General features: G+C 71.9%; 54 protein-coding genes, 2 pseudogenes and 1 riboswitch (2 of these 57 running past the window's edge). Of the genes and pseudogenes, 24 read left to right on the plus strand and 32 right to left on the minus strand.

Annotated elements, in window-relative coordinates:
- Together KIS93_RS43285 and KIS93_RS43290 are read right to left on the minus strand one after the other, a co-directional pair.
- A protein-coding gene (locus KIS93_RS43285; RefSeq protein WP_080041135.1) for a sensor histidine kinase crosses the window boundary here: on the minus strand, positions 1 to 591 show its 5' portion. Its footprint begins 567 nt before the window's first position; 591 of the gene's 1158 nt are visible here — the first part of the coding sequence; its start codon is at positions 589 to 591; the stop codon falls past the left edge of the window.
- A gap of 54 nt (positions 592 to 645) precedes the next feature.
- Positions 646 to 1257 carry a molybdopterin-dependent oxidoreductase gene (locus KIS93_RS43290; protein WP_230466414.1) on the minus strand — a complete coding sequence of 204 codons (612 nt, stop codon included), beginning with the start codon at positions 1255 to 1257 and terminating at the stop codon, positions 646 to 648.
- Between the two features lie 244 nt (positions 1258 to 1501).
- Here KIS93_RS43290 and aroF point away from each other — a divergent pair, with 244 nt between their 5' ends.
- Entirely contained in the window at positions 1502 to 2518 is a 1017-nt protein-coding gene (aroF, locus tag KIS93_RS43295; RefSeq protein ID WP_080041137.1) for a 3-deoxy-7-phosphoheptulonate synthase, read from the plus strand.
- 111 nt (positions 2519 to 2629) lie between these two features.
- Entirely contained in the window at positions 2630 to 2917 is a 288-nt protein-coding gene (locus KIS93_RS43300; protein WP_080041138.1) for a YiaA/YiaB family inner membrane protein, read from the plus strand.
- On the opposite strand, the gene thiI is transcribed toward KIS93_RS43300, so the two are convergent.
- From thiI to macS, 3 genes are all read right to left on the minus strand, one after another.
- Positions 2914 to 4110 carry a tRNA uracil 4-sulfurtransferase ThiI gene (gene thiI, locus KIS93_RS43305; protein WP_080041139.1) on the minus strand — a complete coding sequence of 399 codons (1197 nt, stop codon included), beginning with the start codon at positions 4108 to 4110 and terminating at the stop codon, positions 2914 to 2916. The two genes, KIS93_RS43300 and thiI, sit on opposite strands and share 4 nt — an antisense overlap.
- Before the next feature lie 67 nt (positions 4111 to 4177).
- On the minus strand, positions 4178 to 4819 hold the full coding sequence (locus KIS93_RS43310; RefSeq protein WP_080041140.1) for a response regulator: 642 nt from the start codon (positions 4817 to 4819) through the stop codon (positions 4178 to 4180).
- 20 nt (positions 4820 to 4839) lie between these two features.
- Positions 4840 to 5940: a MacS family sensor histidine kinase gene (macS, locus tag KIS93_RS43315; RefSeq protein ID WP_080041141.1), complete on the minus strand. Its 1101-nt coding sequence runs from the start codon at positions 5938 to 5940 to the stop codon at positions 4840 to 4842.
- Between the two features lie 111 nt (positions 5941 to 6051).
- Between macS and KIS93_RS43320 the strand changes: the two genes are divergently transcribed.
- Positions 6052 to 6900: an MHYT domain-containing protein gene (locus tag KIS93_RS43320; protein ID WP_186404766.1), complete on the plus strand. Its 849-nt coding sequence runs from the start codon at positions 6052 to 6054 to the stop codon at positions 6898 to 6900.
- A 136-nt stretch (positions 6901 to 7036) separates the two neighbouring features.
- Entirely contained in the window at positions 7037 to 7777 is a 741-nt protein-coding gene (locus KIS93_RS43325) for an MHYT domain-containing protein (RefSeq protein WP_230466538.1), read from the plus strand.
- 159 nt (positions 7778 to 7936) lie between these two features.
- On the opposite strand, the gene KIS93_RS43330 is transcribed toward KIS93_RS43325, so the two are convergent.
- Positions 7937 to 8962, minus strand: coding sequence for a 6-phosphofructokinase (locus KIS93_RS43330; RefSeq protein WP_080041143.1), 1026 nt, complete (start codon positions 8960 to 8962; stop codon positions 7937 to 7939).
- Positions 8963 to 9105: 143 nt separating this feature from the next.
- Here KIS93_RS43330 and KIS93_RS43335 point away from each other — a divergent pair.
- A pseudogene (locus tag KIS93_RS43335) lies at positions 9106 to 10356 on the plus strand (FGGY family carbohydrate kinase); the annotation flags it as partial.
- Between the two features lie 239 nt (positions 10357 to 10595).
- On the opposite strand, the gene KIS93_RS68470 reads toward KIS93_RS43335, so the two are convergent.
- Positions 10596 to 11819 (minus strand): N,N-dimethylformamidase beta subunit family domain-containing protein, encoded by a 1224-nt coding sequence (locus KIS93_RS68470; RefSeq protein ID WP_186404767.1) that lies wholly within the window; start codon positions 11817 to 11819, stop codon positions 10596 to 10598.
- A 240-nt stretch (positions 11820 to 12059) separates the two neighbouring features.
- Positions 12060 to 12980, minus strand: coding sequence for a lactonase family protein (locus KIS93_RS43345; RefSeq protein WP_080041145.1), 921 nt, complete (start codon positions 12978 to 12980; stop codon positions 12060 to 12062).
- A gap of 93 nt (positions 12981 to 13073) precedes the next feature.
- Here KIS93_RS43345 and KIS93_RS43350 point away from each other — a divergent pair, with 93 nt between their 5' ends.
- Positions 13074 to 13925, plus strand: coding sequence for a bifunctional helix-turn-helix transcriptional regulator/GNAT family N-acetyltransferase (locus KIS93_RS43350; protein WP_230466415.1), 852 nt, complete (start codon positions 13074 to 13076; stop codon positions 13923 to 13925).
- A 6-nt stretch (positions 13926 to 13931) separates the two neighbouring features.
- Here the strand turns inward: KIS93_RS43350 and KIS93_RS43355 are convergent, their stop codons facing one another.
- Positions 13932 to 16082 (minus strand): MMPL family transporter, encoded by a 2151-nt coding sequence (locus KIS93_RS43355; RefSeq protein WP_080041147.1) that lies wholly within the window; start codon positions 16080 to 16082, stop codon positions 13932 to 13934.
- A 109-nt stretch (positions 16083 to 16191) separates the two neighbouring features.
- On the opposite strand from KIS93_RS43355, the gene KIS93_RS43360 reads away from it, so the two are divergent.
- Complete coding sequence (locus tag KIS93_RS43360) at positions 16192 to 16785, plus strand: TetR/AcrR family transcriptional regulator (protein ID WP_230466416.1); 594 nt, start codon at positions 16192 to 16194, stop codon at positions 16783 to 16785.
- A gap of 262 nt (positions 16786 to 17047) precedes the next feature.
- On the opposite strand, the gene KIS93_RS43365 is transcribed toward KIS93_RS43360, so the two are convergent.
- Together KIS93_RS43365 and KIS93_RS43370 are read right to left on the minus strand one after the other, a co-directional pair.
- Positions 17048 to 18070, minus strand: coding sequence for an alkaline phosphatase PhoX (locus tag KIS93_RS43365; protein ID WP_080041149.1), 1023 nt, complete (start codon positions 18068 to 18070; stop codon positions 17048 to 17050).
- Between the two features lie 337 nt (positions 18071 to 18407).
- Positions 18408 to 18875, minus strand: a complete 468-nt coding sequence (locus KIS93_RS43370; RefSeq protein ID WP_080041150.1) for a Dps family protein — start codon at positions 18873 to 18875, stop codon at positions 18408 to 18410.
- 117 nt (positions 18876 to 18992) lie between these two features.
- On the opposite strand from KIS93_RS43370, the gene KIS93_RS66200 reads away from it, so the two are divergent.
- From KIS93_RS66200 to mmuM, 4 genes are all read left to right on the plus strand, one after another.
- The gene (locus tag KIS93_RS66200) at positions 18993 to 20387 is read left to right on the plus strand and encodes a MerR family transcriptional regulator (protein WP_230466417.1); all 1395 of its coding nucleotides are present in this window, start codon (positions 18993 to 18995) and stop codon (positions 20385 to 20387) included.
- Entirely contained in the window at positions 20384 to 23308 is a 2925-nt protein-coding gene (locus KIS93_RS69560; protein WP_478212901.1) for a VIT domain-containing protein, read from the plus strand. Before KIS93_RS66200 ends, KIS93_RS69560 begins: the two co-directional genes overlap by 4 nt.
- The gene (locus KIS93_RS43390) at positions 23262 to 24008 is read left to right on the plus strand and encodes a Crp/Fnr family transcriptional regulator (protein WP_186404768.1); all 747 of its coding nucleotides are present in this window, start codon (positions 23262 to 23264) and stop codon (positions 24006 to 24008) included. The genes KIS93_RS69560 and KIS93_RS43390 overlap by 47 nt, the downstream gene beginning before the upstream one ends.
- Before the next feature lie 61 nt (positions 24009 to 24069).
- Complete coding sequence (gene mmuM, locus KIS93_RS43395) at positions 24070 to 24933, plus strand: homocysteine S-methyltransferase (RefSeq protein ID WP_080041154.1); 864 nt, start codon at positions 24070 to 24072, stop codon at positions 24931 to 24933.
- A 58-nt stretch (positions 24934 to 24991) separates the two neighbouring features.
- Here the strand turns inward: mmuM and KIS93_RS43400 are convergent, their stop codons facing one another.
- From KIS93_RS43400 to KIS93_RS43410, 3 genes are read right to left on the minus strand one after another with little or no spacing between them, the layout of a single operon-like run.
- On the minus strand, positions 24992 to 25498 hold the full coding sequence (locus tag KIS93_RS43400; protein ID WP_420895888.1) for an MFS transporter: 507 nt from the start codon (positions 25496 to 25498) through the stop codon (positions 24992 to 24994).
- Positions 25396 to 26097: an MFS transporter gene (locus KIS93_RS69260; protein WP_420895887.1), complete on the minus strand. Its 702-nt coding sequence runs from the start codon at positions 26095 to 26097 to the stop codon at positions 25396 to 25398. The genes KIS93_RS43400 and KIS93_RS69260 overlap by 103 nt, the downstream gene beginning before the upstream one ends.
- A complete protein-coding gene (locus tag KIS93_RS43410) occupies positions 26022 to 26342 on the minus strand; it encodes a hypothetical protein (protein ID WP_186404771.1) in 321 nt (106 codons plus the stop codon). Before KIS93_RS43410 ends, KIS93_RS69260 begins: the two co-directional genes overlap by 76 nt.
- Positions 26343 to 26454: 112 nt before the next feature.
- Here KIS93_RS43410 and KIS93_RS66215 point away from each other — a divergent pair.
- Both KIS93_RS66215 and KIS93_RS66220 read left to right on the plus strand, forming a co-directional pair.
- Positions 26455 to 26571, plus strand: a pseudogene (locus KIS93_RS66215) (helix-turn-helix domain-containing protein); the annotation flags it as partial.
- A gap of 59 nt (positions 26572 to 26630) precedes the next feature.
- Positions 26631 to 27365, plus strand: coding sequence for a LysR substrate-binding domain-containing protein (locus KIS93_RS66220; protein ID WP_246005448.1), 735 nt, complete (start codon positions 26631 to 26633; stop codon positions 27363 to 27365).
- 103 nt (positions 27366 to 27468) lie between these two features.
- Here the strand turns inward: KIS93_RS66220 and KIS93_RS43420 are convergent, their stop codons facing one another.
- Complete coding sequence (locus tag KIS93_RS43420; RefSeq protein WP_080041156.1) at positions 27469 to 27894, minus strand: DoxX family protein; 426 nt, start codon at positions 27892 to 27894, stop codon at positions 27469 to 27471.
- 89 nt (positions 27895 to 27983) lie between these two features.
- On the opposite strand from KIS93_RS43420, the gene KIS93_RS43425 reads away from it, so the two are divergent.
- Positions 27984 to 28445: a MarR family winged helix-turn-helix transcriptional regulator gene (locus KIS93_RS43425; protein ID WP_080041157.1), complete on the plus strand. Its 462-nt coding sequence runs from the start codon at positions 27984 to 27986 to the stop codon at positions 28443 to 28445.
- Between the two features lie 9 nt (positions 28446 to 28454).
- On the opposite strand, the gene KIS93_RS43430 is transcribed toward KIS93_RS43425, so the two are convergent.
- Positions 28455 to 29168, minus strand: a complete 714-nt coding sequence (locus KIS93_RS43430; RefSeq protein ID WP_080041158.1) for a lysophospholipid acyltransferase family protein — start codon at positions 29166 to 29168, stop codon at positions 28455 to 28457.
- Positions 29169 to 29346: 178 nt separating this feature from the next.
- On the opposite strand from KIS93_RS43430, the gene KIS93_RS43435 reads away from it, so the two are divergent.
- Together KIS93_RS43435 and KIS93_RS43440 are read left to right on the plus strand one after the other, a co-directional pair.
- Positions 29347 to 30105, plus strand: coding sequence for an alpha/beta hydrolase (locus KIS93_RS43435; protein WP_080041159.1), 759 nt, complete (start codon positions 29347 to 29349; stop codon positions 30103 to 30105).
- A gap of 46 nt (positions 30106 to 30151) precedes the next feature.
- Positions 30152 to 30655 carry a hypothetical protein gene (locus KIS93_RS43440; RefSeq protein ID WP_080041160.1) on the plus strand — a complete coding sequence of 168 codons (504 nt, stop codon included), beginning with the start codon at positions 30152 to 30154 and terminating at the stop codon, positions 30653 to 30655.
- A gap of 15 nt (positions 30656 to 30670) precedes the next feature.
- Here KIS93_RS43440 and KIS93_RS43445 read toward each other — a convergent pair whose 3' ends face one another.
- The 7 genes from KIS93_RS43445 to KIS93_RS43475 all read right to left on the minus strand — a co-directional run bounded on the left by KIS93_RS43445 (position 30671) and on the right by KIS93_RS43475 (position 36474).
- Positions 30671 to 31780 (minus strand): beta propeller repeat protein, encoded by a 1110-nt coding sequence (locus KIS93_RS43445; RefSeq protein WP_230466418.1) that lies wholly within the window; start codon positions 31778 to 31780, stop codon positions 30671 to 30673.
- A 38-nt stretch (positions 31781 to 31818) separates the two neighbouring features.
- Positions 31819 to 32514: an endonuclease/exonuclease/phosphatase family protein gene (locus KIS93_RS43450; protein WP_080041161.1), complete on the minus strand. Its 696-nt coding sequence runs from the start codon at positions 32512 to 32514 to the stop codon at positions 31819 to 31821.
- Between the two features lie 54 nt (positions 32515 to 32568).
- The gene (locus tag KIS93_RS43455) at positions 32569 to 33501 is read right to left on the minus strand and encodes an ROK family glucokinase (RefSeq protein WP_080041162.1); all 933 of its coding nucleotides are present in this window, start codon (positions 33499 to 33501) and stop codon (positions 32569 to 32571) included.
- A gap of 25 nt (positions 33502 to 33526) precedes the next feature.
- Complete coding sequence (locus KIS93_RS43460) at positions 33527 to 33934, minus strand: hypothetical protein (protein ID WP_186404772.1); 408 nt, start codon at positions 33932 to 33934, stop codon at positions 33527 to 33529.
- Between the two features lie 45 nt (positions 33935 to 33979).
- Positions 33980 to 35200 carry an ArsA family ATPase gene (locus KIS93_RS43465; protein WP_080041164.1) on the minus strand — a complete coding sequence of 407 codons (1221 nt, stop codon included), beginning with the start codon at positions 35198 to 35200 and terminating at the stop codon, positions 33980 to 33982.
- Position 35201: 1 nt separating this feature from the next.
- Positions 35202 to 35636, minus strand: a complete 435-nt coding sequence (locus tag KIS93_RS43470) for an SRPBCC family protein (RefSeq protein WP_080041165.1) — start codon at positions 35634 to 35636, stop codon at positions 35202 to 35204.
- Between the two features lie 70 nt (positions 35637 to 35706).
- The gene (locus tag KIS93_RS43475; RefSeq protein ID WP_080041166.1) at positions 35707 to 36474 is read right to left on the minus strand and encodes a metallophosphoesterase family protein; all 768 of its coding nucleotides are present in this window, start codon (positions 36472 to 36474) and stop codon (positions 35707 to 35709) included.
- Between the two features lie 177 nt (positions 36475 to 36651).
- Here KIS93_RS43475 and KIS93_RS43480 point away from each other — a divergent pair, with 177 nt between their 5' ends.
- Complete coding sequence (locus KIS93_RS43480) at positions 36652 to 38400, plus strand: AMP-dependent synthetase/ligase (RefSeq protein WP_080041167.1); 1749 nt, start codon at positions 36652 to 36654, stop codon at positions 38398 to 38400.
- A gap of 12 nt (positions 38401 to 38412) precedes the next feature.
- Here the strand turns inward: KIS93_RS43480 and KIS93_RS43485 are convergent, their stop codons facing one another.
- Positions 38413 to 38790, minus strand: coding sequence for a MerR family transcriptional regulator (locus tag KIS93_RS43485; protein ID WP_080041168.1), 378 nt, complete (start codon positions 38788 to 38790; stop codon positions 38413 to 38415).
- 64 nt (positions 38791 to 38854) lie between these two features.
- Between KIS93_RS43485 and KIS93_RS43490 the strand changes: the two genes are divergently transcribed.
- The 6 genes from KIS93_RS43490 to KIS93_RS43515 all read left to right on the plus strand — a co-directional run bounded on the left by KIS93_RS43490 (position 38855) and on the right by KIS93_RS43515 (position 43857).
- The gene (locus tag KIS93_RS43490) at positions 38855 to 39736 is read left to right on the plus strand and encodes an aldo/keto reductase (RefSeq protein ID WP_080041169.1); all 882 of its coding nucleotides are present in this window, start codon (positions 38855 to 38857) and stop codon (positions 39734 to 39736) included.
- A gap of 207 nt (positions 39737 to 39943) precedes the next feature.
- The gene (locus KIS93_RS43495) at positions 39944 to 40369 is read left to right on the plus strand and encodes a hypothetical protein (RefSeq protein ID WP_080041170.1); all 426 of its coding nucleotides are present in this window, start codon (positions 39944 to 39946) and stop codon (positions 40367 to 40369) included.
- A 52-nt stretch (positions 40370 to 40421) separates the two neighbouring features.
- Positions 40422 to 40679 (plus strand): cytochrome P450, encoded by a 258-nt coding sequence (locus KIS93_RS43500; RefSeq protein WP_155128160.1) that lies wholly within the window; start codon positions 40422 to 40424, stop codon positions 40677 to 40679.
- Positions 40680 to 40781: 102 nt separating this feature from the next.
- Positions 40782 to 42071 carry an ABC transporter substrate-binding protein gene (locus tag KIS93_RS43505; RefSeq protein ID WP_080041171.1) on the plus strand — a complete coding sequence of 430 codons (1290 nt, stop codon included), beginning with the start codon at positions 40782 to 40784 and terminating at the stop codon, positions 42069 to 42071.
- Positions 42071 to 42943 (plus strand): carbohydrate ABC transporter permease, encoded by an 873-nt coding sequence (locus tag KIS93_RS43510; RefSeq protein WP_080041172.1) that lies wholly within the window; start codon positions 42071 to 42073, stop codon positions 42941 to 42943. The genes KIS93_RS43505 and KIS93_RS43510 overlap by 1 nt, the downstream gene beginning before the upstream one ends.
- A complete protein-coding gene (locus tag KIS93_RS43515; RefSeq protein ID WP_080041173.1) occupies positions 42940 to 43857 on the plus strand; it encodes a carbohydrate ABC transporter permease in 918 nt (305 codons plus the stop codon). Before KIS93_RS43510 ends, KIS93_RS43515 begins: the two co-directional genes overlap by 4 nt.
- Positions 43858 to 43879: 22 nt before the next feature.
- On the opposite strand, the gene KIS93_RS43520 is transcribed toward KIS93_RS43515, so the two are convergent.
- From KIS93_RS43520 to KIS93_RS43545, 6 genes are all read right to left on the minus strand, one after another.
- Entirely contained in the window at positions 43880 to 45013 is a 1134-nt protein-coding gene (locus tag KIS93_RS43520; protein WP_080041174.1) for a glycosyltransferase family 4 protein, read from the minus strand.
- Positions 44980 to 46650, minus strand: coding sequence for a M48 family metallopeptidase (locus tag KIS93_RS43525; RefSeq protein ID WP_230466420.1), 1671 nt, complete (start codon positions 46648 to 46650; stop codon positions 44980 to 44982). Before KIS93_RS43525 ends, KIS93_RS43520 begins: the two co-directional genes overlap by 34 nt.
- An 11-nt stretch (positions 46651 to 46661) precedes the next feature.
- Positions 46662 to 47483 carry a gluzincin family metallopeptidase gene (locus KIS93_RS43530; RefSeq protein ID WP_155128163.1) on the minus strand — a complete coding sequence of 274 codons (822 nt, stop codon included), beginning with the start codon at positions 47481 to 47483 and terminating at the stop codon, positions 46662 to 46664.
- Between the two features lie 113 nt (positions 47484 to 47596).
- Entirely contained in the window at positions 47597 to 48154 is a 558-nt protein-coding gene (locus KIS93_RS43535) for a C40 family peptidase (protein WP_080041176.1), read from the minus strand.
- Between the two features lie 73 nt (positions 48155 to 48227).
- Positions 48228 to 48393, minus strand: a riboswitch (cyclic di-AMP (ydaO/yuaA leader).
- 1436 nt (positions 48394 to 49829) lie between these two features.
- A complete protein-coding gene (locus KIS93_RS43540) occupies positions 49830 to 50783 on the minus strand; it encodes a C40 family peptidase (RefSeq protein ID WP_246005449.1) in 954 nt (317 codons plus the stop codon).
- Positions 50784 to 50888: 105 nt separating this feature from the next.
- Positions 50889 to 52151, minus strand: coding sequence for an NYN domain-containing protein (locus tag KIS93_RS43545; protein WP_230466422.1), 1263 nt, complete (start codon positions 52149 to 52151; stop codon positions 50889 to 50891).
- A 204-nt stretch (positions 52152 to 52355) separates the two neighbouring features.
- Here KIS93_RS43545 and KIS93_RS43550 point away from each other — a divergent pair, with 204 nt between their 5' ends.
- Positions 52356 to 53432 (plus strand): phosphotransferase family protein, encoded by a 1077-nt coding sequence (locus KIS93_RS43550; RefSeq protein WP_080041179.1) that lies wholly within the window; start codon positions 52356 to 52358, stop codon positions 53430 to 53432.
- On the opposite strand, the gene KIS93_RS43555 is transcribed toward KIS93_RS43550, so the two are convergent.
- Positions 53414 to 54082 carry a response regulator gene (locus tag KIS93_RS43555; RefSeq protein WP_168010214.1) on the minus strand — a complete coding sequence of 223 codons (669 nt, stop codon included), beginning with the start codon at positions 54080 to 54082 and terminating at the stop codon, positions 53414 to 53416. The two genes, KIS93_RS43550 and KIS93_RS43555, sit on opposite strands and share 19 nt — an antisense overlap.
- A gap of 156 nt (positions 54083 to 54238) precedes the next feature.
- Positions 54239 to 55192 carry the 3' portion of a sensor histidine kinase gene (locus KIS93_RS43560; protein ID WP_230466423.1) on the minus strand. 315 nt of this gene lie beyond the right edge of the window, so the window shows 954 of its 1269 coding nt (coding positions 316–1269); its start codon lies beyond the right edge, outside the window; the stop codon is at positions 54239 to 54241.

The raw sequence follows: 55192 nt of genomic DNA on the forward strand, positions 1-55192 counted from the left end.
GTTGTAGACGAAGTGCGGCGAGATCTGCGCGCGCAGGGCGCGCATCTCCGCCTCCAGCGCGCGCCGCCGGGAGGCGTCGAGCTCGGCCAGCTCCAGCTGCCCCGAGACCCAGCGGCCCACCTCGCTGACGGTACGCACGAGCGCCGCGCTCACCTCGCCGTCGAAGGCCGCCAGCACGCCCACCACCGTGCCGTCCACGGTCAGGGGCACCGCCACGGCCCCCAGCTCAGGCCCCTGCGGCTGCCCGGGGAACACCTGGGCCCGCCCGGCGGCCAGCGTGGCGCGCGCGTAGGTGAGCACGTCGTCGGTGCACGGCCCGTCCCACGCCAGCGCCGCCTCCGTCGAGGTGATCGCCACGGCCGGCGTGCCGAGCAGGGTGCGCAGGTGCCGCACCGCCTTGCGGGCGGAGTCGCGGTCGAGCCCCGCGCGCAGGGCCGGGGCGGCCATCGCGGCGATGTGCAGCGTGGTGAACGTGGCGTCGTCCGCCCTGTGGCCCTCCGGTACCGCCCGGCCGCGCCAGGGCGCGCGGGCGAGCCCGTAGCCGAGAAGGAAGGTCAGGGAGCACAGCGCCACGCACACGGTGGTCAGCATGCTGGAAACCGTAACCAATAACGGAGCGTGCCCGGGGGAAAACCGGGAGTTGTGTCAGGGCGGGCCCTCTCCGGGTTCTTCCTGGTAGGAGTAGCGCTGCTCGCGCCACGGGTCGGCCACGTTGTGGTAGCCGCGCTCCTCCCAGAAGCCCCTGCGGTCCTCCAGGAGGTATTCGATGCCGCGCACCCACTTCACGCTCTTCCACGCGTACAGGTGCGGCACCACGATGCGCAGCGGGAAGCCGCGCTCGGGGCTGAGCGGCTTCTCGTCCAGCTCCATCGCGAACAGCGTGTCGGGGGCGGTGAAGTCGGACATGCGCAGGTTGGCGCTGTAGCCGTACTCGGCCCAGATCATCACGTGGCGCACGCCCGGATCGGGCGGGGCCGCCTGCATGATCGTGGCGGGGGTGACGCCGCGCCACTCGTTGGCCATGAGGGAGAACTTGGTGACGCAGTGGAAGTCGGCGATGCGCGTGGCGCGCGGCAGCTGCTCGAACTCGCTCCAGTCGTAGCGGTGCTCCTCGCCCGACGCCGTGGCCCCGAACACCCGGAAGTCCCAGCTCTCGGGCTTGAACGCGGGCACCCTGCCGTAGTGGATCACGGGCCGGCCGCGCGGGACGTACTGGCCTGGAGGCAGGCGCGACTCCTCCACGATCACTCCCCTCACCGGTCTCGCATCTTGGGCCATCCTGCCATCGGGCCCGTCCTGGTTCGCGAGCGGGTGGCGTGCGGTAGGCTTTCGAGCCATGCACGCAGCGTTCCTGTTTTCCTATGGCGGCGGACCCGAGTCCGTTCGCCATCTGATGCTGCGCTAGCAGTCAGGCGAACGAAGGCCCCGGGTCCGATCGGACCCGGGGCCTTCTTGTTTTTCCCGCCCGGTTCTTTTCCTCCCTCCAGCAAGGAGCAAGCAGATGGTGATCGTGATGGGGCCCGAGGCCACCGCCGCCGACATCGAGGCGATCGTGTCCGTCGTCGAGGCGGCCGGGGTGGAGGCGTTCGTCAGCAAGGGGGTGCGGCGCACGATCGTCGGCCTGGTCGGCGACGTGACGCAGCTCGACGCGGCCGGCCTGAGAGGCATGGCGGGGGTGCGCGACGTCATGCGCGTGTCCACGCCGTACAAGCTGGTCAGCAGGGAGAACCATCCGGAACGCTCCACGGTCCACGTGGGCGGCGTGCCGATCGGCCCCGACACCGTGACGCTGATCGCGGGGCCGTGCGCGGTGGAGACGCACGAGCAGACGCTCGCCGCGGCCAGGATGGCGCAGACCGCCGGCGCGGTGCTGCTGCGCGGCGGCGCCTTCAAGCCGCGCACCTCCCCCTACGCCTTCCAGGGGCTGGGCGAGAAGGGCCTGCGCATCCTGGCCGACGTGCGCGAGGAGACGGGGCTGCCGATCGTGACGGAGGTCGTGGACGCGCGCGACGTCGAGATGGTCGCCTCGTACGCCGACATGCTGCAGGTCGGCACCCGCAACATGCAGAACTTCGCGCTGCTGCAGGAGGTCGGCGCGGCCGGCAGGCCGGTGATGCTCAAGCGCGGCATGACGGCCACGATCGAGGAGTGGCTGATGGCGGCCGAGTACATCGCGCAGCGCGGCAACCTCGACATCGTGCTGTGCGAGCGGGGCGTGCGCACCTACGAGACGGCCACCCGCAACACGCTCGACGTCTCGGCGGTGCCGGTGGCGCAGCGGCTGTCGCACCTGCCGGTGATCGTCGACCCGTCGCACTCGGGCGGACGGCGCGACCTGGTGCTGCCGCTGACCAGGGCCGCCATCGCGGTCGGCGCCGACGGTGTCATCATCGACGTGCACCCGCAGCCGGAGCAGGCGCTCTGCGACGGCCCGCAGGCCCTCGTGGACACGGATCTGGGTGAGCTGGCCCAGGTCATGACCGACTTCCCGGCGCTGCTGGGCAAGACGGCCGCCTGACCTGTTCCCTGAACGGCCGGCCCGCCACGAGCCACACGCCGGCCGTACTCACAGGTAACTTGAGTAGGAGAACTCATGTGCCGGGCTTCGCCCGGGCCGCACGATGGCCCCATGACGAAGCCCATTCAGCCCACGCAGACCACCGCGTTCTACGTTCAGGCGATCCTGTCGTTCGCCGTCTCGCTGACCTCCGTGGTGATCGCCCTCGTCTACCTGCCCACGGCCGGCTGGATCAAGGCGTTCCTCGGGCTCGGCCTCCTGTACGTCGTGACCTCCACGGTCACCCTGTGCAAGGTGGTACGGGACCGGCAGGAGCTCGCGGAGGTCAGCAACCGCGTCGACCAGGCCAGGCTGGACAAGCTCCTGGCCGAGCACGACCCCTTCAAGGTCGACGCCTAAAGGGTGTACTCCTGGATCGAGTCGGCGAGCTGCACGCACAGCTCCTCGGCGTCGAGCCGCTTCTCGATCAGCTTGAGGTCCTCGATCTTGGCCCGCGTCTCGGCCCGCTTGGGAGCCAGCAGCGAGCAGCAGTCTTCGTCGGGCAGCTCGGAGATCTCCAGCGTGCCGATGCGGCGGGCCTCGGCCATGATCTCCGTTTTGTCCCAGCCGACCAGGGGGCGCAGGATCGGCAGGTCGACGGCGTTGTCCTGGGCGGTGATGTTGGCCAGGGTCTGCGAGGAGACCTGCCCGAGGGCGTCGCCGGTGATCAGGGCGGCGGCGCGGATGCGGTGGGCGACCTCCTCGGCCGTCTTGAGCATCAGGCGCCGCTGCGCGATCACCGCCAGGCGGTCCTGGCCGGAGGTGCGGATCGACTGCTGCGCCTTGCCGAACGGCACCACCCACAGGCGGGACTTGCCCTGGAACCGGTCGAGCTTCCTGACCAGCGCGTACGCCTTGTAGATCGACTCGGACGTGGTGAACGGGATGCCGGAGAAGTGCAGGAAGTCGACGTGCAGGCCGCGCCGCATCATCCGGTAGGCCGCCACCGGCGAGTCGATGCCGCCGGACATGAGCACCAGGGCCCGGCCGCTGCTGCCGACGGGCAGGCCGCCCTGGCCGGGGATGCCGCCGGTGAAGACGAACACCTCGTCGCGGTCGACCTCGATGAACACGGTCAGCTCGGGGTTCTTCAGATCGACGGGCAGGCCGTACTCGTCGTTGATGGCGCCGCCGACGAGCCGGTCGAGCTCGTTGGAGCGCAGCGGGAAACGCTTGTCGCGGCGGCGGGAGCGGACCGCGAAGCGGGCGCCCCGCTTGGCCTCCTCGCTCTCGCCGACCAGCTCGAGACCGGCCTTGAGCACGGTGTCGGGGTCTTTGGCGACCCGCCAGGCGCGGTGGATCCAGACGAGCCCGGGCACGTCGGCGACGCGCTGCGCCACGGCGTCGGCCTGCTCGGCGGTGGCCCCCTCGGGCAGGAAGATCGCGATGACGCCGTGCCGCTTGCGCACGTCGACCTGGATGCCCACCGTCTGGAGGGCGTCGCGGATGTTGGCGATCAGGCGGCGTTCGAACAGCTCGCGGTTCTTGCCCTTGAGGACGATCTCGCCCAGCTTGAGCAGAACGCACGGCTCGCCCAGGGCCGACATCGTCATGGTGGAACCTCCGGGAAGACGGGGACGGGCGCGGCGGTCTGAAGGGGAACGTCGCGACCACCCGAGTTTAGTCCGCGTCGAGGCCGCGCTCGATCGCATATCGCACCAGCTCGACCCGGTTGTGGAGCTGGAGCTTGCCAAGGGTGTTCTGCACGTGGTTCTGGACGGTGCGGTGGGACAGGACGAGCCGCTCGGCGATCTGCCGGTACGACAGCCCCTTGGCGACCAGCCGCAGCACCTCGGTCTCGCGCTCGGTCAGGCGCGGCCCCTCGCTGGGTTCGAGCTGGACGGCCAGCCGCCGGTACTCCCCCAGCACCAGCCCGGCCAGCCCCGGGGTGAACACGGCGTCGCCGTCGGCGGTGCGGCGCACGGCGTCGAGGAACTCCGCGCGGCTGGCCGATTTCACGAGATATCCGCAGGCGCCCGCCTTGACCGCCTCCAGCACGTCGTCCTGCTCGGCGCTGGCCGACAGCACCAGCACCCTGGGGGCCGGGTCCACCCGCGCCAGCCCGGCCGCCACCTCGGGCCCCGGCAGGTCGGGCAGCCTCAGGTCGAGCACCACGACGTCGGGCAGCACCGCGGCGGCGACCCTGAGCGCCTGCCGCCCCTCCCCCACGGCCGCCACGACCTCGTAACCGGCCTCCGTCAGATCCCTGGCGACGCCGTCGCGCCACATGGGATGGTCGTCCACCACCATGACCCGCACCATGGCGCCACTGTAAGCGTTGCTCAGGCGGGCAGGGTGATCTCGACCTCGGTGCCCTGCCCGGGAACGCTCACGATCGTCACCTTCCCGCCCAGCTCGGCCATCCGGCCCCGGATCGACCGGGCCACGCCCATGCGGCCGTCGGCGGCGGCCTGCTCCAGCCGGCCCTGCGGGATGCCCGGCCCCTCGTCCCTGACGGTGACGGTGACCGCGCCGTCCAGGAATTCGGCCAGCACCCAGGCGCGCGCGTCGTGACCGCAATGCGCGCGCACGTTGTCGAGGGCGGCGCCGACGGCGGCGGCGACGGACGCCGCGGCCTCGGCGGGCAGGAGCAGCGGCGTGGCCGGGGCCGAGACGGTGACGGAGGACGAGCCGTACCGGGCGAGGAGGGAGCGCAGGTCGGTGGTACCGCTGGGCGCCGGCGGGACGATCGAGATCAGCTCGCGCAGCGCGGCCTCCTGCTCCCCCGCCAGGCGGCCCAGCTCGCCCGCCTCGCCCCCGAGCTCCCGGCCGCGCCGGTGCACCAGGGCGAGCACCTGGAGGACCGAGTCGTGGATGTCGCGGGCCAGCCGCTCGCGCTCGCGCTGGGCGGCCTCCATCTCGGCGGCCCGCTGCATGCGCTCCTCGGCCTGCTTGGCCAGCCGGGCCACGTGGCCGACGAGCCAGCCCGCCATGAGCAGCAGCACCGTCTCGTTGATGAGGACGGACGCCTCGTCGGCCCCGGAGCGGGACCAGATGTCACCGGCGGCGACCACGGCGGCCGCGAGCGTGCCGGCGCGGCGGCCGTGCCGCACGGCCCAGGCGAGCACGGGCGCGGCCATCCAGGTGGCGGGCACGGGCATGGTGCCGGTGGCCGTCTGCAGGGTGCCCTGCACGTACGGGCTGGCGAGCAGGCACGCCAGCGTCACCGCCAGGTCGGCGGACAGCAGGGGCCAGCGGCGCAGCGACTCGGCCGCGTAGGCGACGGTCGCGCCGGCCGTCCACAGGGCCATGACCAGGATGACCAGCCAGCCGAGCACCGGCTCGGCATAGCCGCGGTGCTGGGCCAGGAGCACGACCGCGTAGACCAGCGAGGCGACGCGGAAGACCGCGATCGCCCGCCAGAACGGCCCCTCGATAGCCATGAGTCCTTCTCATGTTTCCGACACGCGGGTTGACAGATAGTACGGATATCCATGCGAAAGGGACATCCGGGATGGCACAATCCGGGAACCCCTAATGCAAGGAACCGATAGATGACCGCTGTGAATCATTTCACCTACGGACTGATCACGCCGTTGCTCGCCTACGTCATGTCCTGCATCGGCTCGATGCTCGGACTGCGGCTCACCGCGCAGGCGCACGCCTCGCGCGGCGGCGCCCGCGTACGCTGGCTGCTCGGCGCGGCGATCTCCATCGGCGGCACCGGCATCTGGGTCATGCACTTCATCGCCATGATGGGCTTCGAGGTGGAGGGCACCCAGATCAAGTACGACGTGCTGCTCACCGTGGCCTCCGCGGTGGTGGCCATCGTGGTCGTCGGCACCGGCCTGTTCCTCGTCTCCTACGGCGGCGGCCGGGTCCTGGCGCTGCTCGGCGGCGGCCTGCTGACCGGGCTCGGCGTGGCCTCGATGCACTACCTCGGCATGTACGCGATGAACATGTCCGCCCACGTCTCCTACGACCGGCTCACCGTAGCCGCCTCCGTGGCCATCGCCGTGGTCGCCGCGACCGTGGCCCTGTGGTTCACCCTGCGTGTCAAGAAGCCGATCTGGATCACCGGCGCCGCCCTCGTCATGGGCGTGGCCGTCTCGGGCATGCACTACACCGGCATGTACGCCATGCACGTCTCGGTGGACGCCGAGCCCGGTGTCGTCGCCGGCGCCGACGCGCTCGACTTCCTCGTGCCGCTCATGACCGTCATCAGCCTCATCACCCTGACCATGCTCCTCATGGTCATCCTGTCGCCGTCGGAGGAGGAGCTGCACGAGGACGCGCAACTCGTCGCCAAGCTCGAACAGCGCCGCCGCGCCGCCCACCAGGAACAACTCACGTATCCGACGCCGATGCCGCGCCAGCAGCCGATGCAGGCTCGGCGAAGGTAGTTGCGCGGGCGACGACCGCCTGCTCATACTCCCTTATCGGTGGGTAAGGGATGGGTGGGGCATGTCGCCGATCGATCATTTCTCCTATGGGCTCTTAACGCCTGTAACCGCGTACATCATGTCCAGCGTGGGCTCCATGCTCGGCCTGCTGCTCACCTCGCGCGCGAGGCTGATCGGCGGGCGTGAGGCCAAGTGGTGGCTCATCGGCGCGGCCCTCGCCATCGGCGGCACCGGCATCTGGACGATGCACTTCATCGCCATGCTCGGCTTCTCCGTCGACGGCCTGGCGATCCGGTACGACGTCCCGCTGACCGCCGCCTCCGCGCTCGTCGCGGTCGTCGTCGTGGGGATGGGCCTGTTCCTGGCCTCCCACGGCGGCGAGCGGCGGGCCTACCTGCTCGGCGGCGGCGTCCTGACCGGCATCGGCGTGGCGGCCATGCACTACATGGGCATGGCCGCCTTGAACATGTCCGGCCACGTCTCCTACGACCCGGTCGTGGTGACGCTGTCGGTGCTGATCGCGGTGGCGGCGGCCACGGTGGCGCTGTGGTTCACGTTGCGGGTCAGCGGCGCGCTCAGGATCGGCGGGGCGGCGCTGGTCATGGGCGTGGCGGTGTCGGGCATGCACTACACCGGCATGTTCTCGATGTCGGTCGCCTCGCACGAGGAGATGACGGCGGTGCCCGGCGCGCGGGCCATCGACTTCCTGCTGCCGCTCATCGTCGGCATCAGCGTCATCACGGTGGGGCTGCTGCTCACCGTCATCCTGTCGCCCTCGGAGAAGGAGCTGCGCAGCGAGGCCGCGTACCGGGAGCGGCTGCGCGGGGGCGACGAGGGCGCGCCGGAGGTGGATCTCTTCGGCACGCCCCGCGGGTGAGCCACAAGACTGAGATACGGCTTGCACCGCATGGTGGGCCGCCGACTCTCCGCGGCGCAAGCCGTACCCTGAGGGGGTTGTAGCGGTAACCCCGCTGCCCTCAAGGTACGGCCGCCCGCTTGCGAGCCGCTTTCACCTGGTTATCCGGGCGGCACGGCGTTACCCGAAGAAGACCTCGGCCTCGGAGTAGCGCTCCACCGGCACGGTCTTCAGCTCGGCGGTGGCCTCGTCGAGGCCGACCCGCACGATGTCGGTGCCGCGCAGCGCGACCATCTTGCCGTAGTCGCCCTCGTGGGCCGCGTCGATCGCCTGCAACCCGAACCTGGTGGCCAGCACCCGGTCGTAGGCCGTGGGCGTGCCGCCGCGCTGGATGTGGCCGAGCACCGTCGTGCGGGCCTCCTTGCCGGTGCGCTTCTCGATCTCCTTGGCCAGCACCTCGCCAATGCCGCCGAGCCGCACGTGGCCGAACGCGTCGAGCGTGCCCGCCTGCAGCTCCATCTGCCCCTCGATGGGGTGCGCGCCCTCGGCGACCACGATGATGGGCGAGTAGCGGGTGCGGAAGCGGGACTCGACGTACTCGCAGACCCGGTCGATGTCGAACGGCTTCTCCGGGATGAGGATGACGTTGGCGCCGCCGGCCATGCCCGCGTGCAGCGCGATCCAGCCCGCGTGCCGGCCCATGACCTCGCAGATCAGCGCCCGGTGGTGGGACTCGGCGGTGGTGTGCAGCCGGTCGATGGCCTCCATCGCGATGTTGACCGCGGTGTCGAAGCCGAAGGTGTAGTCGGTGCCGGACAGGTCGTTGTCGATGGTCTTGGGCACGCCCACGACGTTGACCTCGCGGTCGTAGAGCTGCTTGGCGACGCCAAGGGTGTCCTCGCCGCCGATGGCGATCAGCGCGTCCACACCGGTGGCGGCCAGGTTCTCCTTGATCCGGCCGACCCCGTTCTCGATCTTCATGGGGTTCGTGCGGGAGGAGCCCAGTATCGTGCCGCCGCGCGGCAGGATGCCGCGCACGGCCTGGATGTCGAGGGGCATCGTGTCGCCTTCGAGGGGGCCGCGCCAGCCGTCACGGAAGCCGACGAACTCATGACCGTAGACGCTCACCCCCTTACGCACCACTGCCCTGATCACGGCGTTGAGCCCGGGGCAGTCGCCGCCTCCGGTCAGCACTCCAATACGCATGGCGGGTTCCTCCCAGATAGGGGTCACGAACCAGACCTTGATGTCAGACTCGCATTGTGCCCGGCATCACACACAGTGGTCTAGACCAAACGCCAGCCCGAAAAACTAAACCTGCGTCTGCTTGAAACTGCGGAGGAAATTTCATGATTGTGCTCGCGATTGACGCCGGAACAACCGGGGTAACGGCGCTGGTAGTTACAGAAAACGGGCAGATCATCTCCAAGGGCTACGAAGAATTCGCGCAGCATTTTCCGCGGCCCGGCCGGGTCGAGCACAACCCCGAGGACATCTGGCAGGCCACCCTCTCGGCGTGCGCCACGGCGCTGCGCGACGCCCCCGGGCCGCCGTCCTGCGTGGGCATCACCAACCAGCGCGAGACCGCCGTCCTGTGGGACCGGCGCACGCTCGCCGCGCCCCGCCGCGCGATCGTCTGGCAGGACCGCCGCACCGCCGCCCTGTGCGGGCGCCTGCGCGAGGCCGGGCACGAGCCGCGCGTGTCGGAGCTGACCGGGCTGCGCCTCGACCCCTACTTCACCGCGACCAAGCTGACCTGGCTGGCCGAGAACGACCCCCGGGTGTGGGACGGCGTCACGTCCGGAAATCTGGCCATCGGGACGGTGGACTCGTACCTCATCGCCAGGCTGACGGCGGGCGCGCGGCACGTCACCGACCCGTCCAACGCCTCGCGCACCCTCCTGTACGGGCTGGAGTCCGGCACCTGGGAGCCGGAGCTGTGCGAGCTGTTCGGGGTGCCGGAGGCGGCCCTGCCGGAGATCGTGCCCAATCACGGCCCGATCGGGCGTACCGACCCGTCGGCGTTCCTCGGGCTCGACGTGCCCATCAGCGGCGTCGCCGGCGACCAGCAGGCGGCGCTGTTCGGGCAGACGTGCTTCGACGTGGGCGACGTCAAGTGCACCTACGGCACGGGCTCGTTCGTGCTGACCAACCTCGGCGACCGGATCGTGCGCTCCGGCTCGGGGCTGCTGACCACGGTGGCCTGGCAGACGCCGTCGGGCGAGCGCACGTTCGCGCTGGAAGGATCGATCTTCGTGACTGGGGCGGCGGTGCAGTGGCTGCGCGACGGGCTCGGCGTCATCGGGACGGCCCCCGAGTCGGAGGCCGTCGCCCGCACCGTGCCCGACAGCGGCGGCGTCGTGTTCGTGCCCGCGCTGACCGGGCTCGGGGCGCCGCACTGGGACCCTCAGGCGCGCGGGCTGATCACCGGCATCACCCGCGGCACCACGCGGGCGCACCTGGTCAGGGCCACGCTGGAGGCGATCGCGTACGAGGTGCGCGACGTTGTCGAGTCCATGAGCCCCGAGCCCGGCGCCATCTCCGTGCTCAAGGCCGACGGCGGCGCCAGCGCCAACGACCTGCTCATGCAGCTCCAGGCCGACCAGCTCGGCACCCCGGTGGAGCGGCCCGCCGTCCAGGAGACGACCGCGCTCGGGCCGCGTTCCTGGCGGGGCTGGGGGCGGGCGTGTGGGGGTCGCAGGCCGAGCTGCGCAAGACCTGGCACCTCGAACGGCGCTTCGAGCCGGGCGAGCGGGACGACGCCGCCTACGAGCGGTGGCGCGCGGCCGTCCGCCTCGCGACCGCCGCCGCCCACGGCTCCTGACTCCGCCACCCACCCTCAAGACCCCGCGTCGCCGCTCCGGGCCCCCGCCGGTCGCGCGGACGGCGCCGACGAGGCGGACGGCGCGGGCGGCGGGTTGCCTGCCGGGCCTTCGGCGAAGCGGGTGAGGAGGTTGAGGGTGGCGCGGCGGGTGAAGGCGGCGGCCGCGTCGGTGACGCCGTGCCCGCAGCGCCGCCCGCGCAGCGCGCACACCCACCGCATGGTGCCGGAGGCGAACACCCCGGCCCCGCTCGGCGCCGTGTAGTACGTGCTGTGGCTGACGCTCGCCCGCCCGCCACAGGAGAACGGCGACTCGGCCAGCACCTGGACCCCGGCCGGCGAGCCCCGCGACACCCGGTCGGTCTCCACCCCGACCAGGCCGGGGAAGCGCCGCCCCTTCGTCCCCGCGAAGATCCAGTGCCCGGGCCTGCTCACCCGGTAGACCCCTTCGGCGGGGAAGCAGTCGTACATCTGCCCCACCAGCGCGCTCTCCGGCGCCGTCTCCCGCCACAGGTCGCACACCCGCTCCTTGTCGCACACGACCTGCCGGCCGCGCAGCGCGATGCGCCAGTAGACGGCGTTGGCGCCGAGGAAGGCGAGGTTCGTGCCGTGGTCCCTGGCCCGGGTGACGGTCGCGCGCATGCCGGGCGACCAGTACTCGTCGTGCCCGAGCGAGAAGAGCGCGCGGGCGCCGTCGAGCGCGCCGGGCACGAGGTCCAGGTCGGTCAGGTACGCCAGCGGCACCCCGCTCTCCTCGGCCACGGCCAGCGCGTCCTTCTCGAAGTCGAGGAAGAGCCGGGCGCCGGTGCCGTCGTAGGGGCGGTCGAAGGTGACGGCGCGCGAGCGGTGGCCGAACCCGCCGGGGCCGGTGTAGAGACTGCGGCCGCCCCACAGGTTGTACGCCTGCCAGGTGGTGACCGCGTTCACGATCACCACGCGCCCGGCGGTGGAGGCGGAGCGCACGGTGACGGGGACGTAGCGCTGGCCGCCGGTGGAGGCGTCGAGCCTGATGAGGTACGCGCCTTCGGGCCAGCCGGCGGTGTCCACGGTGAGCGACGGGCTCCAGTGGGCGGCGGTCACGGTGCCGTTCACGACCCGGGCCGGCGCCTGCCGGGTGCCGGGGGTGCGCGCCGACTCCCACACCTTGGCGGGGTTGGCGCCCATGCGGAAGGCGAGGGCGGTGAAGCGCGGAGCGGTGGTGGAGACGTGCAGCCGGAACCGCTCGCCCGGCAGCACGCTCACCCGGTCGGCGTAGCCCTCGATCTCGTGCTCGGCGCCGTGCCGGGTGATCCGCCACGACTCCTGGACGTCGGCGACCGGCGGCTTCGCGGGCCCCGCCGTCGCGGGCGGCGGGCGGCGGGCGGCCGGGTGGCGGGCGGCGGGCCGCAGGCGGCGGCCAGCAGGACGAGAGCGAGCAGGATTCGGCGCACGGGCCCATGGTCGTGACCGGTCGCGCGGGCGGGCCCCGACTTGGCGAACTCCTTACATGATCAACACGCAGGCCGGGCTTTCCACCTCGTACGACTCCCCGTCCGGCACCGGCACCCCGTCGTCCTGGAGCCGGAAGGAGGTGACGGTGCCGGCGTTCTGGTTGGCCACGTACATGCGGTCGCCGTCGATGGCGAAGTGCCGGGGCCAGGTGCCGCCGGAGGGCACCTCGGCCACCGGTGACAGGTCGGCCGCCCGCAGCACCGAGATCGTGTTGGGGCCACGGTTGGCGACGTAGACGAGGTCGCCGTGCACCTGGAGGTGCGAGGGCGCGTTCTCGCCCTCCTGCCGGGAGGCGCGCACGACCGTGCGCCGCTCGCCCTCGACGAGGGTCACAGTGCCGTCGAGCTCGCCCGCCACGTACAGACGCGAGCCGGCGAAGGCGAAGTGGCGCGGGCCGGTGCCGGGGGCCAGGGTGATCGGCTCCAGCGGGGTGCCGTCGAGGTGGTAGCGGCGGATCTCGTCGGTGCCGAGGTCGGAGACGTGCAGCAGGCCGTCGTGGAAGACGGCCTGGTGGGCGTGCGGGCCTTCCTGGCGTTCGGCGTTCGGGCCGGAGCCCTGGTGGCGCAGCACGATCGGCTCCCCGGCGAACGCGCCGCGCTCGTCCAGCCGGTAGAGGGTGGCGGTGCCGTCGCCGTAGTTGGCGACGGCGAGGAGGTGGCCCTCGGGGTGCACGGCGACGTGGCAGGGGCTGTGGCCCTCGCTGGGGCGCTCGTCCAGCGCGCCGAGCCTGACCCCGTCGGCCTGGAACGCGGTGAGCCAGCCGCGTTCGAGCTCGCCCACCGCGTACAGCACCGGCAGCGTGGGGTGGGCGGCCAGGAACGACGGCGCCGCCACCCGCGCCAGCCCCTGCTCCCCGGGGGCGCCGAGCGTGACGATGCCGGGGCCGTATCCGCCTATGCGCACGTGCTTCACAGCGGGATCCTCCTATGGTTGACTAAGGCAATGAGTTCGTTGACAGAGGCAAGGGTTTCTGAGGTCAGAGCCTTCAACCGGTTCTATACGAAGGTGATCGGCGCGCTCCAGGCGGGGATGCTCAACTCGCCGTACTCGCTGACCGAGGTGAGAGTGCTGTTCGAGCTGGCGCACGCCGAGCGCATGGAGACCGGCGAGCTGCGCGGGCTGCTCGGCCTGGACGCCGGATACCTCAGCCGCATCCTCGCCCGCTTCGAGAGCGACGGCCTGATCACGCGCGAGCGCTCGGCCGCCGACGCGCGCAAGCAGCTCGTCGCGCTCACCCCGGCCGGCGCCGAGGTCTTCGCCGCGCTCGACAAGCGCTCGTCGGAGGAGATCGGCGCCCTGCTCGACGGCCTGCCCGAGACCGACCAGGAGCGGCTGGTCGGCAGCATGGCCACGATCAGGCGGCTGCTGGGGGGCGGCGGGCAGGCGCGCGCGCCGTACGTCATCAGGCCGCCCCGCACCGGCGACCTGGGCTGGGTCGTCTACCGGCACGGCGCCCTCTACAGCGCCGAGTACGGCTGGGGCACCGAGTTCGAGCAGCTCGTCGCCCGGATCGTCGGCGACCTCGACTTCTCCCGCGACACCGGCTGGATCGCCGAGGTCGACGGGGAGCGGGCCGGCTGCGTGTTCTGCGTGCGGCAGGACGACACCACGGCCAAGCTGCGGATGCTGCTCGTCGAGCCGTCCGCCCGGGGCCTCGGCATCGGGCGGCGGCTCGTGGACGAGTGCCTGCGGCACGCGCGGGCCGAGGGATACAAGCGGATCGTGTTGTGGACGCGCGACTGCCTGGAGAGCGCGCGGCGCATCTACCAGGCGGCCGGGTTCGAGCTGGACTCGGAGGAGAAGGGGATGGAGAACGGGGTCGAGGTCACCGAGCAGATGTGGTCCCGAGACCTCTGACCCCCCTCAGCGAGGCCGGGCGCGGGGCCACCAGTTGAGCGGCCCCGCCAGGCGCATCAGGCTCGGCACCAGCACCGCCCTGATCACGGTGGCGTCCACCAGCACGGCCACCGCCATGCCGACGCCCAGCATCTGCACGAACGCCACCGACGCCGTCGCGTAGGCGGCGAACGACAGCGCCAGGATGCCGCCGGCCGCCGTGATCAGCGGCGCCCCCGCCTGAAGGCCCGTGGCCACGGCCGACTCCGTGTCGCCCGTCCGGTCGTACTCCTCCTTGATCCTGGACAGGAGGAAGACCTCGTAGTCCATCGACAGCCCGTAGGCGACGCAGAGCATCAGGATCGGGATGCTCGGGTCGAGCGTGCCCGTCGGGGTGAAGCCGAGCAGGCCGGACAGGTGGCCGTCCTGGAAAATCCAGACGATGGCGCCGAACATGACGCCGAGGCTGAGGACGTTCAGCAGCGTCGCCTTGATCGGGATGACCACGCTGCGCGTCATGAGGAACAGGACGGCGAACGTCACGGCCAGCATGAGCGCCAGCAGCAGCGGCAGCCGGTCCACGACCGAGGAGCGGTAGTCGGCCAGCTCGGCCGGGTAGCCGCCGACCAGCACCTCGAAGGGCGGCGGCACCGCGCGGACGGCCTCGACGAGGCGGACGGGGTCGTCGGCCAGCGCCGCCGCTGACGGGACCACCGACAACCACGTGCCCGGCCCCTCGAACCTGGCGGGCTCGCCGTCGCCGACGCGGGTGCCGCCCGCGTACGAGCCCGCCGCCGAGTCCACCTGGGCCACGCCGGGCAGCCTGGACAGGCTCGCGGCGTAGGGGGCGACGTCGCCCGCCACTGCGCCCTTGGACACGAGCTGGATGGCGTCGGTCTCCTCCGCAGGGAAGGACCGGCGGATGACGTCCTGCGTCTGCCGCGAGGACGCCTCCGGCGGCAGGATGCGGTCGTCGGCCACGCCGAACCGCAGGCCCAGGAACGGCGAGGCGAGCACCAGCAGCAGCGCCGTGGCCAGCCCGCCGAACACCAGCGGCCGGCGCATCACCCGGGTGGCCAGGCCGTGCCAGAAGCCGTCCGCCCGCTCGGGGACCGGCCTCCTCGGCAGGAAGGCGCCGCCGATCGCGGCCAGCACGGCGGGCAGCACGATCACCGCCGCCACCAGCCCGCCCGCCACGACCGCGATCCCGGCATAGGCGAAGGAACGCAGGAAGTCGAACGGCAGCGCGAACAGCACCGCCAGCGACGAAGCCACGGTCAGGCCGCTGAACAGCACCGTCCGCCCCGCGTGCTCGACGGCCCCGGCGACCGCGGCGGCCCGGTCCACGCCACGCCGCGTCTCCTCGCGGAAACGCTGGATGACGAACAGGCAGTAGTCGATGCCCAGGCCGAGGCCCATGGCGAGGGTCAGGTTGAGCGCGAAGGTGGAGATGTCGGCGAACAGCAGGACGCCGCCGAGCAGCGCCAGGCCGAGCACCATGGCGTACACGCCGGCCAGGATCGGCACCAGGGCCGCCATGACGCGCCGCTGGTAGAGCCAGAGCAGCACGAACGCCAGCGGGAAGATGACCAGCTCGGCCCGCACGAAGTCCTGCCTGGCCAGCGGCACCGTCTCCCTGAACACCTCCTCCCCTCCCCCGGCCCGCACTTGCAGCAGGTCACTCCCCCGGGTGATCTCGGGGACCAGCCGGGGCAGGACCTCGGCCCGCACGTGGTCGGCGTCGCCCGGGATGCGGACGACGATCAGCGCGTGCCTGCCGTCGCGGCTGCGCAGGGTGGCGGGCTTGCCGCGGGTCCAGTACGAGGCGGACTCGGCCACGCCCTCGTGGCGGCCGGCCCGCTCGGTCAGCTCCCTGCCCGCGGCCTCGACGGCCGGGTCGTCCACGGTGCCGCGCCTGGCCGTCACCAGGAAGATCATGTCGGGGCTGCCGGTGCCGAACCGCTCGACCAGCTCCCGCTGCGCCCGGTCCGACTCCGAGCCCGGCGCCTCGAACCTGGACAGCGACAACCCCGACGCCGCCCCCGCCGCCAGCACCCCGGCGCCGGCCAGCAGGGCCAGCGCGAGCGCGAGCACGAGCCGGTGGCGGCGGGCGAGAAAGAAGCCCAGCCTGCGCAGCGGCGGGCTCGCCGTGACCGGGCGGGCGCGGGTCGTCACCATGAGATCTCCCCGAAAACTCGGTAAACTGCTCGTGTTTTACGTTCAGACCCAGAAATACAAGTGAATGCTCGTATTTGTCAACGAGTCGTATCTCTCCACGAGGAGACCCATGCCTGAACGCACGGTCCGCCGGCAGGCGCGCGGCCTCAAACGCATGGCCGACATCCTCGACGCCGCCGAGCAGGTGATCGCCGAGGTCGGCTACCCCGAGATGACCACCAACCAGGTCGCCGCGCGGGCCGGGATGTCACCCGGGTCGCTGTACCAGTTCTTCAGGAACAAGGAGGAGATCCTCGACGGGCTCGTCACCCGCTACACCGACGACCGGCAGGCGTTCTGGGCCGACCGGCTCGCCGCCGTCACCCCCGAGGTGCCGCTGGAAGCGCTGGTGGGACAGCTCGTGGACGAGAGCGTGCGCTTCAAGACCGCGTCGCCCGCGTACTGGTCGCTCCTGTACGGCACCGCGACCGGCGACCGGCTCGCGGCGGCGTCACAACGGCTGCACGAGGACATCGCGGGGCACATCGCCGCCATGCTCCGCCGCCGCTCCCCCACCCTCTCCGAGGAACGCGCCCAGCTCACGGGCACCATGGCGCTGGCCATGGTGAAGGCGGTGATGCCGATGATCAGCACGTCGGGGCCGGAGCGGGCGGCCGAGCTCGTGACCGAACTCAAGCTGATGCTGGTGCGCTACCTGTCGTAGCCCCGCCCCGGCGCGCCTCGCCCAGGCGCGGGAGCTCGGGCTGAGGCTCGCGCCGGACTCCGGCCCGTGGCCTGAAGTCTGGACTTGGGCGCGCACGAGCCGAAGCCGCGCGACCGGCTTCGGCTCACGCGTTACAGCAGCCAGGCAGCTCACGCGTCACAGGACCGCGCGAACGACTTCGGGCGGGCCAGGCGGGCACGGCCGCGCGACCGACTCCCGAAGCTCGGCCGTCGCAGGGGCCGCGCGACCGGCTTCGGGCGGGTCAGGCGCGGAACGGGCCCGAGACCTCGAACGTGTGGCCCTCGGTGCGGCCGCGCCTGGCCGAGAAGTAGAGCCGCTCGCCGTCAGGGGAGAAGGCGAGCCCGGTCAGCTCGGCCCCGTCGTGCCCCTCCAGCCGCAGGAACGGCGTCACCGCCCGGTCGGGCGCGATGACGTCGATCTCGGGCCGCTCCCTGGCGACGTACAGATCGCCGGAAGGAGCGGCGGTGATGGCGCGCACGCCCTCGCACAGCCGGTCGAGGGTCGAGCTCTGCGCGTCGTACGCCCACAGGCCGGTGTCGCCCTTCGTGGTGAAGTAGCACACCCCGCCCGCGTAGTGGCAGCCGTCGCCGCCGTCGAAGTGGCGGGCGTCCTCGACCTGGTGGCGGGCCTCCTTGAGCAGGGCGGCCGGCGAGGGCACGGCCTGCCAGTGGCCGGAGGCGCACAGCACCTCCAGCGTGCCCTCCGTCAGGTCGCCCCAGTCACTGGGCCGGAAGCGGTAGAAGCAGCCGTCGGGCTCGTCTTCCGTCATGTAGATGACGCGGCGCTCGGGGTCGCAGGCGGCGGCCTCGTGCTTGAAGCGGCCCATCGCCAGGCGCGGCCGGGCGGCGCGGGCGCCGTAGGGGTCGCACTCGAAGACGCGGCCGCGGTGGCCGAGCTCGCACGACAGCCAGGTGTGCCACGGCGTGGCGCCGCCGGCGCAGTTGAGATCGGTGCCCGACAGGATGCGGTAGGCGTCGGCGATGCTGCCGTCGGCGCGGAACCGCAGCGCCGACGCGCCGCCGAGCAGGGGCAGCTCGGAGTTGCTGACGTAGATCCAGCCGCCGCCGTCGGGGAAACAGGCGCCGCCGTCGGGGGCCGCGTGCCAGGTCAGGCCGGCGACCTTCTCGCCGGATCGGGCGACGACCCGGCCGGTGAACCCTGGGGGCAGCGCCAAGCCACCCGTGCCTGCCAGGCCGAGCGGACCGTACGGGCTGACGCCGCCCGACACGAGCGGGCCCGTGCGGAGGAGAGTCTTGCGCGACATCGTGGGGCCTCCCTCTAGGTGCCACGCTAGTCGACCGCACCGACATGAATGGCAGGGACTCGCGACATCAAACTCTGCGCAAACCCCGCTTCCCGTTCGCCGGGCGGTCCGCGCGTGGTGACGTTCCGTACAGACGGCGGGGGTACGCGCTCCCGCGACCAGCCGCCGGACCATCGGCCGGGCGAGATGCGTGGAAGCGCGCCCGCCCGCGAAGATCGGACGGGGTGACAGCACTCTGTCGGGATCGCCCACGTCCGGACCTGGTCCCGTATTCAGCCGGCCGTCCCTGGCACGCGAAAGCCCGGGCGCGGGGCCCGGGCCGTCCTCGCGCTGGGGGTCAGCGCTGCGCCTGGAACATCCAGTGCTGCTTGTCGATCTCCTGCGCCACGGCGATCAGGAGGTCCTGGCTGACGGGGTCGGCCTCCTCGGTGGCGCGGATGCGCTCGTACATGCGCTTGCTGATGCCGTCGAGGACGTCGGTGATCGTCGCCAGCACCTTGCCGTCCTCGATCCAGCCGCTCTCCGGCTGCTGGATGTCGCTCGTGCGGGCGATCGTGGCGGCGCGGCCGTCCGGGTTGACGCCCAGGGCGACGGCGCGCTCGGCGATCGTGTCCATGTGCGTACGCGCCAGCGCGACGACCTCGTCGAGCTGGAGGTGGATCGAGCGGAAGTGCGTGCCGATGAGGTTCCAGTGCGCCTGCTTGGCGACCAGCGACAGGTCGATGAGGTCCACGAGGGCGCCCTGGAGGGCCTCGGCGACAGTGTTCTTGGCGTCGCCCGAGAGCGGGCCGGTGATGGTAGCCATGTCCTACTTCCTCCCCTTCGGTCGGAATTTACACATTTAAGAACGAAATCCGGGCGTCACATCTTCCGGCCTCCAACGACATTGACACTGTAATAGTGACAGTGTCATTGTGGGCTTATGAGTGACACCTGGACGATCGGCGAGCTGGCCGAGCACGCGGCGCGCACCCTGCGCGCCGGCGCGCCGTCCCCTCCCAACGGGCGGGTCCGCGACGTGCCGAGCGAGCGGCTCATCAGGTGGTACACCACGATCGGCCTGGTCGACCCGCCCCTCACCCGCCGCGGCCGCATCGCCCGGTACGGGCGGCGGCACCTGCTGCAACTCGTCGCCGTGAAACGCTTGCAGGCGGCCGGCCGATCGATCGCCGAGATCCAGGTCGTCCTGGCCGGCGCCACGGACCGCATGCTGGAATCGGCCGCCCACCTGGACGGCCCCCTCCCGGCACCGGCAGCCGCCGACGGAGCGAGGACGGCCCAGGGTGGAGGCGGCCACGCGCGGCCAAGCGAGACACAGGCGAGCGACGCGCCAGCGGGTCAGGCGCGGGCAGGCAAGGCGCCGGCAAGCCAGGCACAGCCGGGCCACGTGTGGCCAGACGAGGCCCAGGCAGCGCAGGCGCAAGCAAGCCAAGCGCAGGCGGGCGATGCGCAGGCGGCGATAGGCGAGGCGCAGGCGGGCGAGGCGTCGGAAGGCCACCGTGAGGCCGCAGCCCCGTCACGTGCGGCGGCGCCCGGCGGAGGCGAGTCCGTGCGCGGCAGGTTCTGGGCCGAGCGGCCCGGCGTCGGTGCGGCACCCGCCCATCCAGGGCAGCAGCCGGACGCGCTCCCCAGCGACGACCCCGCACGCGAGCGCGGCGGCGACCCCGCACGCGAGCATGGCGGCGACCCCGCGCGGCCCGGCGGTGACCCCGCGCGCGAGCCCGGCACCCAGCGATCCGAGGGCCCGGCACGGCCTGCGGGCACTCGCCCGGCCGCCATCCCACCGACCCCCGGCGCGGCCGGAGAGGCAGGCGTGCCGTCCGGTCGCGGCGCAGGCGGCGAGGCAGGAGCGCTACCGCTGGGCGGGCCGTCCCAGGCAGCGAGCGCGCCACCGAGCCCCGCCACGCCCGGCGACCGGGCGGGAACAGCGCCGAACCCCGCCACGCCCGGCGATCCGGCGAGCACAGCCGCGTCCGACGGCCCGGCGAGCACAGCTGCGGCCGGCGGCCCGGCGGGCACAGCGCAGAGCCACGGCACGTCCGGCGAATCGGGCGTGTCCTCAAGCCTCACCCCGGCCGGTCGAGTGGGCGGGTCGCCGGATCGCACCCTGTCGCGGGAGCCCGGGGCGCGCGGGGAGGGTGGCGAGCGGGTATGGGGCGCTGGGGTGCGGGGTGTGGTGGTGACGGGGGTCAGGTTGGGAGACGGGGTGCGGCTGGTGCTGGACACGGGCCGGGTGCCGTCGGAGGAGGACGTTCAGGCGGTGCTGGCGGCGGCGCGGCCGCTGCTCGCGGTGCTCGAAGAGAGGGAGCTGACATGAGGATCACTTCGCTGGAGCCCGCACGGTGCGCGCCGGTGCCGGACGCCGGGTTCGGCGCGCTGCTGACCGAGCGCGGCAACCTGCCGCTGGAGAGCGTGGACGTGGCCGCCGACATCTCGGGCCTGATCGCCGGGGTGGAGGTCACCCAGGGGTTCAGGAACCCGTTCGACGTCACGCTGGAGGCCACGTACGTCTTCCCGCTGCCCGACCGCGCGGCCGTCACCCGCTTCCGGATGGAGGCCGACGACCGGGTCGTCGAGGGCGTGCTGAAGGAGCGCGGCCAGGCCAGGGCCGACTACGACCGCGCGCTGCGCGAGGGCAGGCGGGCGGCGATCGCCGAGGAGGACCGGCCCGACGTGTTCACGATCAGGGTGGGCAACATCCTGCCCGGTGAGCGTGTGTCGGTGTCGCTGACGATGAGCCAGCCGCTGCCGTACGAGGACGGTGCGGCCACGTTCCGGTTCCCGCTGGTGGTGGCCCCGCGGTACGTTCCGGGCACCCCGCTCGACGGCCCGCCGGCCGGTGACGGCACCGCGCCCGACACCGACGCGGTGCCGGACGCGTCGAGGATCAGCCCGCCGGTCCTGCTGCCGGGCTTCCCCAATCCGGTACGCCTGTCGCTGACCGCCACGGTGGACGCGGCCGGGCTGGAGCTGCGCGAGCTGGCCTCCAGCCTGCACGTCGTCGAGGAGGAAGGCCATGCGGAAGGGCGCGGTGAGAGGCGGACCGTGCGGGTGCGGCCGGGTGAGCGGCTGGACCGGGACTTCGTGCTGCGGCTGTCGTTCGACGCCTCCACGTCGCTGCAGCTCGACGGTCAGGGCACGTTCGCGCTCACGCTGCTGCCCCCGCCGCTGGAGGGCACCCGCACGCCGCGCGATCTGGTGCTGCTGCTCGACCGTTCCGGCAGCATGGGCGGCTGGAAGATGGTCTGCGCCCGCCGGGCCGCCGCCCGCATCGTCGACACGCTGACGCCGCAGGACAGGTTCGCGGTGCTGACGTTCGACTCCGTGGTGGAGCAGGCGTTCGAGGGGCTGGTGGAGGCGTCCGACCGCAACCGGTACCGCGCGGTCGAGCACCTGGCCAGGGTGGACGCCCGCGGCGGCACCGAGCTGCTCGAACCGCTGCGCCAGGCCACCACCCTGCTGGGCGGCGCCGAGCCCGGGCGCGAGCGGGTCGTGGTGCTGGTCACGGACGGGCAGGTGGGCAACGAGGACCAGATCCTGGAGCAGGCGGGCGGCGCGCTGTCGGCCATGCGCGTGCACACGGTCGGCATCGACCGGGCCGTGAACGCCGGGTTCCTCGGCCGGCTGGCCGGGCTCGGCGCGGGGCGGTGCGAGCTGGTCGAGTCGGAGGACCGGCTCGACGCCGCCATGGACGCCATCCACCGCAGGATCGGCGCCCCGCTGGTCACCGACCTGTCGCTCAAGGACCTCGACGTCGAGCCCGGCACGGTCACCCACCTGGGCTCGATCTTCCCGGGCGTGCCGCTGCGCGCGTACGGGCGTTACCGCGAGGGCTCCTCGGTCACCGTGCGCGGCACCGCCGCGGGCGGGCCGTGGGAGGAGCGGGTGCCCGGCGTGACCACCGCCAATCCGGCCCTTCGCGCGGTGTGGGCGCGGGCGCACCTGCGCGAGCTGGAGGACCGGTACGCCATGGGCGAGCACGACCTGGAGCCCCGCATCGTGCGGACGTCGCTGGAGTACGGCGTGCTCTGCCGGTTCACCGCGTACGTGGCCGTGGACACCCGCCAGGTCGCCGGCGAGGGCCCCGAGCACCGCGTCATCCAGCCGGTGGAGCCGCCGAGCGGCTGGGAGCTGCCGAGCGCGGCGCCGGCGGCGGGCGCGTTCGCGGCCGGCATGATGCTGACCTCCGCCCCGATGGCGGCGCCCCGGATGCGGATGTCCGCGCCCGGGCTCAGCCCGTCCGACCTGGACCAGGGGTTCGTGGGCACGGGCTCGCAGGAGGGCGGCCCGGTGTTCGGCGCTCCCGGAGGCGCCCCTGACGGCGCTCCTGGTGGCGCTCCTGGTGGGGGTGCTCCCGGTCACGGCATGGTGCCGCCGTCCGCGCCCGGCCGGCCGGCGATGCCCGCGCCGGCCGCTCCCCGTGGCGGTCCCTGGCCGAAGACCGGCGGGCGGCCCACGCACCGGCTGGAGTCGGTACGTCCCCAGCTCGTCGCCGAGCTCGACCGGCTCAACGCCCTGCCCGCGCCCGACCTGCTGTACCTGGCGGACCTGGGCACCCGGCTGGCCGCGCTGGCGGCGTTCCTCGGCGGGAACGAGGACCTGGAGACGCTGGCCCGCGAGCTGGAGGGCGCCGAGCGGCCGGGCGCGGACGCGCAGGCGCTGCACGACCGCGCCGTCCAGGTGCTGACGACGCTCACCGGCGGCGGCACGCCCGCCCCGCCCGGGTCCCGGCGCCGCCCCAGTCCCGGGCCCCAGTCCCCGTCCCGGGCCCGCAGCCCCCGGAGGCGAAGCGGCGCGGCCCCTTCTGGAAGCGCACCTGACAACCCGTGTGACGGGCGGCCGAGCGACCGCCCGTCACATGATCGGGGTCCATTCCCGCAGCAGCACGACCTGGGAGCCGTCCACCGCCGCGTACGGATCCTCCCGGAGGATGTCCCGCAGCTCGGCCTCGTCCGCCACCTCGTACACGTGCAGCGCCCCGCTGTCGTCCGCCCACGGCCCGGCGGTCACCAGCCGCCCCTGCTCCTTGAGCCGCCGCAGGTGCTCCCGGTGGGCGGGGCGGGCCGCGAGCCGCCGGGGGTCGCCGTCGAAGGCCAGTTGCACCACGTATCTCGCCATGCCCCGCACGTTAGGCCCGGGCCGTCCCGGTGGTCAGCATCGTGCGGCACGGCCGTGGTGTATCACGGGATACATGACGTACACGCTGGCCGATCTCCCCATGCTCGGCGGGCTCGGTGAGGAGCGGCTGCGGGGGCTGGCGGCGCGGGCCCGCCGGCGGCGGTATGCGGCCGGGCAGGTGCTGTGCACGGAGGGGGATCCGGCCGACGACCTGATCGTGCTGCTGGACGGGCGGGTCAAGGCGGCCCGGGTGAGCGCCGAGGGCCGGGAGGTGGTGCTGGCCGTGGAGGGGGCGCCGGTGGCGTTCGACAAGACGGCGCTGCTGGTGGACGGCGCGCACCGCGCGACCCGGACGGCGCTGACGGCGGTGGAGGTGGTGTACCTGCCGCGCGCCGCCGTGCTGGAGCTGGTCGGCGCGGAGCCGTCGGTGGCGGCGCGGCTGCTGCGCACGCTGGCGGCGACCGTGCGCGACCTCGACGAGCGGCTGCTGGACGCGTCGGTACGGGACGTGCCGTCGCGGGTGGCGGCCTGGCTGGTACGCCGCGGCACCGCTAGTTGGTCGACGATCTCGGGCCCGCGGCGGTACCGGGTGCCGCTGGACGGAGGGCAGGCCGGTCTGGGGGCCGAGATCGGGGCGACCAGGGTGAGCGTCAACCGCGCCCTGCGGGCGTTCGAGCGCCGCGGGCTGATCGAGATCGGCACCGGCGAGGTGATCGTGCTGGACGGCCCGTCCCTCGCCCACGCCGCCGCCCACGGCACCCCACGGGCCGCCACACGGCCCGCCCACCAACCCGCGGGCCGCCGTGTCGGCTCGCCGTGAACGTGCCCGCGCGGGCGGACGGGCGTGCGGTGTTCCGGCGGCCCCGTACGCTGGTCAAGTGATGACACTTGTCCTGGACGGCGGCCTGGCGACGCGGTTGGAGGAGCTCGGCGCGGACCTGAGCGACGAGCTGTGGTCGGCGCGGCTGCTGCTGGAGGAGCCGGCGCTGATCAGGCGCGCGCACGCCGACTACTTCGCGGCCGGGGCCGACGTGGCGACCACGGCCAGCTATCAGGCGACGCTGCCGGGGTTCGCGCGGCGCGGCCTGGGTGTGGCGGAGGCGGAGCGGCTGATCCGGCTGTCGGTCGAGCTGGCCGCCCAGGCGCGGGACGAGGCGGGGCACGGGCTGGTGGCGGCCTCGGTGGGCCCGTACGGCGCCTATCTGGCCAACGGCGCCGAGTACACCGGCGACTACGACCTCGACGAGGACGGCCTGTACGCCTGGCACCTGCCGCGCTGGGAGATCCTGGCGGCGGCCGGGGCGGACCTGCTGGCCTGTGAGACGATCCCGTCGTTCCCTGAGGCGCGGGCGCTGGCGGCGCTGCTGGCCCGCACTCCGGGGGTGAAGGCGTGGGTGAGCTTCTCGTGCCGCGACGGGGAGCGGCTCAACGACGGCACGCCGATCCGGGAGGCGGCGGCGTTGTTCGCGGGAAACCCGCAGGTGGTGGCGGTGGGCGCCAATTGCACGGCGCCGCGCCACATCCCGGGGCTGATCTCGTGCCTGGCGGGCGGCCTGCCGGTGGTGGTCTACCCCAACTCGGGCGAGTCGTGGGACGCCGGCGCCCGCCGCTGGCTGGGCCTGGCGGACCCGGTCGAGTTCGGCCGGGCCGCTCAGGAGTGGCAGCGGGCGGGCGCGTCGCTGATCGGCGGCTGCTGCCGTACGACGCCGGAGCACATCAGGCACATCCGCGCCCGCCTGACCTGAGCCGGCACGATCACATCAAGCAGGTCCGCGCGTCCGGCCTGAGCCAGGCCCAAGCACATCAGGCGGATTCGCGCGCGCCCGGCCTGAGCCACCAGCCGGTGAGCAGGCCGCCCGCGAGCACCACGGCGGCCACGACACGGTATCCGGTGCCCATCCCGTACGTGGCCATGACCGTCCCCATGACGGCGACCCCGACGGCGCTGCCGAGCTCGCGGGTGGCGCTGTTGAGGCCGGAGCCGAGGCCGGCGCGCTCGCGGGGCAGCGCCGCCATGATCTCGTGCGAGAGCACGGGCAGGCACAGGCCCATGGACGCCCCCATGATCACCAGTCCGGCGGCGTACAGGGGGTAGGGCATGGTGGCGCCGGCGAAGGACAGCAGGGCCAGCCCCGCCACGTTCCCCGCGAGCCCGGCCAGGACGGCGGGGCGCGGGGCGAAGCGGCCCGCCAGCCGCGACAGGACGATCATGGGGATGACGAGCGGCACGATGGCCACCCCGGTGAGCAGCGGTGAGAAGCCCTTGACCTCCTGGAGGAAGCGGGCGTTGACGAAGAACAGCGCGAACAGCCCGAAGAAGGTGACGGCCACGCCGAGCGTCCCGGCGCGCAGCCGCGCCGACGCGAACAGCCGGGGTCGAGCAGCGGCGCGGAGGCGCGCAGCTGGTGCGCGACGAAGCCGGCGAACAGCACGGCCGCCACGCCGAACGCCGTCACCACCAGCCCGCTCCCCCATCCGGCCTCGGGCCCCTCGATGATCCCGGTGAGCAGCGCCACGGACGCGGCGGTGAGCAGCACCGTGCCGGCCAGGTCGAGGGCGGCGGGGTGCCGGGGCACGCGCGGCACCATCACGGCGACCAGCGCCGCGAGCGCGGCGGCCAGCAGCACCGGCACCCCGAACAGCGCCCGCCACGGCAGGTACTGCATGACCAGCCCGCCGCCCAGGTTGCCGATCACGCCGGCGGCGCCGGTGGCGGCGGTCCAGGCGGCGACGGCGGCGCCGCGCTCGGCGGGCGGGTAGACACCGACGGTGATGGCCAGCGAGGCCGGCATGACCATGGCGGCGCCCGCGCCGCTCAGCGCCCTGGCGGCGATCAGCGTGACGACGTCCGGCGCGAGCGCCGCCGCGAGGCATCCGGCCGCGAACACGCCCAGCCCGGCCAGCAGCACCCCTTGCGGCCGAAGCGGTCGCCGGCCGCGCCGGCGGGGATGAGCAGGCAGGCGAAGACGATGACGTAGGCGTCGACGATCCAGAGGATCTGCGCCTGCGAGGGGTGCAGCTCGGAGGCGGCGAGCGTGGGGATGGCGAGGTTGACGGCGGCGACCAGGGCGACCGCGAGCACCACGGACGCGGCCATGACGGCCATGATCCGGGTGCGGGACCGGACGCCCGGCTCCAGCGTAAGGGTGGACATGCGAAACCTCCGGCGAGGTCAAGGGGTGATGGAGTGCGGCGGAGGCCTCCCGCGTTCCTCACCGTAGACTCGACCCTGACCTGACCTCAAATGCATCTTTGGCAGGTGATACATGCGTCAGACGCAACCGAGCTTCGACCTGCTGATCGCCCTCGACGTGCTGCTGGAGGAGGGCAGCGTCTCGGCGGCGGCGCGGCGGCTGCACCTGTCGGAGCCGGCGATGAGCCGCACGCTCGGGCGCATCCGCGCGGCCATGGGCGACCCGGTGCTGGTGCGCTCGGGCGGCAGATGGTGCCGACACCCCGGGCGCTGGCCGTGCGGGGCGAGGTGCGGGCGCTGGTGGAGGCGGCCAGGAAGGTGTTCACGCCGCCGGGCGAGCTGGATCCGGCCACGCTGGAGCGCAGGTTCGTGATCCTGGCCTCCGACGTCGTGATCACGGCGGTGAGCGTGCCGCTGCTGACGGAGGTGAGCCGGTCGGCCCCGGGGGTGCGGCTGCACTTCGTCCCGGAGGGGCACGGCGACGCGCAGGCGCTGCGTGACGGGAGCGCCGACCTGGAGGTGACGGGCATGGAGGACCCGGCGCCGGAGATCCGGGTCGAGCCGCTGACGGAGGACCGGGGCGTCGGCGTCGTGCGTCCCGGGCATCCGATCCTCGACGGCGGGCCGGTCACGGCGGCCAGGTTCGCCGCGTTCGAGCACGTCATCGCCACCCGGCGGGGGCGCACGGCGGGGCCGGTGGACGAGTTGCTGGCCGGGATGGGGCTGGCGCGGCGGGTGGCGGGCTCGTTGCCGACGTTCGGGGCGATGCTGCTCGCGGTGCGCGAGTCGGGGCTGGTGGGGATGACGCCGGAGCGGCTGACCAGGCCGATGTACGAGGCGCTGGGGCTGGTGACGTTCGCGGTGCCGTTGGAGCTGCCGCCCATGACGATCTCGATGGGCTGGCACCCGCGCTACGACGCCGACCCGGCGCACGCCTGGCTGCGCGAACGCGTCCGGGAGGCCCTGACCCGCCACCCCACGTAGAGAAGAAAGGGGGCGGCGCCGACCGAAGAAGCGGCGCCGGCCCAAGAGGCGGTGCCGGCCGCCACCACGCCCGGCCGGCACGCCCAGGCCACGCCCTCCGGCGTTACGCGGTCGCCGTGGCGGCGCTGCGGCGGCGGAACAGGACGCGGTCGAGCGCCAGCGCGCCGCCTCCGGTGAACCCGACGGCCAGGCTGGCCGCGGCCAGCGCCAGCACGAACTCGTAGCCGCCGTCGCCGGCCAGCCCGTTGGAGCCGTGCACGAAGGCGATCGCGCCCAGCATGTCGAGGGCGAGCAGCGTGCCGGCGATCGGCAGCGCGACGCCGAGGATCAGCGCCAGGCCGCCGGCGACCTCCAGCACGGCCACCGCGGGCGCGGCCAGGCCGGCCAGCGGGATGCCGACGGACTCGAAGAACTTGGTCGTGCCCGCGATGCCCATGGTCGCGAACTTCTGGTAGCCGTGCACCAGGAAGATCACCCCGATGGCGACCCTCGCCAGCAACAGGACGACGGGACGCGCCTGATCCACCATGCGAACTCTTCCCCCTCGATGGATGTTCAGATTTGAACAACGACTCTAGCAGTGATTTGTTCAAATTCGAACGACAGTACACTGAATCGGTGACGGACATCCGATGGCTGGACGCGACCGAGATGGCGGCGTGGCGCGCCTTCGTGTCCACCTCCCACCTGCTCGAGCGGCGGATCGAGGAGCAGCTCAAGGCCGCCGCCGGCCTCACGCACCCGCAGTACGAGATCCTGGTGGTCCTGTCGGAGTCCCCCGGCCGGCAGATGCGCATGACGGAGCTGGCGAGAGACGTCGTGGTGTCGAAGAGCGCGCTGACGTACCAGATCAACCAGCTCGAGAAGGCGGGGCTGGTGGAGCGGGCGACCTGCCCGTCCGACGAGCGCGGCGTGCTGGCGGTGCTGACCGAGAAGGGCGCGCGCTGCCTGGAGCAGGTGGCGCCCGGTCACGTGGAGGTCGTGCGCGCCTTCCTGATCGACCGGCTCAGCCGGGAGGAGCTGCGCACGATGACGAGCGCCATGCGCCGCACCGAGGAGGCCTTACGCTCCTCGGCGTGACCTCCCGGCTCACTCGCTCTTGCCCGCGGCGGCGGCCCGCGCGGCACGCTCCATCTCGACGCGGGCGCTGGCGGCGTACTTGTCGACGTACTCCTGGCCCGACAGCTCCATCAGCGCGTACATGATCTCGTCGGTCACGGCGCGCAGCACCAGCCGGTCGTCCTCCATGCCGTAGTAGCGGGAGAAGTCGAGCGGCTTGCCGAACTTCACGCCCGGCCGGATGCCCAGCTTGGGGAACAACCGCCCCGGCGGCATCATCTCGTACGTGTTGATCATCGCCCACGGGATCACCGGCACCCGCGACTCCAGCGCGAGCCTGGCCACGCCGGTCTTGCCCTTGTAGAGGCGGCCGTCGGGCGTGCGGGTGCCCTCGGGGTAGATGCCGAGGATGTGGCCCTCGCGCAGCACGCGCAGTCCGGTGCGCAGCGCGGCCTCGCTGGCCTTGCCGCCGGAGCGGTCGATCGGCACGGTGCCGACCCCGCTGAAGAACAGGCGGGTGAAGAAGCCCTTGATGCCCCGCCCGGTGAAGTAGTCGGCCTTGCCCAGCGAGATGACCTTGCGCCGGATCTGCAGGGGGCCGAAGAAGTGGTCGGCGAAGGACAGATGGTTGCCGGCCAGGATGGCGGGCCCCTCCTTGGGGACGTTCTCGGCGCCTTCGGTCCACGGCCTGAAGATGAGGTGGAGGAACGGCCCCAAGATGGCCTTGACCACCCAGTAGAACACCCTGGCACCTCTTCCTGCGCACTTCTCGTCGGCGGGCATCGTCAGCAGTGGGCAGAGTCATCTTCCCATCTCGACGGCCATGCTCCTACATCAGCTCTCGCACAAATACCCCGGAACATGCGACGATCGGGCCGTTCCGGCGGAAATTGCCGGAATGAAACGGCACAGAGGAGCTGTTATGCCGCTCATGCCAGGCGCGGAGCCCTACCACCACGAAGCAGGCCAGATCGGCGTGCTGCTGTGTCACGGCTTCACCGGCACGCCGCAGTCCCTGCGACCATGGGGGGAGTACCTGGCCGGTCAGGGGATCAGCGTGTCGCTGCCCCGCCAGCCCGGGCACGGCACCAAGTGGCAGGAGATGAACCGGACGCGCTGGGAGGACTGGTACGCCGAGGTGGAGAAGGCGTTCGCCGACCTCCAGGGCCGGTGCGCGGAGGTGTTCGTGGCAGGGCTGTCGCTGGGCGGCTGCCTGGCGCTGCGGCTCGCCGAGGTGCACGGGTCCGCCATCAGAGGGGTGATGGTGGTGAATCCCTCGATCGCCAACGACGTGCCGCTGCTCAAGCTCGCTCCGCTGCTCAAATGGTTCGTGCCGTCGGTGCCCGGCGTCGCCAACGACGTCAAGAAGCCCGGGGTGCGCGAGCTGGCCTACACTCGCACTCCGGTGAAGGCGGCGGCGTCGCTGCCGGGGCTGTGGTCGCTGGTGCAGGCCGACCTGGCGAAGGTGACCCAGCCACTGCTGGTCTTCCACAGCCGGGACGACCATGTGGTGAAGCCGACGAGTGTCGCGATCATTCGCGCGAAGGTCCCGCAGGCCACGATCGAGGAGCTTACCGATAGCTACCATGTTGCGACACTTGACAACGATGCCGACAGGATCTTTGCCGGGAGCCTCGACTTCATCCGGACACATGCCTCGGTACCCTTGCAGAGGGACTGATCGCACCCAGGGGGAAGTCGCGATCGCTGCGGAGAGGCCCATCTAGGTGACGCCCCAGAGTGACGAGGACGAGGTCTGGCGGCAGATCGTCGCGTCCTTCAACGACACCGCCGAGCGCGACTCGGCCGATCAGCCATGGCCCGACAGCGAAAACCTGCCTGCCGAGCCCACCCGCCGGGTCGTCAAGCCCTCGGAGGAGGAGCCCGCGCACGACGTCTCGCCGGGCTCCCTCGACTCCCTCGACGACGGCCCGCTGCTCGACCGCGACCGCGGCGACGGCGACGGTGAGGGCGAGGAGGACGAAGGCCACTTCGAGCCTCCGCCGCCGCCTCCGCTGCCCAAGCTCGACCTGCCGACCAAGCTGGCGTGGGTGGCGCTGTTCGGCGGCCCCGCCTACCTGCTGGTCGCGGCGATGGCGAGCTGGCACATGGAGGGGTGGGCGCTGTTCACGGCGGTGGCGGCGTTCATCGGCGGGTTCGTGGCGCTGGTGGTGCGCATGGGCGACGGCCCGCCCAACGACTCCGGCTGGGACGACGGCGCCGTGCTGTAGGCGCCCGGCGCGGGCTCACGACTTCGCCGTGGTGGTCTTGGGGGCGAACGACTCCACCACGTCGCTGTAGCGGTCTTTCGCGTCGACGGCGTGGCCGACCGCCCACACGGTGCTCCTGCCCGCCAGGTACGCCACCGCCTGCAGCCGCACGCTGCTCCTGCCCTGCTGGGCGTCGCCCCTGATGGTCTCGCACCGGCCCTTCTCGCAGCGCAGCATGAACGGCTCCGCGGCCCGCGAAGGGTCGTAGCCGGTCATCCAGTAGCGGCCCTTGCCGTCGCCGGTCACGCCGTACAGCCTGGCCTCGGAGGCGGGCAGCTTCAGCTCCCGCCACCGCTTGCCGTTCCAGGTCAGGGCGAGCGGCACGATGTCGCCGGGGCCGCGGTAGACGCCGCCCACGGCCAGCGCCTGCTTGGAGCTGTCGACCTGCACGTCACGCAGGTAGCCGCCGGGGACGGGCGGCAGCGGCATGGACTTCCACGAGCCGCCCGAGTAGTGCATGACCAGCGGCTCGGTGCCGGTGTCGCCGACGGCGAACCCGCCGGAGACCGCGTACAGGGCGCCTTCGTCCTTGGTCTCCTGCGCCGTCCAGGTGCTGCCCTGGCCGGTGAGGATCAGCCCGTTCTTCTCCCGGCTGCCGACCGCCACGATCTTGCCCGACTTGGCGTCGACGCCGCCGAGCCAGTCGCCGGCCCGCAGGGCGGACGGCCTGACCCGGTCGAACCCGGCGGTGTCGCCGTGCGCGAGGTACGGCAGCCCGTCGTGCCCGTCGCCGACCGCCCACACGTCGGACGGCGAGGCGGCGGCCAGACCGCGCAGGCTGCCCGCGGCGGTGTTGTCGCGGATGCCGATCTCCGCCCACCTGCTGCCGTCCCAGTGGCGGATGGTGCCGCGGTTCTTCCAGACGTCCCAGATCTCCTGCTGGCCCACCGCCCACACGTCGCTCGGCGAGACCGCCAGCACGTCGGAGAGCGAGCCGTCGACCTGGAGGCGCACGCTGGTCGACTGCTGCCACGCCTCGATCTGCGCGGGGCGGGGTTCGGCATGCGCGGCGGGCGTGACCTGCGTCCAGGCCACGGACGTCGCCAAGATCAAGGAGAGCGCACGCCGCTGAAAGCGACGGGTCATGAAGGAAATGCTACGGGCTGGACAGCCTGTCTTGCCCGCTAGTGCCCAACTCTCAGCTCCGCGACGACCGGCAGATGGTCGCTGGCCCCGGTCAGATCGGCGCTCGCGGCCCGCACTCCCCCGCACGACACGACGTGCGTCCCGCGCGCGGCGAACACCCCGTCGATGCGCGCGGACGGCTTCCCGGCCGGGAACGTCAGGCCGTCGCCCTCGGGCGCCACGGCGTAGCAGTCGGCCAGCCGCCCGGCCAGGTAGCGCCAGGCGGGGCGGTGCGGATGCTCGTTGACGTCGCCGGCCAGCACGACGGCCGCGCCGTGCCTTGCGGCCACGTCCTCCATCAGCGCCACAGCCTCGACGGCGTGCCGCATCCTGGCCGCGTCGTGCAGGTCGAGGTGGAGCGAGCCGACGGCCAGCCGCGCCCCCTCCGCCTGCACCACGGCGACGGCCAGCGCGCGCCGCTCCAGGCCGAGGAAGGCACGCAGCCGGCGGGTCTCGGCGTGCAGGACGCGGGCGCGCGGCCCGACCAGGACGGCCACGCCGCCCACCCGGCCCGGCGTCGCCACGGACAGCCCCGAGGCGGCGGCCAGCGCCGCCCGCCTGGCCCGCCAGCGCAGGAACCTGGGCGCCTCCTGCACGCACAGCACGTCGGCGCGGGCGTCGGCGATCACCCTGGCCAGCGCGGGCACGCTGTCGCGCAGCCCGTGCAGGTTGTACGTGCCGACCCTGATCGTCACAGGCGTCACAGGTGTACGGACGTCAAGAGCGTCAAGAGCGTCACGGCATCGGGCTCAGCGCTGCCTGGCCAGGTCGGCGGCACCCACGACGCCGGCGGAGGCGCCCAGCTCGGCCAGCCTGATCTCGGCCAGCGGCCGGTGCCCGTGCCCGGTCAGCCGCTCGGCGAAGGTCTGCCTGGCCCGGTCGATGAACAGGTCGGCCGCGCGGGACACGCCGCCGCCGACGATGAAGCAGCCGGGGTCGAGCACGGCGGCCAGGTCGGCCATGCCCTGCCCGAGCCAGTCGGCCAGGCTGCCGAACGCGTCGAGCGAGGCCTCGTCGCCCTGGCGCGCGGCCTCGGTCACCTCCTCGCCCTCGATCTTGCCGCCGGCCAGCCCCAGCAGGATCCTGGCCCGCTCCGGCTGCGCCTCGGCGATCTCCCGGGCGTCCTTGACCAGGGCCTGGCCGCTGGCGTACTGCTCCCAGCAGCCGATGTTGCCGCAGCCGCACTGCCGCCCGCCGGGCAGCACCTGCATGTGGCCCAGCTCGGCGCCCATGCCCCAGCGGCCGCGGTAGAGCTCCCCGCCGATGACGATGCCGCCGCCGATGCCGGTGCCGAGCGTCAGGCAGACCACGTGGGACTGCCCCCTGCCCGCGCCGAACCTGGTCTCGCCCCAGGCCATGGCGTTGGCGTCGTTCTCGATGACGACCGGCAGGCCGACCAGGTCGCTGATCTTCTTCTGCAGCGGCTCCTCACGCCAGGCGAGGTTGGGGGCGAAACGCACGACGGACCTGGTCTCGTCCACGAAACCGGCCGCGCCGACGCCCACGGCCTCGATCGTCCGGTCTCTGGACAGCTCGCGTACGACGTCGGCCACCGTCTCGGCGACCACGTCGGGGCGGTCGGCGGCGGTGGGCCTTAGCGTGTGTTCGACGATCTCGCCATTGTCGTCGACCACACCGGCGGCCACCTTCGTCCCGCCGATGTCGACACCGATCGTGAGCATGCCCCGCGTCTCCTCTAGTTCAGATCTATGTGTTCCACGTCGTCACGCTGCCCGTCGCGGCGGCCCTCATGCTGGTCGCCGCCCGGCCTGCCGGTGCTGCGGGGGCCGGCCTGCTCAGCGCGTCGAGCGCGCCCTTGAAGGCGGCGAACAGCTCGCCGCCCGCCGCCATCAGGTGCCCGGCCACGTCGCCGCCGGACTCGCGCTGCGCCGCGATCGCCCGGCAGACGGGGCAGGCGCGGCAGATGTACTCGTCGTGGGGCTCGGACACGGCCTCCTCCCAGACGTCCCGCTCCCTGCGGCCACCGCCGCCGGTGAAGGAGTTGAGCACGCTCCTGCCGACCTGGCGGGTGGCCCGCCCCTGGATCGAGTCGAACAACTTGCGTGCCTCGTCGGCGACGGTCCCGATCGGGTCCCTGTTCTGGCTCTCGCTCATCTTGGCCCTTCCTGGCGTTTGGGGTCGCTCCTCCATTTCAACTCCTCAGGTCGCCGATTCGCTCCCCGAGCCGGATGATGGTGCGGACCCCGCCCCTCCGGGCTCGTCCTCGGGCTCGTCCTCTTGTGCCGCCCACCGCACGCGCAGCACGCCGTCGCGCAGCTCCGCCCCGCTGATCCGCCTGCGGGCCAGCGCCACGGGCAGCGCCAGGATCCTGCGGTACGGCCCGGCGGTGACGATCAGCTCGTCGCCCTTGCGGGCCAGGTCCACGTCGGCGCGGTCGGCGCCCGGCAGGGCCAGCGCCAGCTCGTCGGCGCTCATCCGCAGCGGCGGCTCGACGGCGTGCGGGGCGAACGGGTCGGACTCGCCGTACAGCGCGGCGCCCAGGCCGGCCAGGGCGTCCTTGCCGACGGGCTCGGCCGACAGGTACGGCACCACGTGGACGGGCAGCGGCGCGAACGACTGCTCCGCCTCGGCCAGCAGCCTCGACTGGGCCGCCACCCAGCGGGCCCGCCACTCGTCGGCGCCGCCCTCGGGGAAGACCCGGTTGGCGATCACGGCGTCGACGCGGTAGCCGTACAGGCTGAGGGAGGTCAGGGTGCGTCTGGCCTCGGCGAGCACCACCGACTCGGGGGTGAGCACGAGCCGCACGGAGGCGTGGTCGCCGGTGAGCAGCTCGCGCACCTCCATGAGGCCGCGGTGGAAGCGCTCGCCGGCGCTCAGCACGTCGTCGCCGGGCGCGCTCACCCGGGCCACGCTGCGCGTGAACGGCGCGACCAGCCGCACCAGCCTGCGGCCGACCGGCATGAGCCGGTTGACGTGCCAGTCGAGCGCCTCGGGCAGGGCCAGCAGGCGCAGCGTCTCGGCGGTGGGCGCGCAGTCGACCACGATGACGTCCCAGCGGCCCTCGCGGGCGTGCTCGCGCAGCTCCAGCAGCGCGATGACCTCCTCGGCGCCCGGCAGGACGGTGATCTCCTCGGAGGTGATCCGGTCGAGGCCCAGCTCGACGAGCACGCCCCTGGCGTAGTCCTGTAGCTCGCCCCAGTGGCGCTCCAGCGTCTTCTGCGTGTCGACCTGGTGCAGGTGCAGGCCGGGCGCGATCTCCCCGGGCGCGGCGGCCAGCGCGTCGGACAGCGAGTGCGCCGTGTCGGTGGAGATGATGAGCGTCTTGAGCCCGCGACCGGCGGCGAGCGTGGCGGTGGCCGCGGCGGCCGTCGTCTTGCCGACGCCGCCCTTGCCGGTGAAGAGCAGGACGCGCGGGCTCACCTCAGCGGCCTTCGACGCGCTTCTTGAGACCCTTGAGCGCGGTGTCCACGATCACCTTCTCCGCCTTGCGCTTGATCAGGCCGATCATGGGCACGCTGAGATCGACCGTCAGCTCGTACGTCACCTCGGTGCCACTGCCCGTGCCGGCCAGCCGGTAACTCCCCCTGAGGTCGGAGACCATCTTCCCCGGCTCGACCACCTGCCAGTGCACGCCATCGCCCTCCCACGTGTAGCCGAGGGTGTAGGTGTCGCTGATCGGGCCGGCGTCGAGGGCGAAGCGCACCGTCGCCGGCCTGCCGTCGGCGTCGGTGGTGAGAACCTGAGCGCTTTTGACCTGGCCTGCCCATTCCGGGTAGGAGGGGAAGTCCGCGATGACCGCCATCACGTCGGCCTGCGGGGCGCCGATGGTGATGCTCGAAGTGGTGCGATCAGACATGCGACCACCGTAGTGCACAAACCGCCGACCGCGGCGGAGCCCTGCACGCTACCGGCCAGTGCCGGTCAGATCACCATTCGAGGACGTACGGGACGCCCTTCCCCCGGAAATGCCCCACGTTCACGCATTCGGTGCGGCCCACCCGGGCCCGCCGGTGCAAGGGGTTGTGCACGTGGCCGAACAGGGCGTAGCGCGGCTGCGTGCGTTTGATCGCCTCCAGCGTCGCCTCGCTGCCGCGCTCGAAGCGCCGGGCCACCACGTCGTACAGCAGCTCGGGCAGCGCGGGCGGGATGTGGCAGCACAACACGTCGACCTCGCCGACCGCCTCGACCTTGGCGGCGTACTCCTCGTCGGTCAGCTCGTGCGGGGTGCGGTACGGGGTCTTGAGGCCGCCGCCCACGAAGCCGAAGCGCAGCCCGCCGATCTCCGCCACCTGCCCGTCGAGCACCTGCTGGCCGGGCCTGAGGTAGTCGGCCCACAGGCGCGGCAGGTCGACGTTGCCGTAGGTGAGGTAGGCCGGGGTCGGCATGGCGCCGAAGAGGGCGGCGTACTGGGCGCGGACGTTGCGCTCGATGTGCTCGCGCGGGTCGCCGTCGAGCGTGCTCCACAGGCACGCCGACATGGCCCTGGCCTCGTCGAAGCGCTTGGCCGTGCGCAGCGCGATGAACTTCCTGGCGTTCTCGGCGCCGAACAGGTCGGCGAAGATGCCCTGGGCGTGGTCGTCGTAGTCGACGAACAGGATCAGGTCGCCCAGGCAGATCAGCGCGTCCGCGCCGTCGCCCGCGCGGGCCAGGGCGTCGGCGCGGCCGTGGACGTCACTGACGACATGCACCCTCATGAGGGGAATCCTACGACCGCGCGATCGGGCCGTCCGATCCGCCGTTTTCGATGCGCGTACGGGCGGGCGGCGGCTGCTAGCGTGGGAAATGCCCTTCATAACGCCTCAATGACGAAGCTACCGGCGCGTAACTTAAGGCGGTAACGTCCAGGCGGTCCCCGAAGAGGAGTTGAGTTCGTGCGCGAGTACAGCGTCCCCGTCCTGGTCGACGTGCCCGCCTCCGCGGGCCTGGCCGACACCGTCTTCCGGCGCGCCGAGCAGGAGCCGGGCGCGGTCGTCATGCGCCGCAAGACCGGCGCCGGCTGGCCCGTCGTCACCGCGGCCGAGTTCCGCGACCAGGTGGTCGAGGTGGCCAAGGGGCTGATCGCGGCGGGCGTCGAGCACGGCGACCGGGTGGCGCTCATGTCGCGCACCCGCTACGAGTGGACGCTGGTCGACTACGCCATCTGGGCCGTCGGCGCGGTGACCGTGCCGATCTACGAGACGTCCTCGGTCGAGCAGGTCAGGTGGATCCTGCACGACAGCGACGCCAAGGCGGCGTTCGTCGAGCTCGACGGGCACGAGGAGGCCGTGCGGGAGGCCGCGCCCGAGCTGAAGGCCATCTGGCGGGTCGACGGCACGCTGGAGACCGGCGACGTCACCGCCGCCGACGTCGAGGAGCGCAGGAAGCAGGTCACCTCCGCCGACCTGGCCACCGTCGTCTACACCTCCGGCACCACCGGCCGGCCCAAGGGCTGCCGCATCACCCACGACAACCTGCTGTTCACCGCGCTCAACGTGCTGCGGGGGCCGCTGGAGCCGCTGTTCGCCCGCAAGGACCCGGCGGCGCTGCTGTTCCTGCCGCTGGCGCACATCTTCGCCCGGATGATCCAGGTCGTCCTGATCGAGGCCGGCGCGATCATGGCGCACACCCCCAACATGAAGAACGTCGCCCCCGACCTCCAGGACTTCAAGCCGACGTTCCTGCTGGGCGTGCCGCGCGTGTTCGAGAAGGTCTACAACTCCGCCGAGCAGAAGGCCATCTCCGGCGGCAAGGGCAAGATCTTCGCCCGCGCCGTCGACGTGGCCGTGGCCTGGAGCAAGGCCGAGAGCACCGGCGGCGCGCCCCTCGGCCTGCGGCTGCAGCGCGCGGTGTTCGACCGGCTCGTCTACTCCAAGCTGCGCGCCGCCACCGGCGGCCGGCTGTCGGCCGCCGTGTGCGGCGGCTCCGCCCTCGGCGAGCGGCTCGGCCACTTCTTCCGCGGCGTCGGCATCGAGGTCTTCGAGGGCTACGGCCTCACCGAGACCTCGGCCCCGCTCTCCGTCAACATGCCGGGCGCCAACAAGATCGGCACCGTCGGCAAGCCGCTGCCCGGCGTCACCCTGCACATCGGCGACGACGGCGAGATCCTCGCCAAGGGCCGCAACGTCTTCCACGGCTACTGGAAGAACGACGAGGCCACCGCCGACGTCATCGACCCCGAGGGCTGGTTCCACACCGGCGACATCGGCGAGCTCGACGCCGACGGCTACCTGCGCATCACCGGACGCAAGAAGGAGATCCTGGTCACGGCGGCGGGCAAGAACGTCGCCCCCGGCCCCCTGGAGGATGCCCTGCGCGCCCACCCGCTGATCTCCCAGGCCATGATCGTGGGCGACGGGCGGCCGTTCGTGGCCGCCCTCATCACCCTCGACCCCGAGGCCCTGCCCGCCGGCGCCAAGGTGGCCGAGCTGCGGGGCGACCCCAAGGTGCAGGCCGAGATCCAGGCCGCCGTCGACCGGGCCAACCAGTCGGTGTCGAAGGCCGAGCAGATCAAGAAGTTCCTGATCCTCGACGGCGACATCACGGAGGAGAGCGGGCACCTCACGCCCACCCTCAAGGTCAAGCGGAGCCTGGTGATGCGCGACTTCGCCAAGGACATCGACGACCTGTACGGCGGCCACTGAGCGGCCCGTGAGTCAGGCGGCGCCGGCCAGCGGGGCGGTCTGCTCGGCGTGCTCCGTGGCGGCCACGAGCGCGGCCAGGCTATCGCGGGCCGTGCGGATCTCGGTGAGCTGCTGCTCCAGGGCCGCCAGGCGGTCGCGCAGGTGGCCGAGCGTGCAGGCGTCCAGCACCTCGCCCGAGCCGGACGCGCACGGCAGCACGTCCCTGATGACCTTGGTCGGCAGCCCGGCGGCGAGCAACGTGCGGATCCGCCGCACGACCACAGGCGCGTCCTGGCCGTACCGCCGGTGGCCGCCCTCCTCCCGGAAGGACGTCAGCAGCCCCTGCTCCTCGTAGTAACGCAGCAGCCTCGGGCTGACCCCTGTCTCGCGCGACAACGCCCCGATCCTCATGTGACGCTCCTCACAACACTTCGGCTTGAATCTCACACCGATGTGAAGTCCTAGCGTGACGGCCATGAGAGAAATTCCACGTGAGAGCTTCGTCATCGGCGGCGACCTTCCGGTGAGCAGGATCGGCTACGGCGCGATGCGGCTGGCCGACGGACCCGAGCCGGCGCCGTCCGCCACGGAGGCGCACATCTGGCGTCCCCCGGCCGACCGGGAGGCCGCCGTCGCCCTCCTGCGCAGGGCCGTCGAGCTGGGGGTGGACCTGTTCGACACGGCCGACGCCTACGCCCTGGGCGCCAACGAGGAGCTGATCGCCGAGGCGCTGCACCCGTACGAGGGGAGCGTGACGGTGGCCACCAAGGTCGGCGTGGTGCGTCCGTCGCCCACGGAATGGGTCACCCACGGCCACCCGGCCTACCTGCGCCAGCAGGCGGAGCTGGCGCTGCGGCGGCTGCGCGTCGAGCGCATCGACCTGCTCCAGTTGCACCGCATCGACCCGGAGTACCCGCTGGAGGACCAGCTCGGCGCGCTCAAGCAGCTCAAGGACGAGGGCAAGGTGCGCCACATCGGCCTGTCGGAGGTCGGCGTGGACGAGCTGCGCCGGGCCTCGGAGATCACGCCGATCGCGAGCGTCCAGAACCTGTACAACCTGAGCACCCGCGAGCACGACCCCGTCGTGGACTACGCGGCCGAGCACGGGATCGCGTTCCTGCCGTGGTTCCCGTTCGCGGCCGGAGCGCACGCGGGGCCTGGCAGCCCGCTGGCGGAGGTGGCGGCCGAGATCGGGGTCACGGCGGCGCAGGCGTCGCTGGCCTGGCTGCTGCACCGCTCCCCCACGGTGATCCCGATCCCGGGGACGTCCTCGGTCGGACATCTGGAGGAGAATGTGCGCGCTTTGTCGGTGAAACTGACGGATGACCAGTTCGAGCGACTTTCTCGGGCTATTTAGCCAAATGCGGCGAATACCGCTTCTGAGAGACGCCACAAGAAAGGAGGATTATTCCGAATTGCGCCCCGTTTGTGCCGCCTGACCAGCAGAATCTCCATTCGATTTCACCTTACGTACGGCAAATCTCGGGGTATTCTCATGGCGACGAAGGGGACCGGAGATCCATTACATCCCCGGTCCCAAGACCTAACGTTAGGGGAGACTTCCATGAGCATCAAGGACTCCGGCACCGAGTTTGTCACCAAGGTGCACAACGAGCTGGTCCAGATCCGGGCAAACCAGATCGAGCTTGGCGAAGACCTTACGAAGCGCATCAACGACGTCGCCAACCGGGTCAAGAAGCTGGACAGCAGGATGGAGGTCCGCTTCGCCAAGGTCGACAAGCGACTCGACGCCATCGACACCCGCCTCAACACCATCGACACCCGGCTCGGCGCCATCGACACCCGCCTCGACACCATGGACACCAGGCTCGACACCTTGGACACGCGACTCGGGAATCTCGAGCACGGAGTCGCCGACCTCAAGGCAGCACAGGAGACGATGGAGAAGAACCAGCAGTCCATCGCCACCACCCAGCTGGAGATGCTCGACATCCTCGTCACCATCCAGCGCAAGCTCGACGTGAACTGACCCCAACCCCAAGGGCGGGCTCCCGGCGCGAAGCCGGGGGCCCGCCCTGGTCATGTCCGCCACCGCTCGATCGGCTGCGGGCGGGCAACAGCCTGATCGCCGTGTCCGCGACGCCCGCCACCACGTGGCCTTCGGCTACGGCATCCACCAGTGCCTGGGGCAGAACCTCGCCCGGCTGGAGCTGGAGATCGTCTTCGGCACGCTGTTCACCCGCCTACCGAGGCTGCGGGTGGCGGTGCCGGTGGCGGAGCTGCCGTTCCAGACCGACGGGATCATGTTCGGGCTGCACGAGTTGCCGGTTTTCTGGTAAGTGGCGAGATCTGTGCGTTGACAGTCAGAAATGTTCGCTTTTCGATGAAGGAAGGTGAGTGAACTCGGGGGATTCTGACGGTCCAGCTAGGAGGAACCCACCATGAACCAACGGCCGCCGATCTCACGCCGCAATCTCCTGCTGGGCACCGCCGCCGCGTTCGGCGTCCCCGCGATTCTGGCCGGATGCGGCTCCGGCAACCCGGCCCCCGCCCCCGGTGGGTCGGCGGGCAGCAAGCTCGGCACGGTCACGATCGGGTCGAACGCCTCCGACGAGATCCCGAAGAAGTCCCTCGAAACCGTGGTCAAGGGCTTCACCCAGGCCACGACGAGGATCAACACCGTCGACCACAACACGTTCCAGGAGAACATCAACCGCTACCTGCGGGGCACGCCCGACGACGTGTTCACCTGGTTCGCCGGCTACCGCATGCAGTTCTTCGCCGAGCAGGGGCTGGCCGTCGACATCTCCGACGTGTGGCAGGAGATCGGCGGGAACTACACGCAGGCGTTCAAGGACCAGTCGACCGGCGTGGACGGCAAGCAGTACTTCGTCCCGTTCACCTACTACCCGTGGGCGGTCTTCTACCGCAAGAGTCTGTGGCAGGAGAAGGGGTACGAGCCGCCGGCCACGCTGGACGAGCTCACCGCGCTGGCGAAGAAGATGAAGGCCGACGGGCTGATCCCGATCGCGTTCGCCGACAAGGACGGCTGGCCGGCAATGGGCACGTTCGACATCCTCAACCTGCGCACGAACGGCTACGACTTCCACATCTCGCTCATGGGCGGCAAGGAGTCGTGGACGGATCCGCGGGTCAAGCAGGTGTTCGACACGTGGCGGGGGCTGATGGAGTACCACCAGCCGGCGGCTCTGGGCCGGACGTGGCAGGAGGCCGGGCAGTCGCTGGCGCAGAAGAAGACCGGGATGTACCTGCTGGGCATGTTCGTCGCCCAGCAGTTCCCCGAGGCCGACCGCGACGACCTCGACTTCTTCACCTTCCCGGAGATCAACCCGGCGTACGGGACGGACTCGATCGACGCCCCCATCGACGGCTACATGATCTCCGCCAAGGCCAAGAACGTGGAGGGCGCCAAGGCGCTGCTCAAGCACTTCGCGCAGCCGTCGTCCCAGGACATCGCGACGAAGCTGGACCCGGGCACGCTGGCGGCCAGCTCGAAGGCCGACACCTCCGGCTACAGCGCGCTGCAGAAGCGCGGCGCGGAGCTGGTGTCCAAGGCCACGCACATCGCGCAGTTCCTCGACCGTGACACGCGGCCCGACTTCGCCTCCACGGTGATGATCCCGTCGTTGCAGTCGTTCGTCAGCAAACCCAACGAGATCGACTCCTTGCTGGCGAGCATCGAGAAGCAGAAGGCGAACATCTTCCGCTGATGGCCGTCAAGACCCGTCGCTACTCCGCCCGCGACGTGACCATCCTGGTCATCGGGCTGGGGGTGGCCATCGCCGTCAACGTGAGCGTCATCTGGGGGCCCACGCTGGCCTCCATCGGGCTGTCCGGCACCGGCTGGAACGGGATCGGGCCCATCGAGTGGATCGGCGGCCAGAACTACCACGACCTGGCGGCCGAGTACCCGCCGTTCTGGTCGGCGGTCCGCAACAACGTATTGTGGCTGGGCTTCCTCGGGCTGGTGGCGACGCCGTTCGGGCTGTTCTGCGCGGTGCTGCTGGACCGGCGGCTGCGGATGTCGCGCTTCTACCAGAGCGCCCTGTACATGCCGGTCGTGCTGTCGCTGGCCGTCGTGGGCTTCATCGCGCAGCTCGTCTACTCCTCCGACTACGGCGTGCTGAACGCGGTGACCGGGCTGAACGTGGACTGGCTGGGCGACCGCGCCATCAACATCTGGGTCGTGATGATCGCGGCCGGCTGGCGGCACGTCGGCTACGTCATGATCATCTATCTGGCGGGGCTCAAGGCGGTCGATCCCGCGCTGAAGGAGGCCGCGGCCATCGACGGGGCGAACGAGCGGCAGGCGTTCTTCCGCGTGGTGTTCCCGACGCTGCGGCCCGTCAACGTGATCGTCCTGGTGATCACGGTGATCGAGGCGCTGCGGGCCTTCGACATCGTCTACGCCATCAACAAGGGCAGGAACGGCCTGGAGCTGCTGTCGGTGCTCGTCACCGAGAACATCGTGGGCGAGGCCAGCAGGATCGGGTTCGGCTCGGCGATCGCGGTGATCCTGCTGGTGATCTCGATGGGGTTCATCGTCGCGTACCTGTCGCAGATGTTCAGGGAGGAGCGATGACGCTCACCGCGCCCGCCGCCGCTCCCCCGGCTCAGACGCGGCGGCCACCGGTCCGGCGCCCCGTCCGGCCGCTGCGGGTCCTGCTGCACGTCTTCCTCACGCTGGTGGCGCTGGGGTGGCTGCTGCCGCTGGTGCTCGCCGTGTACGCGTCGCTGCGTCCGTACGAGGAGACCGCCCGCCTGGGGTACGTCTCGCTGCCGGAGCACCTCACGCTCGACTACTACGCGCAGGCGTGGACGCAGGCCGAGCTGCCCCGCTACTACCTCAACACGTTGATCATCGTGCTGCCGGCAGTGGTGGTGACGCTGCTGCTGGCCTCGTTCACCGCGTTCGCGATCGCCCGGCTGCGCATCCCGGGGCGCAGGACGTTGCTGATCGTGTTCACGGCGGGCAACCTGCTGCCGCCGCAGGTGCTCATCACGCCGCTCTACACGCTCTACACGATGGTGCCGCTGCCGTCGTGGCTGTCGGACTCGCAGTCGCTCTATGACTCCTACCTGGGGCTGATCCTCGTCCACGTGGCGTTCCAGTTCGGCTTCTGCGTCTTCGTGATGGCGAACTTCATGCGCACGATCCCCGAGGAGATCAACGAGGCGGCGCTGGTGGACGGGGCGGGGGTGTGGAAGCGGTACTGGCGGCTGACGCTGCCGCTGTGCCGGCCGGTGCTGGCGGCGCTGTCCACGCTGCAGTTCACCTGGATGTACAACGACTTCCTGTGGGCGCTGGTGCTGATGTCGTCGGGCGACAAGCTGCCCGTCACCTCGGCGCTGAACAACCTGCGCGGCCAGTTCTTCACCGACTACAACCTGCTGGCCGCCGGCTCGATGCTGGTGGCGCTGCCGACCCTGATCGTCTTCCAGCTCCTGCACAAACAGTTCGTGGCGGGGCTCACGCTGGGCGCCACCAAAGGCTAGAGCGGCTCACGCCGGGCTCCACTCAAGGCTGGAGCAGCTTTTGGAAGCGGGCGGCCACGTGCTCCCACGCCCACGCGCGGGCGACCCAGTCACGGCCGCCCGCGCCCATTTTGCGGCACTTGTCGGGGTCGGTGAGCAGCTCGACGACGGCCTGCGCCACCTCGCCCACGTCCTCCCCGTTCACGACCAGCCCCGTCTCGCCGGGCCGGACCGCGTCGGGCGCGCCGCCGGACGCGCCCGCCACCACCGGCAGCCCCGTCGCGGACGCCTCCAGGAACACGATCCCGAGCCCCTCCACGTCCACCCCCTTCAGCCGGGTGCGGCACGGCATCGCGAACACGTCCGCCGCCGCGTAGTAGCCGGGCAGGTCGGCCGCCGGCACCGTGCCGGTGAACCTGATCGACTCCTGCCCCGCCGCCATCCGCTCCAGCTTCCTGCGGTACGGGCCGCCGCCCACCAGCAGCAGCACCGCGTCCGGCACCGAGCGCAGCACGTGGGGCCAGGCCCTGATGAGCTGGTCCTGGCCCTTGCGCGGCACCAGCCGCGACACGCACACCACGACGGGCCGCCCGCCGAGCCCCAGCTCGGCCGGGGCCACCCCCGGATGGAACTGGCCGACGTCCACGCCGGGCGCCAGCCGGACCAGCTTGCCCGCAGGGACCGCCGCGGCCAGCCGCCTGCGCGTGTACTCGCCCAGGTAGGTCACCACGTCGGCGTGCCCGCCGATCCTGCGCAGCACCGCGCGGAAGCCCGGCGAGATCGCCCACGACGCCTCGTGGCCGTGGGTGAGCATCACCACCCGCCGCGCGCCCGCGCGGCGCAGGCGCGGCGCCAGCAGGCCCAGCGGCGCCGCCGCCCCGAACACCACGGCCCGCGCGCCGTGCTCGGCCACCAGCCCGGCCGCCGTACGGGCGACGGCCGGGGTGGGCAGCATGAGCCGGGTCGGGTGCCGCACGACCGGGAACGGCTGGCGCCGGTCGAACTCCTCGGCACCCGGCCAGGCGGGCGCGTAGACCACGGCGCCCGGTGTGCGCAGCGCCAGCCCGTGCACGAACGACTGGATCCCGCCCGGCCTGGGCGGGAAGTCGTTCGTCACGAAGAGGACGCTGCCGGTGGAGCTGGTCACGGCTCGGGCGCGCCGTTCAGCTTGGCCCATGCGCGGGCCATCGCGATGCGCTCGGGGCCGGAGGGATGGGAGGCATAGAGGATATATTCCACCGCATCCGGCGACAGGTCGGAAATATTCGTCACGGCGAGCCGTTTCTGCATGGCGATGAACGTGGCCGGATCCCTGGTCAGGTCGAGCGCGTGCACGTCGGCCCTGGCCTCGATGTGCCGGCTGATCACGTTCTGGCCCGGGCCCATGATGAGCGAGCCGACCGTCATGAGGCCCATGACCACGCCCACCGAGCGCGGATCGGCGATCGAGGCGACGCCGGTGCGCCGCCGTACCGAACCGAAGACCAGGAACAGCGCGACCGCGCCGAACGCGGCGCCCAGGGCGCCGATGAGCGTGCCGTACAGCACGTCGTCGTACTTCGCGTGGCCCAGCTCGTGCGCCACGACCAGCTCGACCTCCCGCTGCGGGGCCCGCAGCAGCGTGTCGTAGACGACGATGCGGCGCGTGGCGCCGAAGCCCGACACGTACGCGTTGAGCGCCGTCGTGCGGCGCGAGGCGTCGGCCACCAGCACGTCCTCGACCGGGACGCCGTCACGGGCCGCCATGTCCAGCAGGTTCGTGCGCAGGGAGCCCTGCGGCATCGAGGTGAAGTCGTTGAACAGCGGCTCGAACACCACCGGGTACACGAACGACGTCACGATCGTCAGCGCGAACGCGCCCACCGCCGCCGGGATCCACCAGCGCCTGACCTTGCGCGCCAGCGCCACCAGGGCCAGCAGCATGACGCAGAGCAGGAACGCCTCCACGCCCAGGTTCTTCAGCCGATCCGCCGTCCAGCTGCCCCAGCCCTGGATGGACAGGCCGTAGTTGCGCAGGATCGTCTCGAACCACATCCCGAGCGGCCACCTGACGAGCTCCGTGATCGCGGTGATCACCAGCGCGCCGAGCACCACCCGCACCCACCACGGGCCGCGCAGCCTGCCCAGCACCCTGGCGCTGAACGGGGTGGCGATCAGGATCCCCGCGATGACGACCGTCAGGCCCAGCGAGAGGTAGCTCGGCAGCGTCGTGGCCGCGTCGAACGCCTGCGACCTGGCGATCTGGGCGGCGTCGAAGTCGCGCGCCGGGTCCGGCGGGCCGCCGGTCAGCACCCGCCACGGCGTGCTGAAGGCCGACACGGCCAGGATCACGACGCCCAGCAGGACCAGCGCGATGGCCGCCGGGCGCGTCGCCCCGGCGTCCTCGGAGGCTGCCGCCGTCACGGGCACCTCCTCACGATGCCCTTCCGCACGCTCCTCATTCAGCGACGGCGGTGCGAACGTCACGGTGTCGTCGCTCGCGGGCACCCCGGCGGTCGCCTGAGCTCGGGCCTGTGTTCGGGCCTGGGCGGGCGCCTCCGCGGCCGCCGCCGGCCCGCTCTCCCCCGGCACCGCGGCCGCCACAGGCTCGCTCTTTCCCGGCACCGCGGCCGCCGCCGGCTCGCTCTCCCCCGGCGCCATCGTCCCTCCGCCGAGGTGCGGGCGTCCGGCGGGGACGGCGTCCTCCGATTCCGCCGCCTCCTCGTCCGCGTGCCCGGCGGCCCCCACGGCGGCCATCGCCCCATCCGGTATTCGGGCCTCCCCGGTCACCTCGTCTTCCCGCGCCGCGTCATCGGCGTCTCTCCGATCGCTCATCTGCCTCCCCTTCACACGAGCCGATCCCGCACGTACGTGCGCCACCGTGCCGTCAGTGTGGCGACGGAGAGCCCCAGCGAGGCGAGCGCCCGATCGACGCCCGCCACCCGGGCTTCACGGTAGAGCCTCACCAGGGTCCCCTCACCGAACCGGTCAGCGAGGAAGCGACACGCCAGCCAGGCCTCCTGGTACGCCCGGGCAAGGCGGCCGGGGTCGGCCCCGTTCGCGGCGAAAGCCTCAGGGCCGGGCAAAGCGTTCGGCAGGTGTCCGGCTCGTACCTCGGCCGCCAGTTCGGCGGCGGCCGTCGCGACGGGCAGCCCGGAATCGCGGTAGCCGACGTAGTCGGCGAAACCCTCGTACAGCCAGACGGGCACGCCGCCGGTGCCGGCGACGACGTGGGTCAGCTCGTGGGTCAGGACGACGTCCCTGCCGGTGCGGTTGAGCGTGGCGAACGCCTCCGGCACGACGATCACGCGCCGCCCGTCGGCGACCGCCGCCAGCCCGTCGAAGGGGGTGGTGCGGGCCAGGCGCGCGGCGTCCCGTCCGGACTCCGGCAGGACGATCAGCGGCCGTACGGGCCGGCCGAGCACACCCGAGACCCGCGCCCCCGCACTGTCGGCCGCACGCGCCAGCTCATCCAGCGACGCGGGCGAAGCGCCGGCCGGCCCCACGACCGTGGAGCGGGCACCGCGGCTCACAGCCGTCCGCCGCCCCGGCCACAGATCGCGCAGCTCGGGAGGAAGGATAGGGGAACCGGGCAGCGGAGCGGCGGCGGCGGGCACGAGGATCAGCAGCCCCGCCACCACGGCCCGCCGGCTCACCCGCTCCAACACGATGCCCGATCGTAGTGGCCCAGGCCGCGCCGAGCTTCAGAGCGTAAGCCCCCGAACAGGCGAGAGCCCCGTCCGGATCCAGGAAATCCTCCAAGAATCCGAACGGGGCTTCTTCACATGCCGGGACGAACCGCGCCGACAAAGGACGATCGGCGCCATCCGCTCAGCTTGTCGATGCGTACCCGTTCACCTGTCCGCGGCGAGTGGATCATCTTGCCCTTGCCGACGTACATGCCGACGTGGCCGAGCCCGCTGAAGAACATCAGGTCGCCGGGACGCAGATTGCGCCACGAGACCTTGTGCCTGATGCGGGCGAACTGGCTGCTCGCCACGCGCGGGAGCTTGATGCCGGCCTTCTTCCAGGCGAACTGGACGAGACCGGAGCAGTCAAACGAACCAGGCCCTGTGCCTCCGTACCGGTACGGGTCACCGATCTGGTTCTTGGCCACGGCGACGGCCTTGCGGGCCTTCGCTTGCTGCCGAGCGAGCCTGGCCGCCCTTCGCTGGGCGGTCGTGGCCTTCCTGGACGACTTGGCCGTGCTCGCCACCGCTCTGCTCATCGCCGCGGTGCTCGTCACTGCCTTGACCGTCATCGGAACGGCCGCATCACTCGTCGTCTCCGCCCGAGCCGTTGGGGCATGGAGGACCAAACCTCCGGCCGTCACGGTCATCGTGAGTGCAACGCCACTCAGGGCAAGGCGGGACAGGCGGGGGTTCTGCAGGGGACTAGACAGGATTTCTCCTTGTGTCTTCCACGAACGCCTACCGGGTTAGCTGACGGATTCGGGCGTGGAAGTCGCCCTACGGCACGCATGGGCGCGCCGATTCACCCCTGATCCCTTGGGGACTTGGGATCGCTGGGTCCCCGGCTCCGTGCCTCCTGGCTGCACGGATTCGGCAGGCCGCCCTGGCCCCGACGCGAACTTGCTGGTGTGGGGATGGTCGGGGGGCGACCGGCGGATTTTTATCTGTCTCACATCGGGAGGGACCGATGCGGGTTCGCGGGGACATGGCTTGTTCACCGCGACGACGCCAGAAGCTACGCCGAAAGGTCACGGATCGGCAAAGGGTGAGTTCGGCTGTAAAGATCAGACAGGAGGGTTTGTCAGGATCGAAACCCCTGCTGGAACATCGGGCCCCGTTACCAAAATGTGACCCTCCTCACACTTCGGGATTGACACATTTGTCAGGTCCCACCAGTCACATCCGTCACATTTGCCACACTTCAAACGTGAATAACGCCACTGGGAGCGCTCCCGCTCCTTCCGTCCTGTGATGCGCGTTATGCCATGGGAAGTATGGGTACCTACGGCTCCAGCCGTATTCATCCCCGCTGACTAATGGGCCTCTCTGAGAACCTCGCGAGCCCGTATCTACGATGCGGCATCGTAGATGTACCGGCCCCGCCTCAGACCCCGCCGTTTCATGCGACCACTCACGCAACAGGCACCTCTAAGCGCACCGCGGGACACGACGCGGCGCACGGCGCAGCGCATGACGCAGTGCACGGCGCAACGCACGAACGCAGGGCACGACGCAGGGCACGGAGCGGCGCCCCACCACGCGGCGCACGACAAAGCGCCCTACTACGCGGCCCGCACAGGGGGCACTGCGCCCCGGCAGGCAGGTTTCGCATGCCTATCCGGCGCCGGGTCGGCGGGACGGTGTGCGGTGGGGCTCGGCGCAAGGCGTACGGCGCCCAAGGCGGGCTCTACAGCCGTATCGGACAATCGCGCTAAGCACCGCGCCGGCCACCCTGCCGCCGGCATGACGCGGTCCAGCCGCCACGCCCGGCGACCCCTGCGAACCTCCCTGGCGCTACCCGCCGCAGCCGGACACGCCACAGAGCACCATCACGCCCCCATGCAGCACCCCTCGCACGTGCCCACCTTGAGCACCGCACACCTTGCGCCGAGCTCCACCGCACACCACCCCGCCGACCCGGCGCCAAGCAGGGCACGCGAAAGCGCGCCCGGCGCCGCCAAGCGCCACCGCCGCCCACCGCCTTGCCGACCCAGCGTCGCTAAACGCCACTGCCACACACCGCCCCACCGACCCGGCATCGCCAAGCGCCACCGTCTCACACCACCCCGCCGACCCGGCGTCAGACTGGTGCGCGGTCGAACGTGGCGTGCCGGGCGCAGTGCCGCCACAGCCGTGCTGGGCCATCGCGCTGGGCACCACGCCGGCCACCATGCGGCCAGACGGACGCCGTACAGCCGCCGCGTCAGGCGACCCCTTCCACCACCCTGGCGCGTCGCGCGTGACCGCAACCGTACGTGACCGAAACCCGGGCGGTCAGGGACCGAAATCGGCCCTCACCCACCCCCGCGCGAAAGCGGACGATTACGGGCGGACCGCGCCCACCAGCGACCGCCCGTAAGAGGAGAGCTTGACGACCTTGACGACGTCGCCCGTCTGCGGCGCATGGACGATCTGCCCGTTACCCGCATACATGCTGACGTGTCCCAAACCCTCGCTGAAGATCAGATCCCCAGGCTGAAGCGCGTCGAGCGATACCCGGCGGCTGGCCCCCCACGACCACTGCTGCCACGTCGTGCGCGGCAGCGAGACGCCGGCCGCCGCCCAGGCCGCCTGGGTGAGGCCGGAGCAGTCGTAGCCGCGCGGCCCGGTGCCGCCGTAGATGTACGGCTTGCCCACCTGTGCGTACGCGAAGCGCAGGGCGGCCGCGGCGCTGCCGGAGGCGGGGCCGGTGTACTTGATGCCGACGCTGTTGGGGTTGCCGGGGTTGTAGGCGCCCAGCTTCTTGAGGAGTTTCTTCTGCTCGGCGATGAGCTTGCGGATCTCGGAGCGTTCCTTCTCGACGGCGTCGCGTTCCTTGTCGGCCTCTTCGAGCGCCACCTCGGCCTTGTCGCGCTCGGCCTTGAGCCCCTTGTTCTCGCGGTCGAAGGCGGCCAGTTTCTCGGCTCGTTCCTGCGAGAGCTGGCCGGCCACCGCCCATCCGGTGAGCATGGCGGAGGGGTTGTTCGTGTTGAAGAGGCCGGGCCAGGAGGTGACGTCCTCGCCGAGTTTGTAGCTCTCGACGGCCATCCCGATCACTTGTGAGCGCAGGTCGGCGACGGTCGCCAGCTTGCGCTTGTAGCTGTCGTTCAGCTTCGTGTAGGTGGTCTTGGCCTTTTTGTAGCGCTCGTTCGCCTGGTTGAACTGCTCGACGACCTTGTCGGCCTTGTCGTTGAGCTTCTCGAGCTTGGCCTTGGCCTGCGCCAAGGTGGGGCGAGGATCGGCGTGAGCGGCTCCCGTCTGGGACAGCACCAGTCCGAACGCGAGACCCGCGGCCACCGGTACCCGGCCAAACCTCACTGTATCGCCTCCCAGGGATTACACCTGGGGCGAAATAGTACAGAAGTGGCAGGCGGGGTATTGCCAAACCTACCAATTCGTAATTTATGCGCGGCCGAGCCGGCGCAGCAGCAAGCCAGACGGAACGGGTCTGGCGCCCATGCGCCTGACGGACTCGGCCACCTCCCGGTCGGAGGACACCACGGCGATGGCGCGGCCGGGCGGCTCCGCGCGTACGAGCTGGCGGATGAGGTCGTCGGCGATCTCGCCCGGCGCGCTGAACAGCACCCGCACCCCGCGCGGCGCCACCACCTGCACCGGCGCGTTGAGCTCGGCCCCGTCGAACACCACGGTCACCTCGACCCGGGTCTGCGCCACCAGCCCGCCCAGCGAGGTCATGAGGCGGGTGCGCTGGTCGGCGAGGGTGAGGGTGCCGTAGCCGGTCTTGGTGACGTTGTAGCCGTCGATGATCAGGTGCACCTGTGGCAGCGCGAGGAGCTGGTCGAGGAGCTGCGGGTCGTCGTCGGCCAGGGCGCGCGCGGGCACGCCCCGCACGTTGGGGCGCTCGCCGGTGACGGCGGCGACCGAGTCGGCGGGGCGGCTGATCGTGGTGGGCAGGGCGAGCTCGCGGCGCAGCCCGGCCGAGGCGTCTTGGAGGGCGTCGAGGAGCACGCGGATGCGGGCGTCCTCGATGCTTCTGCCCTCGCGGGCGGCGCGGCGGGAGGCTTCGAGCTGTTTCTCCACGTCGGCCAGGCGCTCGCGCAGCCGGCGCAGCTCGGACTCGCCGGCGCTGCCGGCGGCGGTGGCGGCCGTGCGGGCCTCCTCGGCCGCGCGCTCCATCTCCTCGGCCCTGCGTGTGGCGGCCTTGGCCCGCTCGCGCGCGTCGTGCAGCTTGCGGCGCAGGTCGGAGTTCTCCGCGCGGGCCGCCTTGATCTGCTCGCGCAGCCGGTCGGCCTCCTCCTTGGCGGCGCTCTTCTGCGCGGCGAGCTGCTCGCGCAGCCGCGTGACGGTCTCCTCGCGCTCCAGGTCTTCGGCGGCGACCGCCGACTGCTCCAGGTCGGCGCGGGCGGTCTCGATCATCTCCGCCCAGCCGGGCGGTCTGGTGAGGTACGCGGCGGCGGCCACGAGCACGGGGTCGGCGGCCGGCGGGATGTTGCCCTCGGCGAGCGAGGCGACCAGCTCGGGCCAGCCGGCGGCCACGGACTCGGCGACCAGCTCGCGGAACTTCTTGTCGTTCTCGAGCTGCGCGGCGATGGGCGCCCCGCCCAGCTTGGCCCGCTTGCGGGGGTCGAACTTGGCGATGCCTCTCAGGGGCGGCGGGATGGTGGCAGCGGGCATCGAGCCGAGGACCTGGGAAGCCAGATCCACGACATTGAGCCGCACCTGCTCGGGAAGCGGGCGAGACAGGCCTTCACCCGCTGAACTCATCCCACTTGTCCCTTCGTGACATGCCCTTTCAGACAAGGGTACGGCTGTTGCGTACCTGACCGTAACGGCCACCTCTATATGGACAAGCGCTTGCTAGGGGGTATACGACTGTCGAAGGGCAGATGTCCAACCGGGAGGCACACCGTGACGGAACAGCTCCGCACCTCCACCCGTGACCTGGAAGAACTGCGGAAACGCGCCACCGTCTGGCTCCGCTCCCGGGTCGGCGCGGACGCCACGGTGTCCGAGATGTCCAGGCCGTCGGAAAACGGGCTGTCAAGCGAGACCCTGTTCTTCACCGCCACCTGGGACGGGCAGGGTACGCGCTGCGTAGCGAGGCTCGCACCTGCGGTGGAAGCCGTTCCGGTTTTCCCCTCGTACGATTTGCGGGCCCAGTTCCACATCATGCGCCTGGCCAGGGAAAAAGCTGGAATCCCAGCGCCCAGGGCCCTCTGGTTCGAGCCGGACCCCGAGCCGCTCGGCACCCCGTTCTTCGTCATGGAGCGGGCCGAGGGCGAGGTGCCGCCCGACGTGATGCCGTACACGTTCGGCGGCTGGCTGCACGACGCCTCCCCCGAGGACCAGCGCCGGCTGCAGGACGAGAGCGTGCGGCTCCTGGCGGCGCTGCACCAGACCGCGTTCACCCCGGAGGAGCTGGCCCCGTTCGGGGCCGCCGGGCTGCGCGCGCACGTCGAGGCGCAGCGCGCCTACTACGCATGGGCCCACGGCGAGTGCCGCGTCCCGCTGCTGGAGCGCGCGTTCGGCTGGCTGGAGGAGCACTGGCCGGACGACCCCGGCCCCGACGTGCTCACCTGGGGCGACGCCCGGATCGGCAACGTGATGTACCAGGACTTCACCCCCGTCGCGGTGCTCGACTGGGAGATGGCCGCCGTCGGGCCGCGCGAGCTGGACCTGTCATGGATGATCTTCCTGCACCGCTTCTTCCAGGACATCACGGTCGGCGCGGGCCTGCCCGGCATGCCCGGGTTCATGCGCCGCGAGGACGTCTGCCGCACCTACCGCGAGCTGACCGGCTACGAGCCGCGCGACCTCGCCTTCTACGAGATGTACGCGGCCCTGCGGCACGGCGTCATCATGGCCAGGATCTGGCACCGCAGGATCCACTTCGGCGAGCTGACCATGCCCGACGACCCCGACGACCTGGTGCTGCACCGCGCCACCATCGAGGAGCTGCTCGGCGGCTACGAGGCCGCGTCGTAGACCAGCAGCGCCACCTGCACCCGGTTGTTGAGCCCCAGCTTGGTGAGGATGCGCGAGACGTGCGCCTTGACCGTGGGCACGCTCATGTAGAGCTCGCGGCCGATGTCGGCGTTCGACTTGCCCTGGCCGACGGCCATGGCCACCTCGCGCTCGCGCTCGCTGAGCCGTTCGAGCAGCTTCCTGGCGCGCTCGCCGCGCTCCTCGCCCGGCCCGCCGCCGTCGGAGACGTGCGTGATGAGCTGCCGCGTCACCGCCGGCGACAGGATCGGCTCGCCCGCCGCCACCTTCCTGATGGCCTGCACCAGGTCGCCCGGCGCGATGTCCTTCAGCAGGAACCCGGCCGCCCCCGCCCGCAACGCCCGCAACACCTGCGCGTCGGCGTGGAACGTGGTCAGCACCACCACCTCGGGCGGCTCGGACGTGCGGCGCAACGTCTCGGTGGCGGTCAGGCCGTCGATGCCGGGCATACGGATGTCCATCAGCACGACGTCGGGCCGGTGCTCGCCCACCAGCGGCGGCACCTCGGACCCGTCGGCCGCCTCCGCCACGATCTCGATGTCGGCCACGCCGCCGAGGATCATCGACAGCCCGGCCCGCACCATCGCGTCGTCGTCCACGATCAGCACCCTGATCGGCCCGTCACCCGTCACGCCGCGCTCCCCCCGTTCCGTCCCCGGTCATGCCCCGCTTCCCCGATCCGTCTCCGCCGTCATCCGCCACTCTCCCGATCCGTCTCCGCCGTCATCCGCCACTCTCCCGATCCGTCTCCGTCGTCATCCGCCACTCTCCCGATCCGTCTCCGCCCGTCATCCGCCGCTCTCCCGTTCCGTCTCCGCCGGCCACGGCAGCCAGGCGCGTACCGAGAACTCACCCTCCGGCGTCGGCCCGTGCTCCAGCCGGCCGCCCGCCAGCTCCGCCCGTTCGGTCAGGCCGATGAGGCCGGCGCCGGCGCCGGGGAGGCGCGCGCCGTGCCGCACCGCACCCTGGCGCGCCATCAGCGGGTTGCGGACCTGCACCGACAGCCCCTTGCCCGGGGCGCCCTCGACGGTGACGGTCACCGGGGCGCCGGGCGCGTGCTTGCGCGCGTTGGTGAGGGCCTCCTGCACGATGCGGTAGAGGTTGCGGCCCAGCCCCTCGGGGGCGCCGTCGGCGCGCAGGTCGAGCCGGACGTCGAGGCCCGCGTGCCGGCACTCCTCGACCAGCGCGGGCAGGTCGGCGAGCGTGGGCTGCGGCCGGTCGGGCACCGCGCCCTCACCCGCCTCCCCGCCGCTCCCGTCGGAGGCCGAGTGCCGCAGCACGCCGATCACCTCGCGCAGGTCCTGCAGCGCCAGGTGGGCGTTGGTCCTGATGGCCCCGGCCGCCCTGGCGATCTCGCCCGGCGGCGCGTCCGGCCGGAACTCCAGCGCGCCCGCGTGCAGGCTCAGCATCGAGATGCGGTGCGCCAGCACGTCGTGCATCTCCCTCGCGATCCGCTCGCGTTCGAGCCGCTTGGCCTCCTCGGCGGCGCTGTCGGCGCGCTGCCGCAGCGACCAGACGAGCTGCCGCCTGGCCCTGACCACGATGCCCCACGCGAACACCGTCAGCACGAACGCCAGGCCGAGCGCCAGCGCCCACGTGCGGTCCTCGTCCGTCTGCGGGCGCAACGCGACATAAGGGGCGAGCGTGACCAGACCGAGCAGCGTGATCGGGCCGGAGATCTTGAACGGGCGGTGCACCGCCACCGTGAACAACGCCACCACCGACGCCCCGCCCACCAGGTC

The sequence above is a fragment of the [Actinomadura] parvosata subsp. kistnae genome, from assembly GCF_900323885.1.
Classification (GTDB): Bacteria; Actinomycetota; Actinomycetes; order Streptosporangiales; family Streptosporangiaceae; genus Nonomuraea; species Nonomuraea composti.

Excerpts from the sequence above, each read along its gene's own strand:
- KIS93_RS43360 (WP_230466416.1), top strand. The coding sequence starts at position 16,192 with ATGCCTGAACGCACGGTCCGCCGGCAGGCGCGCGGCCTCAAACGCATG.
- KIS93_RS43485 (WP_080041168.1), bottom strand. The coding sequence starts at position 38,790 with ATGAGGATCGGGGCGTTGTCGCGCGAGACAGGGGTCAGCCCGAGGCTG.
- KIS93_RS43320 (WP_186404766.1), top strand. The coding sequence starts at position 6,052 with ATGACCGCTGTGAATCATTTCACCTACGGACTGATCACGCCGTTGCTC.
- KIS93_RS43445 (WP_230466418.1), bottom strand. The coding sequence starts at position 31,780 with ATGACCCGTCGCTTTCAGCGGCGTGCGCTCTCCTTGATCTTGGCGACG.
- KIS93_RS43520 (WP_080041174.1), bottom strand. The coding sequence starts at position 45,013 with ATGGGCCAAGCTGAACGGCGCGCCCGAGCCGTGACCAGCTCCACCGGC.
- KIS93_RS43500 (WP_155128160.1), top strand. The coding sequence starts at position 40,422 with ATGTCCGCCACCGCTCGATCGGCTGCGGGCGGGCAACAGCCTGATCGC.
- KIS93_RS43370 (WP_080041150.1), bottom strand. The coding sequence starts at position 18,875 with ATGGCTACCATCACCGGCCCGCTCTCGGGCGACGCCAAGAACACTGTC.
- KIS93_RS43355 (WP_080041147.1), bottom strand. The coding sequence starts at position 16,082 with ATGGTGACGACCCGCGCCCGCCCGGTCACGGCGAGCCCGCCGCTGCGC.
- mmuM (WP_080041154.1), top strand. The coding sequence starts at position 24,070 with ATGACACTTGTCCTGGACGGCGGCCTGGCGACGCGGTTGGAGGAGCTC.
- KIS93_RS43515 (WP_080041173.1), top strand. The coding sequence starts at position 42,940 with ATGACGCTCACCGCGCCCGCCGCCGCTCCCCCGGCTCAGACGCGGCGG.
- KIS93_RS43505 (WP_080041171.1), top strand. The coding sequence starts at position 40,782 with ATGAACCAACGGCCGCCGATCTCACGCCGCAATCTCCTGCTGGGCACC.
- thiI (WP_080041139.1), bottom strand. The coding sequence starts at position 4,110 with ATGACGATGTCGGCCCTGGGCGAGCCGTGCGTTCTGCTCAAGCTGGGC.
- KIS93_RS43535 (WP_080041176.1), bottom strand. The coding sequence starts at position 48,154 with ATGACCGTGACGGCCGGAGGTTTGGTCCTCCATGCCCCAACGGCTCGG.
- KIS93_RS43420 (WP_080041156.1), bottom strand. The coding sequence starts at position 27,894 with ATGGTGGATCAGGCGCGTCCCGTCGTCCTGTTGCTGGCGAGGGTCGCC.
- KIS93_RS43330 (WP_080041143.1), bottom strand. The coding sequence starts at position 8,962 with ATGCGTATTGGAGTGCTGACCGGAGGCGGCGACTGCCCCGGGCTCAAC.
- KIS93_RS43365 (WP_080041149.1), bottom strand. The coding sequence starts at position 18,070 with ATGTCGCGCAAGACTCTCCTCCGCACGGGCCCGCTCGTGTCGGGCGGC.
- macS (WP_080041141.1), bottom strand. The coding sequence starts at position 5,940 with ATGGCTATCGAGGGGCCGTTCTGGCGGGCGATCGCGGTCTTCCGCGTC.
- KIS93_RS43435 (WP_080041159.1), top strand. The coding sequence starts at position 29,347 with ATGCCGCTCATGCCAGGCGCGGAGCCCTACCACCACGAAGCAGGCCAG.
- KIS93_RS43310 (WP_080041140.1), bottom strand. The coding sequence starts at position 4,819 with ATGGTGCGGGTCATGGTGGTGGACGACCATCCCATGTGGCGCGACGGC.
- KIS93_RS69560 (WP_478212901.1), top strand. The coding sequence starts at position 20,384 with ATGAGGATCACTTCGCTGGAGCCCGCACGGTGCGCGCCGGTGCCGGAC.
- KIS93_RS43325 (WP_230466538.1), top strand. The coding sequence starts at position 7,037 with ATGCTCGGCCTGCTGCTCACCTCGCGCGCGAGGCTGATCGGCGGGCGT.
- KIS93_RS43300 (WP_080041138.1), top strand. The coding sequence starts at position 2,630 with ATGACGAAGCCCATTCAGCCCACGCAGACCACCGCGTTCTACGTTCAG.
- KIS93_RS66200 (WP_230466417.1), top strand. The coding sequence starts at position 18,993 with ATGAGTGACACCTGGACGATCGGCGAGCTGGCCGAGCACGCGGCGCGC.
- KIS93_RS43460 (WP_186404772.1), bottom strand. The coding sequence starts at position 33,934 with ATGAGCGAGAGCCAGAACAGGGACCCGATCGGGACCGTCGCCGACGAG.
- KIS93_RS43455 (WP_080041162.1), bottom strand. The coding sequence starts at position 33,501 with ATGCTCACGATCGGTGTCGACATCGGCGGGACGAAGGTGGCCGCCGGT.
- KIS93_RS43390 (WP_186404768.1), top strand. The coding sequence starts at position 23,262 with ATGACGTACACGCTGGCCGATCTCCCCATGCTCGGCGGGCTCGGTGAG.
- KIS93_RS66220 (WP_246005448.1), top strand. The coding sequence starts at position 26,631 with ATGGTGCCGACACCCCGGGCGCTGGCCGTGCGGGGCGAGGTGCGGGCG.
- KIS93_RS43470 (WP_080041165.1), bottom strand. The coding sequence starts at position 35,636 with ATGTCTGATCGCACCACTTCGAGCATCACCATCGGCGCCCCGCAGGCC.
- KIS93_RS43495 (WP_080041170.1), top strand. The coding sequence starts at position 39,944 with ATGAGCATCAAGGACTCCGGCACCGAGTTTGTCACCAAGGTGCACAAC.
- KIS93_RS43525 (WP_230466420.1), bottom strand. The coding sequence starts at position 46,650 with ATGAGCGATCGGAGAGACGCCGATGACGCGGCGCGGGAAGACGAGGTG.
- KIS93_RS43510 (WP_080041172.1), top strand. The coding sequence starts at position 42,071 with ATGGCCGTCAAGACCCGTCGCTACTCCGCCCGCGACGTGACCATCCTG.
- KIS93_RS43410 (WP_186404771.1), bottom strand. The coding sequence starts at position 26,342 with ATGTCCACCCTTACGCTGGAGCCGGGCGTCCGGTCCCGCACCCGGATC.
- KIS93_RS43490 (WP_080041169.1), top strand. The coding sequence starts at position 38,855 with ATGAGAGAAATTCCACGTGAGAGCTTCGTCATCGGCGGCGACCTTCCG.
- aroF (WP_080041137.1), top strand. The coding sequence starts at position 1,502 with ATGGTGATCGTGATGGGGCCCGAGGCCACCGCCGCCGACATCGAGGCG.
- KIS93_RS43475 (WP_080041166.1), bottom strand. The coding sequence starts at position 36,474 with ATGAGGGTGCATGTCGTCAGTGACGTCCACGGCCGCGCCGACGCCCTG.